Origin of the sequence: Virgibacillus halotolerans (assembly GCF_016908515.1) — a bacterium.
GTDB lineage: Bacteria > Bacillota > Bacilli > Bacillales > Amphibacillaceae > Virgibacillus_M > Virgibacillus_M halotolerans.
In genome coordinates this window covers 1-57,671 of record NZ_JAFBEA010000001.1, presented here as the reverse complement: position 1 = coordinate 57,671, position 57,671 = coordinate 1, and the positions used below count along the sequence as shown (strand labels likewise).

Here is a 57,671-nt window from a genome sequence, read left to right as displayed (position 1 = left end):
TTCTTCAGGTAACGGCTCTTTCACTTTCATCACCATATCCTGTGCCCATGCCTCTTTCGCAGTTGCTGTAATCACTGCCCCAGCTTCTTTATACTGCTCATCTGTAAAACTAGACCCAAGGCCTGCCCCTGTCTCGACATAAATATCATGGCCTGCCGTTTTTAACGTATAAACTCCTGATGGTGACATAGCTACACGATTTTCGTTATTCTTTATTTCTTTCGGAATTCCGATCTGCATTCATAAGCCCTCCCTGTTTTATGTATTATTTTTTATACTGATACGAAAGTATAACTTTTTAGGACATCAGTAAAAGTCCAACTAAGGTTTGACAATAAGCCAAGTTTTCTAATAAATTCTTAACCATACTTTAAATTGTATCAAAATTGCCATTAAAAAGCATTTATTTCAAAAAGAAAATAAAAAAATAATCCACCTTCGTTTAAAAGATGGATTATTCCTAATTAATTTTTTCTGTTATTAAACGTGTGTATCGCTTTATTATTGTGTAATTGATCCTCGATAACACCACTTTGATAACTCTCATTTAATTGATTCTGTACGGCAGCAACACCATCATTATCTTCAAATAGCTGTCCTTTTTTCTTGTCCTTCTTCTTTTCCCTTTTATCCAACGCTATCACCTCCGTCCTTATTATTGTTTCCCAGTTGAAAGAATCCATTGCCATGTTATTTTTTCCAATTCAGACATAAGCAGATTGCATTATGAATAAAACGGGTATATATTGAATAAAGGGGGAGATAATCAATGGAATATCACAATATTATTGTTGCTGTTGATGGATCTGAAGAAGCCGAACACGCCTTCAAAAAAGCTGTTGAAATCGCAAAACGTAATGAAGCAAGACTAATCGTTACACATGTGGTTGATTCCCGAACATTTGCTACTGCTGAAGCCTATGATCGTACACTCGCTGAGCGCGCGGAAAACTACGCAAAAGAACTGATTGACGATTATATTGAAAATGCAAAATCAGCAGGTTTAACAGATTTAATCAGATGTGTAGAGTATGGGTCCCCGAAAGTGAAAATTACGAAAGAAATTGCGAAAGATTATAATGCGGATTTAATTATTTGTGGTGCAACAGGCAGAAATGCAGTAGAACGTTTTCTAATTGGCAGTGTTTCCGAAAGTATTACCAGGTACGCTAAATGTGATGTACTCGTGATACGCTAATTTCTATGTCACATAAAATAGCGCTCCCTATCAAGGGAAGCGCTATTTTGTCATGCATTTATATCTTTCTTTAATTCGTTAACAATATGTGATAATTCCGGAATAATTAATTTACCCATCGCAAGCTTTACCGCTCCAGAGGAACCTGGTGTTGAAAAGATTGCTGTATGTTGACGCACACCAGCAATCGCCCTCGAAAGCATAGCAGCTGGGCCGATGTCTTCTTGATAGCTTAGCATTCTAAAGATCTCACCGAATCCTGGCACTTCTTTATCCAGCATGCTTTTTACTGCTTCAATCGTTACATCCCGATAAGCAATCCCTGTGCCGCCATTTGTGATAATCGCATCCACTTCAGGGTTTGCACAGCCTTCAGCAACCATTGTTTGGATCACATCAATATCATCTTTAACAATTCTTTTTATCTTCACTACGTGTCCAGCTTCTTCTAATACATTCACGATTAAATTTCCGCTCTTATCCGTTTCCTCAGATCGCGTGTCACTGATAGTGAGCACCATGCATTTTACTGATCTTATATGGTGTTTATGTTTATGAATTGACACAGTATCCTTCACCTCAAGATTTAAGCTAATCTCACTGTATCTCTCGCAATCATCACTTCTTCATCGGTTGGAATTACAATTACTTTCACTGGTGAATGCGGATAATTAATGAATTGCTCTTTCCCGCGTATTTTATTTAAAGTTGGATCCCAGTATATTCCCATAAATTCCAATCCTGTAAGCACTTTTTCTCTGATCACTGTACTATTCTCGCCAACACCTGCTGTGAATATAATAGCATCGACACCAGACATTTTAGCTGCATAGGAGCCTAAATATTTATGAATCCTACCAGCAAACACATCGAGTGCAAGTTCTGCCCGATCGTCTTCTCCAGCTAATTGTTCTATATCTCTTAAATCACTCGAGAAACCAGATAATGCAAGCATACCACTTTCTTTATTCAGGACTTCTACCACTTCGAAAGCAGATTGACCTGTTTTTTCCATGATATATGGAATAAGCGCTGGGTCTAAGTTTCCTGACCTTGTCCCCATTGTCACACCTGCTAATGGTGTAAAGCCCATCGATGTATCCAATGATTTCCCATTTTGAATAGCTGTAACACTTGCTCCGTTACCCAAATGACAGGAAATTAATCGCAGGTTCTCCACTGGTATACCAATTAACTCAGCTGCACGTTCTGAAACATATTTGTGAGATGTACCGTGAAATCCATATTTCCGAATACCATAATTCTCATAGTATTCATATGGTAAGCTGTATAAATAGGATGATGCAGGCATCGTTTGATGAAAAGCAGTATCAAAAACCGCCACCATTGGTACTTCTGGTAAAATACGTTTAAAAGCATTGATTCCTGTTAAATTGGCAGGATTATGCAATGGAGCCAGTTCGGAAACTTCATCAATAATTCGAATAACCTCATCGGTGATTTTTACAGAGTCACTAAACCTTTCTCCACCATGAACCACTCGATGCCCAACCGCGTTAATTTCCTCCAGGGATTTGATTACCCCTGAGCCAGTTAGAGATTCCAGTAATTTTTGCACTGCTACTTCATGATTGGGAATATCCTCTACATATTCTTTCTTTGTGTCACCATATTCTATATTGAACACAGACTTATCTAATCCAATACGTTCTACCATTCCTTTTGCCAATACCTGTTCTTCCGGCATTTGAAATAATTGGAATTTCAGTGAAGAACTCCCCGCATTTATCGCTAATACATTACTCATTGTTGCCCAACTCCTTTATGATGTCCATTACAGCTCGTTGCTTTTATACGCAGCAAACCATGTATTCATTTGTTCTAGAATATCTGACATTGCCTTCGTATTTTTAAAGGATGGCATATTAACAAGCAATGGCTGTTTTGGCGCATGCGTATCTGCTCCTTTTTTTTGCAAAACGAGTATACTTTTTACGTTTTTTTCTGATTTAAACACACTTTCCGGTAAACGTAAAACACCGATAATATGTGCATATTCCTGAAGATAATGATGAAGTTTATCCGATTGGTCACTATCAAATAAAAAGTCCGGTATAACGAATATTAAATAACCGCCTGCTTTTGTATAATACATACTCTGTTCAATAAATAAATGATGTGCGTATGCATGTCCTTCATCCGCCTTTAATTCAAAATCATTAGCCCGAACATCATCCGGATAATATCCAACCGGAAGATCTGCGATGACTAAATCTACTGGATCGAGTAAAAAAGGACGTAAACTATCCTGATGGAAGAACTCAATGTTTTTCTTTTGCAGGTTGGCATTTAAGACGGATAACTGAATTAATGTAGGGTCTACCTCGCTGGCAAAAGCTGTTACTTCCTGTTTTAATTGTTCCAAGACAGTTGTAATCAGATTTGCAGTACCACTCGCAGGGTCAAACAGGCTGAACGCATCTTTTCCTTGCGTAACTTTCCCTGCCAAATATCCAACGAGTAAGGAAACTGTTTCCGGGGTCATTAAATGCTGTTGTTGTGTGGAGCCTTTCATCCCTTTTAAAATTGCTAACTGGGTAGCCTTACGAATTGTCTCTGTCTCGTAGGATGAGATATCGCTATCCGCTAAAGCACTTTGTAGTTTCCGTGCTAAAATATCATCCATTCCTAAAGGCGCTTCCTGATAAAAAAGTGCCTCCATCGTGACAGCCAAGCTATCCAAATATGTCTCATTTTGATGTTGCTGTATTAATTCAGTTGTATGGTCAACCCATTCAAATAAGTTTTCAACGTCTGTTTTATTCATTGGTTATCCTCCATTCGATCCTCCAAAAGCGTTTCTATTGTATCAAAGTACATAGGCATTTGTACAAAGTAAAGTCATCGTCTGGAAGTTTTACGTTAAAAAGCTTGTCAAGTAGGCAATCCTTGAAGATGAAAACCTTGGCGCGTGAAAAGTCTCCCCCAAAAATCGAGAGAGACTTGTTTTTAGCTTACCTAAGCTTGTTTCGCCGCTGATAAAGCCGCTTCATAGTCGGGGTGATTTGTAACTTCATCCACATACTCCACATAAGTAACCTTATCGTTGGCATCAACAACAAAAATGGCTCTTGCGAGTAAACGAAGTTCTTTTATTAAAACGCCATAATTTTCACCGAAAGATGCATCGCGGTGATCTGATAATGTATCAAGATTCTTAACCCCATTTGCTGCACACCATCTTTGCTGTGCAAAAGGCAAGTCCATGCTTATCGTTAAAACGTGCACATTATCAATTTTGTCTGCTTCCTCATTAAATCGTTTTGTTTCTTCTGAACAAACACCTGTATCAATCGATGGTACAGAGGCAATTAATCTGACTTTCCCTTTATAATCAGCCGGGGTTACCTCTTTTAAATCATTAGACAATACTGTGAAATCCGGTGCTTGATCGCCTACTTTAATTTCTTGTCCCAGTAATGTGACTGGTTCCTGTTGGAATGTAACATTAGCCATATGAATCATTCCTCCTCTATAATTGTCTTCTGTTTCATTATGAAGCAGGAAATGTCGATAGTCCAATGTTACACATCACTGATTTGGCACTTTTGTGTGAACAATCGTGGTCTTCTTGAGCAGCAATTGTTAAATATCATAATTGGTTTGACTGCTTCGGGAGCTGCGTCTCTTTTCTGTATCTTTGCTGGTTTTACTCGATTGCCCGGATTCTTTGATGATTTGTTGCACCTTCTCCACAATTTGCGGGGCAAAATCAAGCATTTTTTCATAAATATGTGTGTGTTGATCCAGATGAACCATTTTTATTCCTTGATCACTTACAATTAAAAATGCTACCGGTGTGATCGACACACCACCACCACTACCACCACCAAACGGTAATGTTGCTTCACCAGAATCAGATTGCTCCTGGTTACTGGTTGAATTAAACTCACTCCCACCGGCGGCAAAGCCAAAACCTACCTTTGATACCGGGATAATGACACTACCGTCAGGGGAACTTACCGGATCTCCAATAATCGTATTTACTTCGACCATGTCCTTTAAATTTTCCATCGCTGTTGTCATTAACCCTTGAATTGGATGTTCTTCCATGATAAATCCTCCTCAGATTTCGTATTAGATGTATGCTTTTTCCTTATTGGAAAGCAACATCATCAATTTAAGAAACGCGTGTATAGCTTGTCCTACCCTAATGGAAACCATACAGTCTAAATCCGAATGAAGACATCTGCGTTCATAGTGCGGTATGATTCTGATATCCGGTTTGCTGCACAGCCGCCCTTTCTCTATTATTAGACCACCTAACACACCTTTGACGCCCCATAAGGCGCCACTGGCCATTCCGGTTGTAGCCGCATCTCCTGTACCGATATGTGTCGTCCATGTCAACGCATGTATATCCGTTTTACTTAGCAACAAATGAACGATCGAACGAAAAGATTGGATGACATGTATCAGCTCTTTGATTTTATCTATAAAGTTGTCAACACTCAGGTGATCCAAAAGATTGTCCGCCTGTTTACCCGATAAATTTATTTCCTTTTTGAATAACCGTACATGGTATAACCATATTTTCATATGAATTACTTGCTGCTTTTGCTGATATGTATAATGCCATTCAATATAGACCTTAGATAAGAGAATGACGATCAACATGAGAATAATAGCTGGGATGATCCATAACATGAGTTCCACGCCTCTCCATCGGATTAGGAAGTTTTTTCTATTTTGCTTCATTTTTCCTTTTTCATTCGAACAATTCATATATATTGGGATAAACATTAATAAAATGGTAAACTGTACATGAATTCAAATATGGAGGTAATAAACGTGTCTAATCGAAAAAACATATTTTTTTATTACCAAAAAGATGATGCAATTGAAGAAAAGCTAACCCCATTATTTGCCTTAGCAAAGGAAAATAATCTTACCATTGTTGAGGATATCAATGATGCCGGAATAATTGTTAGTATTGGCGGGGATGGAACATTTCTACAAGCAGTCCGAAAATCAGGATTTCGTCAGGACTGTATATACACCGGGATAACCAGATCTGATGAATCTGGCTTATATTGTGATTTTAATTTAGAAAACTTTGATGAATTACTTCATTCGGTTGTTAACGCAGAAATTGAGGTACGCAAATTCCCTGTGATCAATGTAGAAATTAATGGGGAGACGAATTTTGAATGTCTGAATGAACTAAGCATTAGATCCAACATTATAAAATCAATCGTAATCGACGTCTATATCGACGAAAAGCACTTTGAAACATTTCGCGGTGACGGTCTGATCGTTGCAACACCAACCGGGAGCACAGGCTATAACAAATCGACCAATGGTGCTGTAATCGACCCAAAAATACCATGTTTTCAAGTGTCAGAACTTGCTTCAATCAATAATAATCGTTATCGCACACTCGGATCATCGTTCGTATTGGGTAAAGATCGCGCACTAAAATTGGAGATTGTTCAAGATGGCAATAATTATCCAATTATTGGATTAGATAATGAAGCATATTCTATTCGCAACGTAAGAGATATTACTGTAACCCTTCATGATAAAGTGGTTAAAACAGTTAAAATGAAAAACAATTCTTATTGGGATCGTGTGAAACGAACCTTTTTATAAGCATATAAGTGCTTATTCAAAATGGAGGATAAAAGAGACCAAGTCGACATAGGTCGAAACGTCCTGTGGCAACATCTTCATTAACCCGTCCTAGGCGTCAAAGTTCGAGGTAGCGTAACTTTAAGTACCGGAATGTATGAATTAATACGTAAGGAACGCAAAAACAAGCTAACGAAGAAATTCAAAATGTAAATTTTACCGGACTTTTTGAACATCCTCTATAAGGGATAAAAAACATCTTACTTGATGTGGGATCCTTAAGGACCAAGTGGTGTTCTTGGTTTTTCTAAGTAGTCAAGAAAGTAGAAAGTATTTAGTAATATAAGTAACTACTTAGGACATGTGAAAAAGAGGTTAGCTAAATGTAAACAGACCTTTAATAACGGATACAATTGACTTAAGCACACTTTCCCCTTGTTTTCGGGTTGTGGAAATAAAAACGCGGATTCGGGCCAATTGGTTGGCGCCTTCTTTGGTTCTAAACGAACCGGATATTTTTTGTTTCACTTTTACCATCCTGACATCCCTTTCCGCCTGATTATTGTCAAAAGGAACGGGTTGTCCCTTAGAAATCAGAGGATATCGGATTTATAATTGATGAACCTCTCAGCTAGGTTGGCTGTCTTACTTTTTGCCTTTCTACCTCTTTTGACTGGTTCATCCGAAGCTGCCGTTGCTTGTTCTTTTCTTCTAGGGCATCGCGTAACAGGACCTGCAATTTCTGGGCCCAATCGTGTTGGTCATAATCAATGATTCCTTGACACTCCCGAAGTAAGTGTACACCACAGAGCACATGCTTGAAATTGTAATCGTCATTAAAATAGGATTTCCAGAAATCATGTACAACAGTGCTGTGGTAATTTGGAAGGAATCCACCAACATCCATGGCCTCTTTCGCCCGTTTGGGATGGATATGGTAATGTGTCCAGTTTTCATCGGACACGGAATGCAGCCACTGAAGCTTTCCTTCAACTCTTACACCAGTTTCATCGGCATGGATCACGTCGCTTTCAGTCAGTTTTTTTCAATCTCTTGTTCGATAGGTTCCAATTGGCTTGAAGCCTCCCAAGATGGGACAGTAGGGTCTCCTCACTTGGGCAATGTCCGGTAAGATCTTCAAAAAATTGGGTGATCCGGTCAAGCGGAAGATATTGATATGTATAGAGATACGAACTCCAAGCGCTCCATGTTTCCCCATACTGGACTCGCGCCTTTACATGTTCCGGAAAAGGCGCTTATTGAGTCTGTCCGCAGTCTGGACAACTTTTTGAAACGGCACGGTGCTCTGTATAAAGTAGCTCGATCATGGGAAGGTCAACCACTTGCCTAACTTGAAAATCTTCGCTCGCGGCATTCGACAGGTAATGACCACAATTGGTACATAACTCGGGTTCATGCCAGATAATTTTATCAGGGGTTGTGGAGTTTTTTTAGTGTGTCCAACATGTCCTTTCGGAGCACCTTTTTTCCCGCCCGGAACACGCAGGCTTTTAGGCTTACGTAATCCATCGCTCGATGGCGGTTTACTATTGTTGCGGCTACTGGATCCTCTTTGTCTTTCAAGTTCCTTTATACGATTTTTAAGTTTTTCAATGTATTCAACAAGGGTTGTAATAACTTGGGATATTTCCAAAGGTTGGAAGAAACGGATATCATCGAGTTGTATGGACACCGATTCAAAATTGAATCCCTGTTCCGTGAAATGAAGCAAGTGATTAGTGCATTTGGCTATCATTTTTGGAGCAATCAATGCCAAAATTGAATCGGTATTTAAAGAAGGGGATCCCCATCCGATAAAACAGATCACCGATGAACAGGAACGTTCCAATATCCTACTGACAATAAAGGCAATTGAAGGCTATGTCATGTGCCCCTGTATCGCCATGGAATATTGCAGCTAATTGCTGTCCGCTATTCGGGTAAGGTTCCGGGTCTATTCCTTCGCTATCTGAGAACACCTTCGAAAGCAGTCGCTTCCGAGGCAACAGTAAGACTCTATTTACGAACATCTATTTTTCTGCTGTTTGCGCGAAACCCGCGTTTATGTTTTTATTAATGATGACGGATATATATTATTTTTCTTCTCATCTATAGCAGAATTTATCTTCATTTGTAAGGCTAAAAAAGTATCTTAAAAAGAATTATAATACTCTTTGCTCCGTTAGTTCTTATTTGTCTTTATATGATAGAATCCTGCCAACTTTCGGATAAGTTATAAAAGAAACGAAAGATAAATAATCTGCAAACTGATTCTTTTATGTTCCACTTTAACTCATTATTCAAATAAACGGTTCTATTTTACATTTATTATGTTATAATTTCAGTATATAGAAAGATCCTAAAGGAGCTCGTCTATGAAATTTATAAAGAATAAACTATTGAATGCACCTGTGATTATCCTCATTACCTCTTTGATATTACAAAAAACTTTGTCTGTGTTGAATGGATATGGTATTTACTTTATTAGGCAACATGGTATAGACTTAATTTTACCGTTTATAATAGGAGTTTCCGCAATATTATCCTTAAAATATATATTTAAGTATAAATTTATAAGAATAACCTCTATAGTATTAATTATATTTATGCTAATTGTTCCGTTATTAAATATCATAATCAATTGGAATATTGACTATACTACCTTTTCATCCCCCAATAATCGGGCGAAATTTCAAGTTTCAGAGATAGGTAATGCGAGAGTTTTTCAAGTGGGTAAAAGTGGGTTATTTAAATACTTCAAGACTGGTATTACGACAGATGATAACTTTAAATCGTTTTCTGAAGGAGCCTATAGTTTGGAGTGGGAACCAGACAACATCTTGACTATACATACTAATCCAAGAGTAGTTTCTATAAAATATGATGACTAAGATATCGTAAACATAATCCATCTAATAACTAAAGAGTGGAGAGGTGAACTTCCCCCTGTCAAGTAGACAATGGAAATAATAAAAATGATTTAAGCGGCCATCGCCCTGTATTCCATGGGGCTGTGGTCGTTTAATTTTTCTTGATATCTATCGTGATTATAAAAATGAATATATTCGTCTACAGCTTTAGATAGTTCCTGAAATGTCCCATACTTATGTAAATAATATTTCTCACATTTGAGCGTCCACCAAAAAGATTCCATTGGTCCGTTATCAATGCACTTTCGACTCGAGACATGCTGTGTGTCATCCCTGTCTTATCAATCCGGCGTTTAAATCCATGGGACGTATATTGAAAACCTCAATCACTATGAATAAGCGGACATTCTTCATCATTCAATGTGGCTGTTGCCAAGTCCAAGGTTTTAAAAACAAGCCTATTATTGTTTCGATTTCCAACAACATAGCTCACAATAGATCCATCGTATAAATCACGAATAGCACTTAAATATGCTTTTTTAGAAGCACCATACTTAAACTCCGTTACATCGGTTACTCATTTTTCATTTGGTTTTTCTGCTTTGAAATTACGATTTAAGATATTTTCTGCAACATGTTGGGGAATAGAACGTTTATAAGGTTTTTTCTTTTTACGTATGACAGATTGTAATCCAGCGATTTTCATCAACCTATAAATTCTTTTGTGATTGAGTTTTTGCTGAAGTTTCTTTTTAAATATACGATTCATGTTTGTCTTCATTTGACGATATCCATAAATACCTTCCACTTTTTCATGAGCATGAAGTTCTTGTATAGCGATGTATTTATCTTGAAATCTTACTAGGCTTATTTTCGCCCCCTTTCGATCTCCTCTAACTTTTTTAGAAATGCCAGCTCCGCACGTAAACGTTCATTTTCAAATTCTAATCGTTTCATCTCCAGTTTACTTTTTTCTTCTTCCGATAGTTCAGCTTCACGCTTTGTTCTCCCGCGATTGTCCTTTAACGCTTCTGAACCTATTGTCTCATACTTCTTTACCCATTGATAAACTTGTTGATAGAAAACTTTATACTTCTCAGCGGTTCCCTGATAATCTTTTTTATTCTCCAAGCAGTAAACAGCCATCTCAATTCTTTCTCCCCAAGTGGTTTTTCTCCCTTTAGTCATAGAACGTGTTCTCCCTTTTCCTGTATCTTTTAATTTTCTATGACTATTATACTTATTTATCCATCTATTGAGTACGGAATCACTTGAAATATGATATTTTTGAACAATTTCTTTATAGGAATAGTCTCCCGATAAATAATCAAGTACAGCCGTTTCCTTTAATTCTTTAGAATACTTTTTCCATGATTTTGATTCCTCTAACCCACTTATTCCTTCCTTTTTAAATATCTCGATCCATCTATAAAAGGTTGTATCATTAATATGATATTTTGAACATAATTCCTTCTGTGTATAATCTTCATTTTTGTAAGCCGTTATTACTTCATATTTAAATTCTCTTGAATGAGATCTATTGGACATAAAAAAACTCCCCCCTAAGGTAAAACAGATTTTTATTTTTTAATCTGTCTACCTTAAAGGGAGCATATCAGTGGTTACCCCACTCTTTTTTAAAATGCCTTATTCTGGTGATTCTTTGTCCCCTTCTCTTTTTATAACATCCCTAAATGCCCTTGCCACTTCAACTCCTTCTTCTTCTGTATAAGAAGTAACTTCAAAGTGATTTTTGAAAAGTACCCTTGCCGCATCTATTAAAGAAGTTTTAGAATTTAATATGTCTGTAGCCTCATCTAGTAAGTGGTCATAGCTTTGTTCCTCATTCTGATCGAAAAACCTATTAATTAAAAAGCTATTATATCTTCTATTATATTCACCGAGTTTGCCATAATATTCTTTAATTACTTTATTTAATGGCTGTAGATTCCTTCGTAAAGTAGCACCCATATTTAGAGCATCTACATCTACAATTAAGTCTTTCAATGTGAAAGTTGATTTTGAAGCATCTCGATTTCCAATTAAATTGTACGCTGCATCATATACAGTTGAGTATCTACTGTCATCCACAGCATCCACGGATTCACCAGCAACAGTCAATAAATCTCCAGCCCATCCTGCAAAGTCTGAAATAAATGAATTGGAATTCCAAATAAATAGTATGCTATTTAAGCTGGCAGCTAAGTGAGGTGTTTCTAAACTAACTTTATGATTTATATCAAATGGATCTACAATTGTTGGTGCATGCAGTTGTTTATCGACTTGCTCAATGAAATCAGTATCAATTTTCCCGGCAGAAGCCACCCATAGAACCCCATTAAATACTCTGTGACGCAAATATTGACAGAGTAACTCGTTTGCCTTTGCTTGGCTATTGTCAGAATACTTAAGTGCAATTTCATAAATATCGTCAATTTGCTCAAAAAATAGTTTGTTAATAGATTCCTCTATATCTCCTGGTTCTGCTGAATCAGCTCCATTGTCCCTTCCAGATTTAATATTATTATCAATTTGAATCAATCCATCACCTGATCCAACCTTAATTGTAGATATTTGGTCGAATGCCCAATTATCAGGTAGAGGAAATCCTAAGTTTCCACTAAACCCTGTTGACATACCACTTATAAAACTCGTTGATGCTAATCCAGCCTTCGAAACTCTTATACAAGCATTTCTTGGACCATATACACCAACTTTATACAAACTTCCAAGATCCTTAAACACTTTATTTATAGCACTAAAGTAAGGCAAAATGTTACTTGTAATTTGATGATCGAGAACATCAAAATCAACAGCAAAGTAAATAGTTGTCCCACTTTTAAATCCATATTCTTCCTTTGCTGCCACAAATGCCTCACCCCCATCTAACTTCCCCTTTTTTTCAGTAAAATAATCGTTATCCCCTCCTTCTGTTTGATAAATAGGAAACATAGTTAGACCCGCATCAAAAATCGTATCTATTTCTCCAGGTTTGATCCTTTTATCTAAAGGGTTTGGTGTTTGGGATGTTCGTTCTGCATTGGTCAAATATCTTCCGACAGTTTCGTAACCTTCATCTTTTAAAGCTTGGGCTCTTTCAGGTGTAATTTCAGTAATACAATCACATGCAGTTCCTTTTCTATCGGGATCTCCAGTGCTCACTAATGCAGATAACCATGTTTGTTTACCTGCAGACCCATCTTCATCTAATCCTACGAACTTTTGAAACTCAGCAGTAGTATTTTTAATACCAGTTCCATAGACACCATCAAATTCTCCTGAATCATATCCATTGAAATATAATGCATATTGAAAAAGCTTAACAAAGTTTCCTGAACTTCCTATATCTAAGATAGGCAGGCGTTCTATGGTTTTTGGTCCAATCGCTCCAGTTTGTTCTGACGCCGGGATATCCTCTTCAGTTTGAACTCCATATAACAAAGATTTGTTAGTGTTTCTTTGATAATGGCCATCGCAAGGTTGGACTCCAGAAGTCTTGTAATACTTATTATTTAAGTCTCTTTGTATTTCTTGAACCTTATAATCTCCGTTCGAAGTAAGCACATATGCGTTCATTGTTAATGTTGCCTTAAATACATAATCATACACTTTACCATCTTGAATAGGTAATCCTGCATCATTTTGCAGTTTTTGAACTGCACCCTTTGTAGGTTCTCCAAATTCACCATCGAATCCACCTGGATTGTATCCTGTACAATACATTGCGCCTTGTAGAATCAGGACAATATTTCTTCCTTTATCGTTATTAGGAACCTTCCCTACTTCCATTTCTCCCCATTCTTTATATGCTGCTTCAGTTCCTGGTCCAAAGTTATTTGCCAAGCTTGTAATCCCTAACTCTGCCTGTAACCCTTTTGTTAAAGCATAAACAGTTGACCAACCTGTTTTACCATTTTCTTCGATTTCGTCATAACCAGAGTAACCCTTATACGTTTTATTAACCCATTCCTGTACCGTTAAAACCATCTCATCCATTTCAACTACCCCTTTGTGATTTAATTTGTAAGACAAGTCTAATTACAGAACATATGATCCCCATTGTCAACATTTTACAGAACATTAGTTCTCAAATGTATTTAAAATATTCCGGAACACGATATAATTAATGTAAGAGATAAACATAAATTAACTTCTATTTTAATCGAAAGAGAATAATGAAAAAGTACCTTAAAATCATAAGGGAAATAGATTCAACGAACAGTAGACACTATTAAATCGAGTATCTTTTTTCGTTAAAAGATACGGTTTCAGGCCAACTACTAACTACTGCACTCATGGATCGTGTCATTCTTCATGCGCATATATTAAATTTCACGGATGACAGCTTCAGAATCACACATGCATTATCATGAAATCACTAAATAAATCAGGCTGGCAAGCTTATGTATATTTTCATGGTTCATTGCAATCTTGTATACTTTTCCCTTGCAAAACACACATGGATAGTGAGACACCCCTTTAAATTTTCGGAGGTTACAAACGTTTATCATCGGGAGTATCAAAACTCTAAACATTTATATGCTTTATGTATGATTACGAATAAAGTTTGCTCACCCTGTCCTCAAATTTTGGTTATATAAATGTTTTATTGTTCAGTCTAAAAGGATCAATCCATATTTCAAACACTTTTTGGTAATACATAACTATCTGTTTCTTACATAATACAATGTTTCGATGTTTATATTTTTACATTCTTCATGTATACAGACATAAAAAATAAGCCAACCAATTATGGCTGACTTATTTCGAATTTAGGCTCCTCGCCATTTTTAATTCTTTCTACGTCTTCTAAAGAAACATTATATGCCGTAACTCGATCTAATGTTTCTGGGTTATATTCCTCATTTAATTCATAAAGAATAGTTTTTAATGATAACAATGCATCTTGATTGCCTTCGTCATATTCGTCCATTAATTTCAATATTTCATTTATTGATTCGTTGTAATATTCATTTCCAAAATCGTAATTTTCATTAATCCATTCAAATTCTTTTTTATACGGTATTATCGCTTCTTTATCACTTGTCTTGTTTTCATCAGCATACTGAATATTCTGATGATCATCTGATTCTTCTTGATACACAGAAAATATCTGACTATTCACAGATTGGTGATAGGCATCAACAGTACCCAAAACACTTTTATCTGACATACCCATTAAATTGTAAAATTCATCTTGAGTAATGGCTTTCAACATTTTAGTTTCTTCTTGTGTTACTTCTTCCCCATCCCTATTTGCTTTTCTACCTTTTTTTATTAATGCAATGGTTTCCTCATCTGAAAGTTGTTCTATTTTTTCTCTGGCTTCACTTTTTTGTTCCTTTACTTGTTTAGATTCCTTAGTTGCTGATTCTTTTTGTTTTTCATCTGTCCGTTCTGCATTTGCTGTTTGGTCAGTCTCGTGAAAAAAACTATATACACCTATACCCAAAGCAACCACTACCATCAACTTAATAATGAATCCCTTCTTTATCATATATACCTCCCCTTTTAAAAAATTGTTATGTGCACCGTAACATGTTAAATAATAAATGTAAATAAATTTTAAAAAAAGACTAACCCCACTCCTTTTAGGGTTAGTCTTCTTAATCAATTACCGTACTGAGTGTGTCATTTCAAAATCTTGATGATAAGCACTTCTTTTAAATAAAACAAGTACACGTATTGTGCCGTTGTTACCGACATTTGTAAATGTCCTATGCGATGATGAATCAGATGATACGTAATCTGTTCGAGTTCCGATTGTTTCCCAAGGATTAGGCGGTAGTTGTGGATCATTAGGGTCTGGTTGGTACCTTTGCAAATACATAGTCCACTCAGCATATGTGTGATCCGAAGAGCAAGGTAGTGACATTGCTAGCATTGTTAATGCTTGTTTATTTTCCAAAAAGTCAAAAAGAATATTCTTGTTATTGATTTAGATGGTCAAGGGAAATCTGGATATTTTCTCGATCTAGTTCCTAAAAGTATTGAAAACACTATTTATGATGTTCTTGTAGGAAGTAGTCCTGTTATGTTAGAGGGGCCTATCAAAATGGAAAGGGTTGTATTATGTCTTTATTCGTTAAATCGCTAAGCTAAAATATTTCTTCATTTAACTTGTCCGAATTCTTGACAGAAGACCATCTCCTAGCAAGAATACTAAGCCCTTAAGCACCAGGTGCTCTTCTTGTCTTTTTAAAATATAGAACAATTAATCAAAAACACAGCATTATCAGGTGCTGTGTTTTTGATTGAAAGGCATTAATTCTCTCATGGGATTATCATTCTGCCTTGTTTTGATAGACCACTTCACCGTCAACGACGGTCATAAATACCGGGATTTGCTCTATCCTGTCCGGATCAGTATTAAATATATCTTCACTTAATATTATGAAGTCTGCCTTGTAATGCTCAGCGATCATACCCCTAGTTGTTTCTTGATTAATCGCATAAGCACTGCCTTGTGTATATAGTTGAACGGCTTCATAAATAGACAAATGTTCATATGGCATATATATCTTTCCATCATAAGCCGATTTTCTTAATACAGCCGCTTGTATACCGCGTAATGGACTTACTTCTTCAATCGGAGCATCTGAACCGCCTGCACAATGAATACCATTTTCCAGCATTGTTTTCCATGCATAAGCAAGACTCAATTTATTCTTGCCTAAACGGGTAATCGCCCACGGGAAATCCGATGTGACAAATGACGGCTGGATATCTACAATAACTGGTAATTCCTTTAACATATCTAAGGCACGTTCATTTAATATTTGCCCATGGATAATCCGATCCCGTGCACTCGTGGTTAACGGGTGCTGCTTCAGAATCGCAGCAACTTCTTCTATCGCTCGGTCTCCAATAACATGAACAGCTACTGGTAATTGATGAGATCTAGCTACTTTAACAATTTCCTCCAATTCCCCCTTTTCATGAATGGCTACTCCCTTATTACCGGGGTCATCCGCATAATCAGTCGTTAACCAGGCTGTTCTGCCACCAAGTGCACCATCAGCAAAGATTTTAATTGCGCCAAGTTCAACATAGGCTGTTCCATCTCCATATCCGAGGTTTTCCCGAATCATATCAGCCATTACCTCATGGTGGACAAGTAAGTGCGCTTTAAATTTGTTTGCCGGACCGATCGCATTTTTAAAAGCTCCATAAGTTTTGTCAAAACCACCGAAATAATAAAGGTCTTCCGTATGACCGCCAACCAGCCCCTTTGACAATAGATCATCGACGGCAATTTTAATCACTTGCTCTAAATATTGCTGTGAAACCTGCGGCATAGCCTCTTTAATGATGTCCTGTGCTGTGTCAAGGAAGTATCCGGTTGTTTCCCCTTGATCATCACGAACAATTATCCCGCCTTGTGGATTCTGGGTTTGTTCGTTAATTCCTGCCAGTTTTATCGCCCTTGAATTAGCTAAAACGGCATGTCTGCATATCCTTGTCAGCATCATTGGATTGTCGGGGCTGATTTCATCCAGTTCTGATTTATGAATAATAGTTTTATTCTCCCACTGATTTTCATTCCACCCCTCACCAATTAACCATTCACCTGGTGCCAGGTTAGCGGTTCTATTTTTAAGTGCTTCCTTTACTTCGTTAGCAGATTGCATTTTCGATAAATCCAACCGTAATAATTTTAATCCATGACGAATAATGTGCATATGGCTATCAATCAAACCAGGTAACATTGTCTTACCCAATAGGTTGATTTCCTCATCGATTCGTTGATAATAATCATGATAAAGTTTTTGATATGTACCAACTGCCTGAATGATATCATTTTCCGTATAAACTGCTTCTGCAGCATCTCCTTCACTTTGCATCGTATAAATGTTACCACCAAACCATAAAATTCCCATGATGCGCTTCCCCCTTTGGTTTTATTATACAGTATCTTTAGAAAACATAAATAGGGGCTATTCCTAATATTAGGAATAGCCCACTAGCCATTGTATTTAATTATGCTTATTGCATACCGCCAAATTGTTGTTCTGCCATTGAAACGAGACGTTTAGTAATTTCTCCTCCAACAGAACCATTTGCTCTAGATGTTGTATCTGCGCCAAGATTTACTCCGAATTCTGAAGCAATTTCATATTTCATTTGATCCAATGCTTGTTGGACACCCGGAACTACCAATTGGTTTGAATTGTTATTAGCCATGTTAGTTCACCTCCTTGGTACCTATAGAATGTGCCTTATCGAGGTAAACCATGCATCAATATAATTGGTAGATGTTGGACATATCTACAATAATTTTCCCTTTAGCAAAGATGAGCATTTACAACAGATCTTCAAAAAACGGATCTAATGCCTGCTTGTCGCTAACTTTAATCACTTCAATACCGTTAATTGCTTCATTTATCAATTCCGTAAAATCTGCCATAGATTCAAACTGATTTACTTTGTCACGTCTCGGTCTTGTTTTAGGTGATTTCGGTACAAATATCGTACAGCAATCCTCATAGGGCAATATCGATGTATCATATGTTTTAATCTCTTCGGAGAGATTAATGATTTCCTGTTTATCCATCGTAATTAATGGTCGGATAATCGGATAGTTTGTAACTTCATTAATCGTGTGCATGCTTTCCATCGTTTGACTGGCAACCTGTCCCAAGTTTTCACCGGTTGTCATCGAAAGAATTGATTCATTTTCACACACCCGTTCGCTAATCCTAAGCATAATCCTGCGCATGATTGTCATCGCATATCCTTCAGGCATTTCTTTGAAAATTGCTTGTTGCAATTTTGTAAATGGAACGAGATGTACTTTAATTTCCTTCCCATACTTCGTTAATTGCTTCGCAAGATCCAATACTTTTTGTTTAGCTCTTTCACTTGTGAATGGCGGTGAGTGAAAATGAATCGCCTCAATCTTAACGCCTCGTTTCATTGCTAAATAGCCAGCTACAGGGCTATCAATTCCACCGGACAACAAAAGTAACGATTTTCCTGAGGTTCCGACAGGTAATCCGCCAAGTCCTTGTGTGACACTAGAAGTGATATAAGTGGCTTCTAACCTGATCTCAACTTTAATAGCGATATCCGGATTGTGAACATCCACTTTATAACCTTTAGTATTTGCTAATAAATGACTACCTAGTACTTGATTCATTGTTTGCGAATCGGTTGGAAAATCCTTATTGATCCGGCGCACCGCTACTTTAAATTTCTCAGCTGATTCGTTATTTTTCAGTGCATACAGTGCTGCTTCCTTTATCTCATCCAAGTCATTTTCTACTTTGATTGCCAAGCTTAAACTTTGAATACCAAAGATCTGTTTACACTTTTCAATAATCGGCTCAGGCTCATGTCCATTTAGCAGTACAAACATTCTTCCCTGTGTTCGTTTCACTTTCACGTCCGGAAAATCTTTTAATTTATGCTGAATATTTTCCTGTAGTCTTACAATAAATTTTTTAATGTTTTTTCCCTTTAACGCCATTTCTCCATAGCGGATTAAAATATGATCATATTGCATAATTATCTACTCCATTACTTCTTTGAATTGTTGAATCGCCTTTTTTAATGCCTCTATAAAATGCGATATTTCTTCTGCTGTTGTATCATAAGACATACTAACACGGAAACCCGATGCCGAACGTTTCCCATTAAATCCACAAGCGGCCAAGACCATACTTTCATCTTTTTGTTTAGAAGAGCATGCAGATTTCGTTGAGATAAAAATCTCCCGCTCACCAAGCATGTGGATAATCACTTCCGGTTTTACACCTGGCATGGAAAAGTTAACAATATGCGGTGCTGCTGTTTCGGGTGTATTCATTTTAACACCTGTTATTTTTAGTAACGCGTTTCGAAGATTTTTTTGCAGGTCATACAATTTCTTTATCCCCTGAACCTCGCGTTCCTTCATCAATCGCAACGCTCTCGCCATGGCCACAGCCCCTGCAATATTCTCCGTTCCCGAACGGAGTGACTGTTCCTGACCTCCCCCGTGAAGCAAAGGAAATAACTTCGTATGCTTATTAACATATAGTATACCGGTACCTTTGAGTCCATTTATTTTATGTCCTGAAAAAGAACATAAATCAATGCCGCTATCCCGCAAAGTTAATGGTACTTTTCCCAAACCTTGGACATCATCCACATGAAGAAATAATTTCGGGTGTTGTTTAGCAATGTTTCCAACTTCCTTTATCGGTTGGATGGAACCTATCTCATTATTTACATGCATGATACTAATTAAAATGGTGTCTTCTCTAATCGCATGCTCTAAATCCTGTAAGGAAATGATACCATCCTGATTAACTGGTAAATAGGTAATATTAAAACCAAGCATTTCCAAGCCGTGGCATGCTTCCAGTACAGATGGATGTTCAATTTCCGATGTGATGATGTGCTTTCCTCTGTTTTGGTGTTCTAATGCAATTCCTTTAATCGCTGTGTTATTTCCCTCTGTCCCTCCGGAGGTAAAAACAACTTCATCTTTATCCACTTTTAAAATTTCTGCCACCTGTTTTCTCGTTCTTACTAAAAGCTGTTCCGTTTCACCGCCAAATTGATGAATGGAAGATGGATTAGCAAAAAAATTTGAGGAAACCTGATCGAAGCTTTTTAAGACGGATGGATCGGGTTTGGTTGTCGCACTGTTGTCTAAATAAATCATCTGATAAACTCCTTGATCTAGATTGAAATACAAAAGGGAAGGCTGACATAAAGTAAAGGATATATGACGATATCCCTTTCCTTATGACAGCCTCTAATTACAAATTATTCAGCCATGACGGATTGTGTAGATTCAATTCGTTTTAATGCGCCCGGTTCTACTTCTTCAATCGCCTTAGCGGCTTGTTCTAAAGCAAGTTCATACTCGTAGGATCTGAATAAACGTTCTGACTCCGCTAATTTAGCCGCTAAAATAGGGTTGCTGCTGCGATATCTGTTTGCATACTGGATAACTTGCTCTGTCAAATATGCCTGTTCCAGCATGAAGTCTGTTTGTTCGATTACGTGATCTACAGATTTTTTCGCTTCACCCAACGACTGTTGAACTTCAGACATATCCAATGGTTGATTTTCTATCGTCACGATGACGCGCTTATTTTTATTAGAAGCAGTTTCTAGCATGGACCAAATATAGTTCGGTACGCCAGGTATATTGCTTTTTTTCAGTTTCCGTTTAACATCATATAACTGATCATGCATTTCAGATAGTTTTGCTTTTGCTTCCAGTTCATCTTTACGTAAATTTTGAATTTGTTTTTTAAATGCTTCGTGTCTTTCTTCAAGCTCTTCTATTTGCGTAAAGCCTTCCTCCACTTGTTCCCTTATCTCGGTATGTGCGGTATCATCATTTTCTAACTCCTCAGCGATGTCATCTAACTGATCTTTCAGCTTCGTAACTGTCTTTTCAAGGGATAAATACCGTTCCATATCCGCATCTTCAAAATAGTAAGCCTGTTTTAAGTGTTCAACTTCCTTCTTTGTATCGTAGAAAGAATTACTCAGTTTATCTAATGAAAACTGGTAGCCGGAAAACTTTGTCTCGAGATAGTTTTTTGCAAGTGCTTCTTTCTCAAGGAGCTCATACATTTCCTTGATTCGTTCCTCGATCTCTATCATCACTTTCTCCACTTCAGATGTATTTCCCTCATTTAATGAACGAACACCATCCAAAAGTCGATCCTGATATGTACGTATTTCTTTTTCAAACGCTAGATGGCCCACACGATATCCATCATCCTCCATACTTTTTATCCCGGACAGTAATTCATCCAATTGTGCCGGTAAATCATGCTTACATTGCTTATAAATTTCAGGGAATGCTTTAATCTGTACATCTAATACTTCCATATCAGCTTTCATTTCATTAACCAGCTGTGCCGCCTGGATATAATTACCTGACATTGCCAATTCCTCATACTGCTCAACCGCTGCTTCCAGTTCATCAATTTGTTTATCGAAATGGGACTCTGCTTTGCCAAACTGATAGCGATTCTGCGAAATTTCTTTTCGTAAAATTTTTAATCCAGGTTGGATTTCTTCTATGTCTTTACGACTTGATGCTTCCGCAGCAAGCAGTTCATCGACCTCTTGCAATATTCTTTTTATATCGTTTTCTATGGAATTTAATATCTGTTCCCCTTTGCTTAAAACCTTTTTGCTTTTAGTGAACTGATAACGATCTGCAGCTTGCTCCGCATCAAACAAGTTTTCTTCAATATCCGGTAATTCCTTGTTTAAGATGGTCTCCCAACGTTCTTTCCATGTTTCAAATTTCTCTTGGGTTTCTCCCGTTAAATTCAGGTTTTTCACGCGTCCAAGTTGTGAAGCGACATTACGGTCCATAATATCCAGCTTCCAACTTTCCAGTCGGTCAACCATGTCATATGCCCTTTTTCGAAACACCAGTCCAACGATAATTAACACAATAACTACAAGTATAATTCCAATGATGTATGCAACCATAGTATGCCTCCCAACCATATTTCTACAACTTTTTGAAGGACAGGTATAAATATATTCGTATTAAAATCTATCCATATAATAATATAGTAACTATGATACCATGTAATAGGCAATTTTGGCTAAAAATATACAAAAATATTCAGGATTCCTCTATTTTTTTAATAGGAAACATTGTTTTCACAAACTTTGCCGGACTGACTCACAATAAAATCCAACCATTGATGAATCGTTAAAACGTATTTCTTAACAAACTGATGATGTGCAAATTCACCCACCACCTGATCCTTCCACTCGTTATGCAACACGTAAGGAGTCACAAGCATCCCTTTTAATTGCAGCAGTAGATATTGCCGATCATTATTGCTTTTTCGATGGGCTTTCAGTACATCAAAGAATATTTTACTTACATAATGATTTTCTTTCGCTAAATAAGTTACAGCCATTTCTCTGACAAATATGGAATCAAGAGATAGTTCACGATAAATAAAGCAGGATAATTGGTAGTGACTTTGCTTATATTGTATAATGGAAAAAATCATGCTTTTTAATCTTTCTAATGCTGGCAATGATTCCTTTTCTTCGAGCACATGTTCAATTATTTTTAAATATTCTTCGTAATATTGGGTGACAGCATGCTCCAATAAGCCCTGTTTCCCTTTAAAATAATAACTGATTAAGGATACATTGACAGAGGCCTTATCTGCAATATCCCTGACAGAGGTACCGGCAAATCCTTTTTGAAAAAACAAAGATGATGCAGCCTCAATGACCTTCTCTTTCGACGGGTTTGGTTTCATCCTATTTCAACTCCTTACTTCTCAATTACGACAAAGAAGCTTTTTATCCTGCAATTTCTCATCGACAAAAGTCGTACCAGGTGTCGAAAAATGTAATTCACTAATTTATAGAGGGGAAATGATCTTATGTTTCAAGCATCAACATACAGTGGTAACAAAACAGGTGATTATGAATTATTACTCAAACAACTTCATAGTTTATCGGAAGGCGAGGATGACGCTATTGCCATTTTATCCAATGCCTCCGCGCTATTAAATCAATTGATGCATGAAGTGAACTGGGTTGGTTTTTATTTATGGAAGAAAGAGAAAGATGAATTGGTACTCGGCCCCTTTCAAGGAATGCCTGCATGTATTAGAATACCATATGGTAAAGGTGTATGCGGAACTGCGATTAAAGAGATGAAAACACAACTCGTAGCAGACGTCACTCAATTTCCTGGACATATCGCCTGTGACAGTGCAAGTCGATCCGAAATCGTGGTCCCTATTATGATAAACAACTCCGTGTATGGTGTCCTTGATATTGATAGTCCCATAATGAACCGATTCGATGAGACAGATCAATTATACATGGAAAAGTTCGTTAAGATACTAGAAGGTTTTTTAACCATTGCTAGTTGACTTATCGTCTGATAGCTTATATAATACTCTTTGTGTAAAATAATAAAGTAGCCTAAGTGAACCAACGCTTGAACCCATTTTGTTCCTCTATTTATGAGGTGTATCGTGTAACTCTCTGCTGCTGGAGCGATGGTACATGAAAACAAAATGGACAACGGATTGGCGCACGCTCACTTATTTTATGCAAATAAAATAATAAAGGAGGAATGTCTTATGTCACGTTACACTGGATCCGTCTGGAAAAAGTCACGTCGTCTTGGCATTTCATTAACTGGTACTGGTAAAGAATTGGATAAGCGTCCTTACGCTCCTGGTCAACATGGAGCAAACACGCGCAGAAAGATCTCTGAATACGGCTTACAGCTGCAAGAGAAGCAAAAACTTCGTTACACATACGGATTGAACGAACGTCAATTCCGTACATTGTTTAACAAAGCAGGTAAAATGAAAGGTGTTCATGGTGAAAACTTCATGATCCTACTTGATTCACGCCTGGATAACATCGTTTATCGTATGGGAATGGCTCGCACGCGTAAACAATCTCGTCAACTTGTAAACCATGGTCACATCCTTGTTGATGGTAAACGTGTTGATATCCCATCATTTAGTGTAAAACCAGGACAAACAGTTGGACTACTTGAAAAGTCTAAAAACCTTGATATCGTAAAAGAAGCAATTGAGGTAAACAACTTTGTACCTGAATATGTAACATTTGATGCAGAGAAAATGGAAGGTTCATTCACTCGCTACCCTGAGCGTTCAGAACTTCCAGCTGAAATCAACGAAGCACTTATCGTTGAGTACTACTCTCGTTAAGTAAAACGGTCAATAAACAATAGTATTTTAAACCCTAGAAGCGTTATATCAGCGCTTCTAGGGTTTTTTTATTGTTTGTTGGGGAACTTTTGGGGACGTTTTTGCCCTACATTTTGTGGACAGGTGCTAATTACTTTTATCTCTATCACATTAAATAGTTATCTATTTAGGCATCCAATTTTAAAATGATCTTGCTTTTTATATTTATATTCCTACGTTTTAAAGTATAGTGTTTTTAACTTTCTGTAACTGAGTTCTAGTTCCTCCCTGGATCGTTTATAATTTCAAGTATAGACCTACGTCCGTCTTCTGTTTTACATATACGCTGGATAATTCATTTTCAAATACTCGTAATTGATTCATTGTTTCCCTACCTCTATGATTGGCGGAATATTGCATAAATTATAGTCCAATTGTTAGCAATACTATTTTTATTATGGTAGAACTTCTCATTATAGTGGGTGTTGTCGTTTCCGTACAAATGGGAGGTAATACCAACGAAATGAACGAGGCAATAGATACGCAGCTAACCGTTTACGAACCAATAGCTAAAGATCTAGAACTTGATCCAAAACAATCAACTGTATGGGCATGGGTCCCATTCGCAATTAGTTTAATCTGTGGTATGTTTTTAACAACCGTGGGGATGATTTTTGAACTACTAAACGACATAAAGAAAAACGATATTATACGAACAGTCAAACAAAATGTGACGGCTTACATAGTCGTCTTTTTTTGATGCTATTTATGCAACCCTACCCTAACTTTTTGGTTGATTTGAAATTCTATTTTAATCCAATATCATTAAGTCTGTATCATAAACTCCCCTCAATATTTCAGGTAACAATGTTGAGATGTACGCTTGCAATTTTTCACAATGATGATTTTGAAGATCATCCAGACGCTGCTTAATTGCACCAATACCATCTCCAATTAACACTAAATAGATTTCGTCGCCTTTTTTATCCGTCGCTAACAGTTTATAATGCCCACAACAGGATTGTGGTGGCAAAGACCAATTCATTGAATCACCTACGTTTCAAATAATCATAGTATTTATATAGGTATTATATCATCAAAATGAATTAATTACATATATTCCAGGGTTAATTGCCCTGGTTTTATTAAAATATCATCTGTATACTGAATTCGTTATTGTATATAAAGAGATCAAGCGTTCCTTAGGGCTAATTATATGAAAGCGTAATGTGTATACAGTGTTAATGGAAAGAAAATCAAATACACTCCCATCGAATAGAAGGAAATGACTCCCAAGTTGGCGCATCGTTTTTTTCGGAGATAAAGCATATGTGTGGTCTAATTCATTTTCTTCTTCAACCTGCATAACCGCAAAAGCGAATGATATGCTCTATCACGTACACTTTTTCGCAAGAAAAACCGACTGATTTTTAATAAAACCAATCGGCTATATAGGATTTTATTTTGTTTCATTATTACGCATTTACTGCCCTACGTGCTTGAGTTGCATGTAATCTTTTCATTGCAAACCTTGCTATCGGCTGAGCAATCAACACTTCAACCCAAAATGCGATGAAAAAGTTACGTGGCCAAGCGTAAAAGAACGTTTGAATCGGCTCCAAGCTAATTCCTCTCATGCCAATCCAAGATCCGATAACTGTCAATAAAATGGATAAGATAGTTACGCTAAACAAGATAGTGAATAATACTCTTGCATTAAATCCATCCTTAGGTTTAACGAACTTTGGCACCAATTTATTAACTATTGGGTTTGCAACAAGCGTTACCAACAAAATTACACAAATCCATACAAACGGAATTACTTGTAATGTTTTAAAATAAACCTCTTTATTGAATCCAAATTCAAATCCCATAATAAGAGGTGCAATAATATTTACTGAAAGTACTGAAATGATAGCCAAGAATAATACAAACTCTTTACCATTTCGGGGCAATCTTGTTTCCTCATGCATATCCGTCATCTCCATTTATAATATTTCAGATGGTAGACGTATCATGAGACATATATTTTTAGTCAATAAAAGTAAGACCAATATCTCTACACACTGATTTAAATATACTATCACATGTATTAAATATATTTCAAGTCATCTTCACAAAAAGTTTCATTATCTCTATTTTTATTCCATTTACCTGGCTTTTGATATTCTTTGTCTTTGCCAGTTTGTTGGGATTCTTCTTCTCTTCTCATATTCTTGATCTAATAGCATCATTATAGAATAATATATTTAAGATTAACTATTGGACAGGCACTCATAACTTTTATGATGATATAAGCCATGTTATTAATTCTCAATTACGGGTATACAATAATATACTGAATATATGGAGGAATTATCATGAGTGATGGATTTAAAGATAAAGTAAAAGGTGCTACAGACAAAGTTAAAGGTGAAGCAAAAGAACAATATGGAAAAGTTACTGACAATACCCAAAAACAGGCTGAAGGTAAAGCGGATAAAGCCAAAGGTGCAGTAAAAAACAAAGCTGGAGATATCAAAGATAAATTTTAAAACAGAAAAAGCCTCTATGGAGGCTTTTTCTGTTTGTTTCTATTTTAATAACGAATAAGAAAATATTTCTTCTTCCCACGTCGAATAATGGTAAATTGGCCGTCAATACGGTCCTGTTCACCTACAACATATTGCATTTCCTGCTGTCTTTCTCCATTAATATAAATAGCGCCATTTTTAATGTCTTCTCTTGCCTGTCTTTTGGATGGAGAAATAGATGCATTTACCAATAGATCAATTAATCCCAAATCTTCTTTAGCAGCTGCAAATGTTGGTACACCTTTAAATCCCTGTTCAATATCACTCGCGGACAGCTGTTTCAGGTCTCCGGTAAAAAGGGACGCAGATATTTTTTGTGCCTGCTCCAATGCTGCTTCACTATGAACAATCTTCGTCATTTCCTCTGCCAGTCTTTTTTGAGCGAGACGATTTTCCGGATGGTTGGCAACTTCTTCTTCCATCTCTGCCATTTCTGCTTCAGTTAGGAATGTAAAATAGCGGGTGAATTTCATCACATCACGGTCATCTGTGTTAATCCAGAATTGATAAAATTCATACGGCGTTGTTTTTTCCGGATCCAACCAAATGGCACCACCTGCAGTTTTTCCAAACTTTGTTCCATCTGCCTTTGTAATCAATGGAACCGTTAAACCAAATACTTTTATTTCTTCCGCTTCTTCTTCTCGCGAACGGCGGATCAATTCCATCCCCGCTGTTATGTTCCCCCATTGGTCACTACCACCAATTTGCAGTGTACAGTTTTCTTGCTCATTTAATTTCAAGTAATCAAGTGATTGCAAAATCATGTAACTAAACTCTGTAAACGTGATCCCCTGCTCAATTCGAGCGGATACTGATTCCTTTGCTAGCATATAGTTGATCCCGAAATGCTTCCCCGCGTCACGCAGGAAATCAATGACCGTCATACTACCGAGCCAGTCATGATTATTTCTCGATACTACAGGATTTTCGCCTTTATCAAAATTAAGCAATTTTGCGATTTGTTGTCTTATTTGCTCACTATAGCCTTTTACAACCGCATCATCATTTAATGTTCGCTCACTCGTACGTCCACTTGGATCGCCGATCATGCCTGTCCCGCCACCAACTAAGGCAATGGGTTTATGCCCCGCTTTTTGAAACCTTTTCAGCATCGTAATCGGCACTAAATGCCCGATATGCAAACTATCTGCTGTGGGATCAAAACCACAATATAATGTCACCTGATTTTCTGATAAATGCTTCTCCAAACCATCTCTATCTGTTGTTTGATGAATTAAACCACGAGACTCCAAATCCTGTAAAACATCCATAATTTGACACTCCTTTTCCATTTTAGGCAAATAAAAAACGCCTCCTTAAAAATAAGGGACGTGATTACGCGGTACCACCCTTGTTGCAAATGAATTTGCCACTTAGGATTGTTAACGATGTTTCCACCGATTCATTTTATCATTCATCATAAAATGAAATTGCTCCGGATTGTAATTCGTCTGCAAATATATACTGACTTGCACCTACCGCCAGCTCTCTAGAAATAGTGAAATGCATAACTACTGTATTCCTTCATCGCTTGTTTTATTATATTATATATACATACCATACCTATCAATAAAAAGCAACGGGTTTATATAATCTCTCCAATGCAAAACACACTTATGCTATAATAAGAGATGCCATTTTTAGGAGGTGGGCGCAAATCGATTTCAAGCAATTATTTCATAAATATACTAAAAAAGTAAAAGACATGTGGAAAAAAGGCAGCATTCAGCGATCTTCCCGGATAACCTATGATGTAATTTGGAATGTTATTCTATTCTTTCTTATTATAGGATTTATCGGTGTCTTCTTTGTTGGTGGGATTGGTGCAGGTTACTTTGCTTCCCTTGTAAAAGATGAACCAATCAGAAGCCATAATGAAATGGAAAAGGATATTTATAACTATGAGGAAACATCCAAAATCTATTTTGCTGACAACAAACTACTTGGGGACATTAAATCTGATTTACATAGAGAAAAAGTTTCTTTAGATGATGTATCGGATAAAATCGTTAACGGCGTAATCGCTACAGAGGATCAATATTTCAGAAAACATAAAGGCGTTGTCCCCAAGGCGATTGTTCGTGCTGTACTACAGGAAGCATTGAATGCAGATGTCAAAACCGGTGGGAGTACTTTAACGCAACAACTGATTAAAATACAAATTCTTACGGACGAAGTTTCCTTTGATCGTAAAGCCAAAGAAATACTGCTGGCACTTCGTTTAGAAAAGATTTTTGACAAAGATGAAATTCTCGAAGCTTATCTGAATATCATCCCTTATGGCCGTGATTCATCTGGTAGAAATATTGCCGGTGTTCAAACTGCTGCAAAAGGAATTTTTGGTGTAGATGCAAAGGATGTCAGCTTACCACAGGCAGCCTTCTTAGCTGGCCTACCGCAAAGTCCTTCTGCCTATACCCCTTATATCAATAAAGGGGTATTGAAGGACAAAGATAGTTTAAAACGGGGTATAAACCGTATGAAGTTTGTACTCCACAGAATGTATGAATCTGGTTATGTTACAAAAGAAGAATATGAAAAAGCAGTAGACTACGACATTACAGCAGATTTCAAAAAGCAAACCAAACCACCATCAGAAGAATATAAATACGTAACGGATGAAGTAGAAAGGCGTGCGATCGATATTCTTACAGAAGAACTCATTAAAAATGATGGAAAAAAACTGAAGGATGTCAAAAAAGAAGACAAAAAAGCTTATAAAAAACAAGCAGAACGTGATCTGCGTCAAAAAGGCTATGAAATTCATTCAACCATTGATAAAAAGACATATGACGCCTTCCAAAAGGTCGTCAAAAGTTATGAGCATTTCGGACCTGATCGAACCGTTATGAAAAAAAATAACGAAACTGGAAAAATGGAAGAAAAGGTTGAGCCTATCCAAACTGGTGGCATTTTAATCGAAAATAGTACTGGTAGGATCATTAGCTTTGTTGGTGGCAGAGAGTATAGCCAGGATACCCAATTTAATCATGCAACAAGGGCTAAACGGGATGTTGGTAGTACAATAAAACCATTATTGGATTACGCACCGGCGATGGAAAAAGGTCTGCTACAGCCTGGGAGCCCGATAGCAGATATAGATCGGGGCGACTACACCCCACAGAACTATGGTGGCGGCAGTTATGGGATCGTTTCCGCCCGTACAGCATTAGCAAACTCTTATAACAGACCGGCACTTGCAGCATACATGAAAGTAATTAATGATAACCCAGCTAAAGAATATTTGGAAAAAATGGGAATGTCTACATTGACAGAAGGTGATTATGTCTATCCCTCTCTTGCATTAGGTGCGATGGAAAAAGGGGTAACCGTCGAAGAAAATACCAATGCATTTTCAACTTTAGGAAATAACGGAAAATTTGTAGATGCGTACATGATTGACAAGATAACAACGAAAAGTGGTGATGTCGTTTATGAACATAAAACGAAAGCGACAGATGTATTTACACCGCAAACGACTTATTTAACGATAGATATGATGCGTGACGTGATTAAAAATGGTACAGGTTCATACCTAACATCTCAATTGAACAATAACAACGTTGATTGGGCTGGTAAAACAGGTACAACGGATGATTACTGGGACGCTTGGTTTATTGGTACGAATCCCAATGTAACCTTTGGGACCTGGATCGGTTATGATACACCACACGACATTCGATATGATGGCGCTGCATTAACCTATAGTCAGCGAAACTTGAAACTATGGGCAGAATTAATGAACAGTGCAGCTGAGATCAATCCGGAATTGGTGACACCATCAAATAAATTTAAACGACCAGATGGGATTGTAGAACGCAGTTATTGTGGCATTTCCGGCATGCTCCCATCCGATCTTTGTAAAAAAGCTGGATTGATTAAAACCGACTTATTTAATGAAAAGTATGTACCGAAAAAAGAGGATGATAGTTTAATAAAAGGCGGCAGCTATGTAACCATTAATGGAAAATCCGTTGCAGCTGGTTCAAAAACGCCAGAAGGTTTTACAGAGGGAAATGGTCTGTCCTTTAACCCGGATTTTCTAAAACGAGAAGGTTACGATAAATTAAGCGACCTTTCTGTTCTATATCCTCGAACAGATCGAGAAAAATGGGAGAAAATCGGCACCTCTAATAAAAAGAATGGCAATGCTATTAAAGATGACGGAAAAGCGCCTGATGCCCCTACCTCATTGAAAGCAACCAGCGGTAAACTAACCTGGAACAAGTCCAGTAGTAATGATGTTGTTGGTTACCGTGTGTACCGTGCAGATAAGCCTGGCGGTAAGTTCAACAAAATAAGCAGCACAAAGAATACGAGTTATTCCGTTGACGATGGAGCCTACATCATTAAAAGTGTTGATTACTTTGGTCGGGAATCTAAGCCATCCAATGAAGCAACAATGGGGAAAGCAGATAAAGAGGATAAGGACAAAGATAAACAGAAAGGTAAAGAAAAGAAAAAGGATAAAGACAAAAAAGACAAAGATGGCGATTAGTTTTTAATTATAACTAACATTTAATACTTGCAGAAGGGAGCCTATCTCCCTTCTTTTTTATTATTCGTGACAAAACACTAAAATTTTCGTTCACATTCCTGTATACTGGAATTATGAAAGCGTATTATTTTAATCTTACAGGTGGTGAAAACAATGGATCACAAAAAGACCTTCCATTCAACAACTTTAGAAACAGCAAATGGAACAATCACACTAGAAGGACCAGTCAGTGCAAATGAACTAAAAAAATATCATTTCCACGAACATTTAGTTGCTTTTCGCCCGCCAAAAAAACAATTTGAAGCATTAATAGGTATTGCCGACTTGCCTGAGGGACGAATTATTATTGCGAGAACAGAAGATACAATTGTCGGATATGTTACCTACCTACATGCTGATCCGCTGGAAAGATGGTCCACATTCAAAATGGATGATCTTATTATATTGGGTGCGATTGAAGTCATTCCTGAATATCGTGGCGTTGGCACCGCTTCGGGATTATTAAGGATTTCAATGATGGATGATTACATGGAAAATTATATTATTATTTCTACTGAATACTATTGGCATTGGGATTTAGATGGAGCAAAGTTAAGTATCTGGAACTATCGTAAAGTAATGGAAAAGATGATGGCCGCTGGTGGATTGTCACCTGCACCGACCGATGATCCGGAAATCATTTCCCATCCAGCGAATTGTTTGATGGTTCGAATTGGAAAGAATGTACCGGAGGACTCGATAGAGCAATTTGATAAACTACGATTTTTACAACGTTATCAACACCGGAAAATGAGGGAGGGAATTTAAGTGCTTGTTGAAGAGATTATGAATACAGATGTAGTTACGTTACCATCGACTGCGAAGATTGCGGATGCACTACAGCTACTGCAGCAACATCGAATCAGGCATATCATTATTGTAAACGAACACAATCAGATAGAGGGTATTGTCTCAGATCGCGATGTGCGTGATGCTAGTCCATCCTCTTTCATCAAGGATGCTGATCACAGTGAATTAGAAAATGAAATTCAGACCATTATGAGCACACCAGTTATAACAATACACCCACTTGATTTTGTTGAAGAAATCGCTCAAATTTTCTATGATGAAGAATTTGCTTGTCTACCTGTTGTTCGAAATAACCAACTTGCAGGAACTGTGACAGAGAAGGATATGCTTTATACACTCATTCAATTAACCGGCACCCATGTACAAAGCTCACATATTGAGGTAAAGGTTCCACATCGACCAGGTATCCTGCCTGAAGTTGCAGCTATATTTGGGGAATTAAAGGTAAACATTGTATCTGTCTTAATCTATCCATTTAAAAATGATCCCAATTATAAAATTTTGGTTTTTCGCATTCAAACGATGAATCCATTGCCCGTTATTCAAAAACTAAGAGAGACCGAGTATGAATTAATGTGGCCTAACAATATAGCGGAGCCAAAACTATGACTTGTAAAGCCGCTTTTGTTTTTTCTAATGCATACTTAAATTATCATTTTCATGATGATCATCCTTTCAACCAAAAACGTGTCACATTGACAAAGGAATTATTAGAATATAGCAGTACACTAACTGCACAGGATATCACTGCTCCACGTAAAGCAACAGAGGAAGAACTTGCCCTCTTTCATGACCGCGCTTATATTCAGGCAGTCAAAAAAGCAAGTAGTGGACTTTTGTCAGAAAATGAAGGTATGGAATATGGACTAGGAACAGAGGATACGCCTATTTTTGATCATATGCATGAAGCATCCAGCTACTTGGTTGGAGGTACATTAACGGCAGTTGATACGGTACTGAGTGGAGATGCAGATCATGCATTGAACCTTGGGGGCGGGCTTCATCATGGATTAAAAAGAAAAGCTTCCGGATTTTGTATTTATAATGATGCCGCAGTAGCAATAAAATATATCAGGGAAAAATATAATCTGCGCGTCCTGTATGTTGACACTGACGCACACCATGGAGACGGTGTGCAATGGGCTTTTTATGATGATCCGAATGTTTGTACATTCTCGATCCATGAAACAGGCAGATACCTCTTCCCTGGCACCGGTAATGTCAATGAGCGCGGGATCAAAGAAGGTCATGGTTATTCCTTCAACGTTCCTATCGATGCTTTTACCCAGGATGAATCCTTTCTACAAGTTTATGAAATGGCTTTCAGAGAAATCGCAGCATTCTTTGAACCGGATGTAATTGTCACACAAAATGGCGCTGATGCTCATTGCCATGATCCATTAACACATTTATGTACTACCATGGAAGTATACGAGCGAATTCCAGTACTTGCACACGAACTGGCTCATACGTATTGTGACGGCAAATGGATTGCATTAGGTGGAGGCGGTTACGATACCTGGCGGGTTGTCCCAAGAGCCTGGGCACAAATCTGGAACGTGATGAGAACAGGCGACGTATTGCGTGGTCCACTTCATCCATCCTGGTTAGAAAAATGGCAGAAGGAATCGCCTACGCCATTGCCGACATCTTGGCAGGATACAAATGATATTATCCCAAATATTCCGAGGAAAATGGAAATTAATGAAAAAAATGAACAAGTGTTATTAACCGCATTAAAATATACGAATCGAGTGAAATGAAAAAAAGAAGGAATTGATCATTATCGATCAGCTCCTTCCTTCTCTTCTGCATTTTTTTCCAAAATGACGATTTCAACACGACGGTTTTTACTCCAGTTTTTCGAAGAATTATTATCAACAATCGGCTTTGTTTCTGCATAGCCTGCAGAGGAAAACCGTGCTCCATCAATACTGTTTTCATCGATTAAATAGCGAATTACACTGCTTGCCCTTGCACCCGAAAGTTCCCAATTTGATGGATAGCGGTAATTGGAAATTGGTCTGTTGTCTGTATGTCCTTCTACCTTTACATTGTTTGGAATATCCTTTAATAGTCTGGAAATTTCATTTAAAAATGGCTTTCCGGAAGCCAAAATACTCGCTTCACCAGAGTCGAATAATATTTTTTCTTGAAGCACTAGTACAACACCGCGCTCGGTTCTGCTCGCAGTAATCATATTATTTAAATCATTTTCATCCAGATATGTTTCCACATCATGCATGAGTAATGATAATGAATCCTCCTGTTTCCCTGCTTTATCATCTCGATCATTCATATCCTTAAGCAATGTAGATGGTTCAAAATTATTTAGTAATTTGCCATTTTCCACATGACTGGTATTTTCCGTCGGCATGGCTGAAGGATAAAAGTCAAGAATCATCCGGTTTTGAAATGAATCCGTAATAGCCTCGAACTTCACTAGATCAATTTGCGACATGGCAAACAGCAGGATAAAGAATACCAATATTAATGTTACCATATCTGAATATGTAACCATCCATTTCGGTGCGCCACTAGCCTGCTTTCTTTTTAATTTCCTACGCTTCATGGATCCTGTCCTCCACAAAACCCGCTTCCGGTTGACCGGTTTTTTTCGCCTTTGTTTCCCTAGGGAGAAAGGCACTTAATTTTTCTTCTAAAATTCTTGGGTTTTGTCCTGATTGAACGCCGATTATACCCTCTAGAATGATTTGTTTCATAAAAATTTCATCTTCTGTTTTACTTTCCAATTTACTAGCCATCGGGATAAATACCAGATTCGCCAGCACGGTACCATATAAGGTTGTTAATAACGCAACAGCCATGCTCGGACCAAGCGTTGCAGGGTCCTCTAAGCTGTTTAGCATCAATACAAGCCCAACCAACGTCCCAATCATTCCCCACGCCGGAGCATACTCTCCTGCCTTCTCAAGCAGTGTCCTGCCCTTATAATGTCTTTCTTCCATGGCAGTTATTTCTGCATCCATAATATCTTGAATGACTTCCGGTTCAATACCATCAATTACGAGTAACATTCCCTTACGGATAAACCTGTTATCCACATCTTCTAATTCATTTTCCAATGCTAGAATACCTTCCCGTCTTGCACGGTCAGACAGCCGGATAAACAAGCCAATTAATTCCGATAATTGCTGAGGGTTTTTATGAAAGGTTTCCTTCAGAATCTTATGTGTTAGCTTAATCTCTTCCATTTTAAAATTGATCAGCATGGAAGCGATCAATCCGCCAATAACGATAAAAATGGAGGATACATCAAGGAAGGAAGTGGCCCCTTCCTTTCCCCCACTTGTAAGAATCGCCATCATAATCATAATAAAACCTAGTGTAATACCGATTGGAGTCAATATATCCCGTTTACTCATATGCTCTCTCCCTAAACTATATGGACATTAGATCATCTAGTTTGTATATCGGCATCTATATTATAAAGTTGAGTTTCTTTTTTCGATTCGATGTGGTAATACAACCTTTTTCTCTGTAACTTCTTCTTTGTTCATATATTTGGTCAATAAACGCATTGCTACAGCTCCAATGTCATACATTGGCTGAACGATGGTAGATAATGTCGGACGAACCATTGATGCTAATCTTGTGTTATCAAAGCCAAATACTTCAATATCCTCCGGAACGCGCAACCCCTTATCCTGTGCACCATGAATAACCCCTAATGCCATTTCATCGGATGCGGCAAATATCGCGGTAGGTCGATCAGCCAGCTCCAGGATTTGATTTACAGCCTTTATTCCGGAGTGATAGCTATAATCACCATAGATGATCAAATCCTCATTAAGCGGTACAGAAGACTCCTTTAGTGCACGAATATAGCCTTCATATTTTTTCTTATTAATATTTGTGTCTTTTTCGTCAGCAATAAACGCTGGTTGTTTGTTCCCGTTATCGATTAAAAATTTGGTTGCCTCATACGCTGCCACCTCATAATCAATATTTACAGATGGTATTGTCTCTGATTCATCATAGGTTGCCGCCAGCACAACCGGGACAGAGCTACTTTGGAAGTATTCAATATGTTCCGGAGTAATGTCTCCACCCATAAATATGATACCGTCTACTTGTTTTTCCAGCATCGTATTGATTAGCTGCATTTCTTTATCTTTATTTTGATCTGAATTACTCAGGATCATATTATATTTGTACATTGTCGCAATATCTTCAATTCCTCTTGCTAGTTCAGCAAAAAAGATACTCGAAATGTCAGGGATAATCGCCCCTACTGTTGTTGTTTTTTTACTTGCCAGGCCCCTGGCTACCGCATTAGGGCGATAGCCCAGCTGCTTGATGGTTGCCAGTACCTTTTTTCTTGTTGTTGGTTTCACATTCGGGTTACCGTTTACTACACGTGATACCGTGGCCATGGATACGTTTGCTTCTCTTGCTACATCATATATTGTTATATTCATTTCCAGATTGCCTCCTAAAAAATCTTGGTTATCGCCAAGCTTTGATGGCGAAATTATTAGATGCAATTATATTGACTTCTCGATAATATAATTGCAAATTCGTCACCTATTTTCTATATCATACGCTACAATGAAAAAAATTACAAAAAAAAGGTAAAGGCTTATCGTATGACGCTTGATAAGCCTTTACAGATTTGTGAAAGTTTATTCAACGATGACCTTTTTATCTTTGATTCGGTTATCCAAACTTGTTAATTCTTCGTAAAATGCATCGAACGTTGGAATATCCATTTGTTGTGCAGAATCAGAAAGTGCTACAGCCGGATCCGGATGTACTTCTGCCATGACACCGTCGGCACCAACTGCAAGTGCAGCTTTTGCTGTTGGAAGCAGTAGATCTCTTCTACCTGTAGAATGGGTAACATCAACCATTACGGGTAAATGTGTTTCCTGTTTTAAAATCGGGACTGCTGAAATATCCAATGTGTTCCTTGTTGCTTTCTCGTACGTTCTAATACCACGTTCACACAATATAATATTTCCATTTCCGCGTGACATAATGTATTCCGCAGCATTGATGAATTCCGCAATTGTAGCTGATAAACCACGTTTTAATAAAACCGGCTTATTGGCATCCCCTGCAGCTTTTAGCAATTCAAAGTTCTGCATGTTTCTTGCACCGATTTGAATGACATCAATATAGTCAACAGCCTGTTCAATGTGTGCCGGATTTACAATCTCACTGATCACTGCTAGATCATATTCATCTGCAGCACGTTTTAAAATTTGTAAACCTTCAACACCCAAGCCCTGAAAATCGTATGGAGATGTTCTTGGTTTAAATGCACCACCGCGCAACAACTTAAGTCCTTTACTTTTAACTGATTCTGCTACTGCAGCAACCTGTTCGTAGCTCTCAACAGCACAAGGTCCAAAAACATAATTCGTATTACCATCGCCTATTTTAGTACCCTTTATTTCAATTACTGTATCTTCCGGTTTCTTCTTACGGGAGACCAGCAGTGCTTTACGATGATCATCTTCCTGCAATTCTAGTCCCGCTTTGAAGATCTCTTTAAAAATGTGTTCAATTGTCGCATTTTGAAATGGACCATCATTGTTGGATGTGATTTTATCCAACATGGTTCTTTCTCTTACAGGATCAAATCGTTTCATACTCTGTTTCTCTTTGACTTGACCTATTTGCTGTACTAATGCTGCCCGGCGATTAATTAATTCCAGCAAATCCAAATTTACTGAATCTAATTGATCTCTAAACTGGTCCATTTTATTACTCATACTAAAAACGCCTCCTGAACAAATTTTTGATAATTAGAAACTATTATAGCGAATAAAGTCGTCTTTGTCATTAGTAATTAGCAAAAAAGTTAAAACTAATTAAAAGTGTATGAATAAAGGTTGTCATTCCTCTAGTAAATGACAACCTTTATTTCCTATTTTTTATTTACTTTTTTCCAGTTCATCAGCCGCTTCTTCAATTGCTTCTGCAACCTCACCAGCTGCTTCTAAGGCTTCATCTGTCTTATCCCGTTGTTCATCTAATTTATCTTTCGCTGCATTTGTCAATTCTTGTGTTTTCTCTGAAACATTTTTAGATAGCTGGGATGTTTTATCAATTGCTTTTTCTTTAATTTCTGATCCTTTTTCATACGCTTTGTTTTTTAAATCGGAACCTTTTTCATATGCGATCGATTTTAGATCCGATCCTTTATCATATGCCTTATTTTTAATTTCGCTTCCCTTTACATAGGCAACATCTTTCCATTCATTCGCGCCCTGATTAATATCAGTTCTTAATTCTCTACCTGACTTAGGTGCAAATAGTAATGCAACTCCCGCGCCAACCATACCACCTATTAATGTGCCAATTATAAAATCTTTACTATTAATATTATTCTCTGTCATACAAAACGCCTCCTCTAAAGTTTAATTGTTTTTATTACGCTTTAAAACGTCCATTATGGCCGCTCCCCATTTTACAGCTTGGGAAGTCTTGTCCGCATTTTGTGATGCAGTATTTGCAATGCTATTCGATAGGGTTCTTAATGATTGATTGAAATCTTTTGCAGTTTCACCAATTCCTTTGGCGCTATCAAAGAGCCCATCCAGCTTACTCGATTTCTGATCCACATCATCTGCTAATTTATTAGTCTTGTTCAATAATGCCGTTGCTTCTGTTGTAACACCTTCCACCTGCTTTTCAAGCCCTTCCAGTGTATGTGAAACATTGTTTAATGTTTGCTTTGTTGCTTTAAGTGTGATTACTAAATAAACAACAAGCACTACAAAAGCTACTACAGCTATGAAAGCTGCAATATATAGTATCAATTCCAACAAATATCAACTCCTTCAAATTGTATAATGTAAAGAGAAAAGTCCAAGCTAAGTTATAAAGCTTTTCTTTTATAAATAATACCCTAAATGGTTAGGGTTAAACAAATATTTTATCATTTAAAAGATTGTTCTAAATTACTATTCATACATACCATTTCGACAAACAATATAGATCTCCTGCCCAAATCGGAACGTTTCCCAAGAAAACACCGCTAAATTAATAAAAAGGGACTGTCAACCAGTCCCTTTCTATATGAAATAATTGTAACTCCATAAAATTACAATTTATTCCCAAGTGTTTGTTCATACGCCTTCTCGAATTTTTGAATATCCCCAGCGCCCATAAATACCAAAACACTGTCCTTATATTCTGAGAGAACCTCTGTTTGATCTAAATCTAAAATAAAACTACCCTCGATAAGCTGCTGTAAATCATCAATTGCCAGTTTTCCATTTTTTTCTCTGGCAGAACCAAAGATATCACATAAATAAATATGGTCTGCTGGTTTTAAGCTTTCTGCAAATTCCTGTAAAAACGTTTCTGTTCTTGTAAACGTATGTGGTTGAAAAATAGCTACAATTGATTTATTAGGATACTTTTTTCGTGCAGACTCAATGGTTGCCTTAATTTCAATTGGATGGTGTGCATAATCATCGACCAAAATTTGATCACCAATTTTTTTCTCCGTAAATCTGCGCTTTACACCTGTAAATGTTGCGAGATTTTTGATATGTTCTGCACCTATCCCCTCATAGTGACATATGGCTATGACAGAAAGTGCATTTAATATATTGTGATCCCCGAACATTGGAATCGTAAATGTATCGTAATAAGTATTTCTGACAAATACGTCAAAAGTTGTTGCCAGCTCGGTTTCTGTTACATTTTGTGCCTGAAAATCATTGGTAGCTGCAAAACCGTAATAAACAACCGGAACTTTCGCTTGTATTCGTTGTAAATATTCATCGTCCCCACAAGCAATTATTCCTTTTTTAACACGATCCGCCATCGATTGAAATGCATCAAACACATCATCAACGCTTGTGAAATAATCTGGATGATCAAAATCAATATTGGTCATAATCGCATAATCTGGTTCATATTGTAAAAAATTACGACGATATTCACATGCCTCAAAAGCAAAATATTGACTTTCGACATGTCCTTTACCTGTTCCATCTCCAATTAAGTAAGAAATTGGGAATGTCTCATTTAGCACATGTGCTAATAAGCCTGTAGTTGACGTCTTCCCGTGGGCGCCTGTTACCGCAATACTTGTATATTGCTTTAACCATTCACCTAAAAACTCAGGGTATCTATAAAATTTCAGACCCTTTCTTTTTGCTTCTTGAATTTCAATGTTATCATCTGGAAATGCGTTACCTGCAATGATTGTATAATTATCTTTGATGTTATCCTCTGAAAAAGGAAGTATTGGAATGTTCTTCTCTTCAAGTGCTTCTTGTGTGAAAAATTGCTTTTCAACGTCCGAACCTTGCACTTTTTCTCCGGAATCATGAAGAATCTGCGCCAGTGAACTCATTCCAGTTCCCTTTATACCAATAAAATGGTAAGTTGTCATAAAAAAGAACCTCCAAAATATACTTTAAATGGATTAATTTATTTTTTTGCTTGTAAAAACACAGCATTTACTTATTATAGCAAAGTACAAGTAGAAATAAAACTATATTCTTCTCCGACATAAACTGTTTATGGTTCTATTTCGCTTTTTCGTCGTATTTTACCGTTCCCAGACACTGAATCAGGTGATACATAGTCTTTGTTTCTATTATTGCCTGTTGCATTTCACATGACACTTTCACCTGTACATCCAATATATTTTTTGTTTTACCATATTGTATACATTTATCTTGATTGTTGTTCATCTTGAGCGCACCCATTTATCCTATCTTCTGGGAAACATAGACTGCCGAAATCCAAAAATCCTTTCAGTTATTGATCATCTAACTGGCTTTGTGTGACAAGAATATCCCTTGGTTTGCTGCCATTTTGGCCTGTAATGATGCCTTTTTGTTCTAATGTGTCAATAAGTCGTGCTGCACGATTATAACCTATTTTAAATTGTCGCTGCAACAGTGACGTGCTTGCACTGTTTTGTCTAAGTACAAACTGGATAACCTCTTGAAGTAATACGTCTTCTTCCTCATTCGTATTTATTTGTTCCAGTAACTCTTCTTGTTCAAATAAATAATTCGGGGCAGCGATACCTCTGACATGGTTTGTGACCCTTTCGATCTCATCATCAGACACAAATGGCCCCTGCAGTCGAACGCTTTTTCCTGCACCATTTTCAACAAATAACATATCCCCTTTGCCTAATAACTTTTCCGCCCCACTAGAATCCAGAATTGTTCTTGAATCTACCTGAGAAGATACACTAAACGCAATTCTTGTAGGAATATTCGCTTTGATTAATCCAGTGATCACATCGACAGACGGACGTTGTGTTGCTAATAGCAAATGGATGCCACACGCTCTCGCCTTTTGTGCAATCCGGCTGATCGCATCTTCAACATCCTGTGGTGAAATCATCATTAAATCAGCTAACTCATCAATCACAATCACAATAAAAGGCATTTTCTCTTCGTTACGATTTTGCTTGATTATCTTTTGATTATAGCGCTCGATGTCCCTAACGCCTTCTTGAACAAATTTTTCATAGCGGCCTTCCATTTCATTGACAGCCCACTTCAATGCAGCAGTAGCGGCTTTTACATCTGTAATAACCGGGGATACAAGGTGTGGAATACCGTTATATGGAGCTAGTTCAACCATTTTTGGGTCAATCAACAAAAATTTCACATCCTCATGACTGGCTTTATATAACAAACTGATTAGGATGGTATTGATACACACACTTTTTCCCGACCCTGTTGCACCAGCAATCAATCCATGAGGCATTTTCTGGATATTGGTAATCATTGGAAACCCTTCAATACTTAAGCCTAGTGCAATGGTTAAAGGAGATTTGCTTTCTTTAAATGGTTCGGTCTCAAAAATTCCCTGTAATCCTACCATTTCCGATTTTTGGTTGGGAATCTCAATTCCAATTGTATTTTTACCTGGAATTGGGGCCTCAATGCGAATATCCCTGGCAGACATATTTAATTTTAAATCGTCACTTAAATTTTTAACTTTACTCACTTTCACACCCAATTCTGGCTGTACTTCAAAACGTGTCACAGAAGGGCCTTGTGTCGCATTGACGACTTTCGCCCGAACATTGAAATGCTTTAACGTCTCCTCCAGTAATTCCTGTTGTTGCTGTACCCATATTCGATCATCGTTGTTTCTTTGCACTGGATCGTTTAACAAATGATAAGGAATTTGATAATTTTCGGTTGTCGGAATAACCTTTTCTGAATGATTTTCTCTTCGTTTAGCAGCTTCATCCATTTGTTTCTTCTTATCCCTTGGTGTCATCATGACATTGTATGGAACATGTTTCGATGTTGTATGTTTATTCTCATCCTCGATACGCCGCTTCTGTCTTGCTGGATTACGGGGAACCTTATTTTCTTTTTGAACGATAATAGGCTCCACTGCTGGCGTTCGATCTTGTTCTTTTTCTTCAGCTTCAACTGGGGCATTGATCGTAACTTCTTCTGTTTGCGCCTCTGGCTGTTCCAAAGTAACAGCTGTTTCTTTTATAATATCTATCTTTTCCTCTGCTATTGGTAATGACTGTTGTTCTACTACTTCCTCTTGTTTTCGCTTAAAAGCTGGAACTTCTTCTATTTCTTTTTGTTCCTTTTTTTTCTGAAATCCATATACAGGTGACGGAACTTCCGTAGGTTTAAATGGAACACTTGTATTTTTCTTATACACCTTTGCAAATTGACCATTTCTTTGGGTTTCACTTGGTATCTCGTTTGGCGTTTCGTTTGGTGTATCATTTGGTCTTTTAGATCGCTTTGTCGTTTCCTCTCTCTTTCTTTGATACGCAGGAATCTCTTCCTCTGTTTGTTTTTTCGGTTCTTGCTGATCAGGGATGACAGGGAAACGAAAATTTTTATTTTCCGGATATTGGTAGGTTACCCGGGCTTGTAATTTAGCCTTTGGCTGTACCTGATGTGTTTCTCGTTGTTCTTCTATTACTTCTTCAGTAAAAATATCTTTGATTTTTTGTTTCCATTTCTCCCACATATGTATTCACTCATTTCATATCACATTAATTTCAATCATTGTTTACTCTATTTTAGCAGTTTTTTACATAAAAAACTGCTAAAATAGAAAAACAACCCTCGTTAAGAACACTTAGGTTGTCTCCTTTTTTAAAACGGAAATGCTTCGCCTACAGTAAACCCATCATCGAGTACGTAGATTCCCTTTTCTTCGGGTGCGTTTGGTAAACCTAATTCCTTTTGCGAACATATCATACCATTCGATGGTACGCCCCTTAATTTTGTCGGTTTTATTTTTAATCCACTCGGCATCGTTGCTCCAGGTTTTGCCACAACCACTTTTTGATCCGCATCAACATTTGGCGCACCACAAACAATTTGCAACGTTTCTTCTCCAACATCAACTTGACAAACACTTAATTTATCAGCGTCTTCATGTGCCGTCTTACTTGTTACATAGCCAACCACAAATTTAGGACTTAAATCAAAATCAAGCGTATCGTTGAGCTTATTCTCTTCAAATAATTGCTTGATTTGTCCTAATAACGATTCGGTTAAAGTTATTTTACCTGTTTCTTGTAAATCAAAATGGTTTGATGCCTGAAAAATATTATAGCCTAATACTTTTCCGTCTTGATTCATTATTTTCGTAATGTCTCCCGCCTGTTTATGTTTTATTTCATAGCGGTCTCCATCCTCAAGTGGAATTACAAGTACATCACCAATACCATTTGGATTATAGAAAACATCCATGTTATTCATCCTTCCTTACTTTTTCCTTGGTTTATTTTTTGCAAGAATAAAGACCGGTTCCAGTTTCTTGTCTTCATAAATAAATGAGAGAGAGGTAATTGGAATTCTACCCTCGGCAAAAAATTGCATGGTCATTTGTGCTAATACATCATAACCTGTTTTATTCTGAATGTCAGCAAATATTAATACATCCTGGTGTGGCACTGCAACAGCCAATTCACCCTTCGCATTGGCCAACATTTCTTCTAAAAATGCTTCATTTAAAATGCGGCTTGCATCATAGCCATCTTGTGTGGCGACAAAATAAAACTCATTACCTGCTACCGTATCCTGTTTATACTCATTTGATAAAGAACGAACATTAAACGCAGCAATCTCATCGATCCGGTTCAGGGTCCATGCTTCTTTTTCAAGCATTGACTGGTCGATTAACCGGTAGGATTTGCCTAAATCAAGCGCATAAAAAACCCGTGTTTCTGCTGTATGATCTTTATATGCCAGCTTGGCACCCAAATTGGTTTCCGTTGGAAAAGATGTTGCCCGAATGACAGGATAAATATTTTTCTCCATACCTGTCAGCTGATAGTTTTGATTCATTATCCGTAAAGCTTCGGCAATATGGTCTTCCAATTCATCAATTGCTCTTTCACCACGCTGATTATACTTTGCGATCACACTTGGTAACTTAATTGTCATACCTTGCTTTGATTCTTTCCACTCAATACGGTAGGTATCTTCACTTCTGTTATAGGACGTTCGATAATTTTCGTTTAATAATCGTTCATCTAAAATTCTTTTTAACTTAATACTCGTCATTGCCATTGGCATGATTACCTCCTGACAACCACCCAGCTAAAAACTTACTTAGGCAGTCCATCGATAAATTCCATGATTTCCTCTTTTGTTTTCCGATCTTTACTTACAAATCTTCCTACTTCTTTACCGTCTTTAAAGGCTAAAAAACTTGGAATGCCAAACACATTATGTTCCTGACACACCTCCATAAACTCATCCCGATCAACCATAATGAACGTATACGCAGGAAAAGCAGCTTCAATTTCCGGTAAAATTGGCTCAATCACTCGACAATCCGGACACCAGTCTGCCGAAAAAAGCATGATTACCTCTTCATTATTTGTCAATTCATTAAACTGCTCAATCGTTTCTAATGTTTTCATTTTCCATCAACTCCTTTTCCTATCATAGCTTTGATGGGCGCCAGTTTCAATCAAGAAGTTTTAGACGCAACCAGAACGGGGAAAACACTTAGAGCAATTACTTTTCATTGCGTACTATATTGGATATGATGAATAGTAGATTAATTAAGTTTTGGAGGGATTGTACATGGAGTTAACCGTATATTTAGCAGGGCAAATTCATGATGATTGGCGCGATCAGGTAGAGAAAATCGCTAAGGAGAAGAAACTGGCTCTTACTTTTGTTGGACCACAAACAAACCATGGCAGATCAGATGATATTGGTGAGAACATTCTTGGCGAACAACCTGGAAAGGTTTATAAAGACGATGCTGCTTCCAGTGTAAACAATTTGAGAACACAGGTATTAATGCAAAAATCAGATGTCGTCATTGCATTATTTGGTGAACAGTATAAGCAATGGAACACAGCGATGGATGCAAGTGCAGCCATTACCATGAATAAACCGACAATTATCGTTCGTCCCGAATCCCTGATCCATCCACTCAAAGAACTATCCAACAAAGCAAATATCACCGTGGAAACAGTGGAACAGGCTGTGGATGTACTTGGATATATATTTGAATAACACCTACACAAAAAAACGCTGAACATCAGCGTTTTTTTGATTTAATAAAAATATTTTTCTAATCGGAAGATATAGCATTTAATCCCAATATTCCCACTGGCCTCGCAGTAGTTTGACAACATGTACAAACATTTCCTGTCTGGATACGATGTCATTGGTAAAGATGCCAATTGCACCTTCTTTTTGTCTTACATTTTGTTTTTCAGCATAATTATCCATAAGGTCTCCCAGTTCAACGCCATTGTTTAATTGCTTTCCAAACGTTTCCGGCAATGCAATTCTTGCTCCACTCGCCGTATAAACATCGCTATCTGGCGTCACAAGTGCCCCCCAATTACATAAACATAATTGGTTATCCACATACATGATACCACCTTCCAGGCCGATTCCAATAGCTGCGTTAGTTGATTGCATACATTGACGCGCTCGATTGATTGCTCCCTGCCGTGTTTCTTCATCAGACATTGGTTGTGCGGATACTTTTGAAGACACGTCCTTTGCGATTACTTGATAAGACGGGAAAACTACTTCGACTGCGTTTATCTTTGTAGCATTTTTTGACCCAATAATAATTTCCATCTTTACACCTGCTTACCGCTAAAATTAAAATTGCTGCTATCGACATGTTAAGATAGCAGCAATTCCACCTCGAAATTTACGCTTTAAGAATTTGATCTAACGTGTTTTGATCTGTCTCTTTTACCAACTTAACGATTAATTCCTTTGCTGCTGCATAATCATCCACATGAATCATTGACGCTGCAGTGTGAATGTAACGGGAGCAAATACCGATGACAGCTGAAGGAACACCATTGTTTGAAAGATGCACACTGCCTGCGTCCGTACCACCTTGTGAAACAAAGTACTGATAGGGAATATTGTTTGTTTCCGCTGTATCGAGCACAAACTCTCTCATGCCGCGATGGGTAATCATTGTTCGGTCAAAGATTCGTAGCAATGCCCCCTGCCCGAGCTGTCCGAATTCTTTTTTATCACCTGACATATCATTTGCGGGCGATGCATCCAGCGCATAAAAGATATCTGGCTTAATCATGTTTGCCGCTACTTTTGAACCGCGCAAGCCTACTTCTTCCTGTACAGTTGCACCGGAATATAATTGGTTGTTTAATGTTTCATTTTGCAGTTCTTTTAATAATTCAATAGACAGTCCACATCCATACCGGTTATCCCATGCTTTTGCAAGAATTTTTTTATTGTTTGCCATCGGTGTGAATGGACAAATAGGTAAGATCGCTTGACCAGGGACTATACCAATTTTTTCTGCATCCGCACGATCATCCGCTCCAATATCAATGAGCATGTTTTTAATTTCCATTGGTTTATTACGCTGTGCGTCTGTTAAATTATGTGGGGGAATCGAGCCAATCACGCCCGTAATTGGTCCATTATCTGTCATCACTTGTACGCGCTGGGCAAGTAACACCTGACTCCACCAACCACCTAACGTTTGAAAGCGAATCATGCCGTTATCTGTAATTTGTGTCACCATGAAGCCAACCTCATCCATATGTCCCGCTACCATAACTTTCGGTCCTTTACCGTGCTTCACACCAAAAACGCCACCGAGGTTGTCTTGAATCACTTCATCCGAATATTTTTCAAGTTCTGGTTTCATAAAGGCGCGAACCGGATGCTCATTACCTGGTGCACCTTGTAGTTCCGTTAACGTTTTAAATAAATCAAGTGTTTCTTGTTCCATCTTGTTTTCCCTCCAACTTTCCTTTATATGTACTTCTTTCAGTATAACGGAAACGCTTAAAGACTTTCCACTATTCGCTTATTTATTCGCAATTATTTTCTATTTTAATTTGTATCAGTTATACTGTAGAAGAATGAACAAGAATAAAACGGAATTAAAATTTAAGCAAGAGGTGAAGATCATATGAAATTAAGAAAAGCGGTGCTTGTAGCTGGATTAGGTGTGGCTGTCGGATATTTAGCTAAACAGCAAATGGACAACTATCAAAAAGTTACCCCGGAAAAGGCGCTAAAGAATGCCAAGGAAACATTTAAAAGAAATGGTCCGATCAGCGGTTCCTGGATTTATATGAAGCCGGAGGAAGTCGAGAAAAACGGATTATTATACAATGCATACCGTGGCGGCGTTACACGTAATATGGATGGGGAAAATAAACAATACGAATTTTATGTTGATGTAGATTCCGGTGCCGTTATCGGTTCGGTCCAAACAGTGTAATAGAAAAGAGCTGCCCACGATGGCAGCTCTTTATTTATAGTCATAACGTGTTCGTTTGACTTCATCCATTCTTTCTCCAACTGTATTAAATTTAATAGCCCGTAAATAGGCATCATGGTAAAACGTATACCAGGCTTCTCGCTTATAACCATAATCCATCCATTTTTCTTTTTGATGGACCGATGTAACAGGATAATCATCGTAAGCAAGTGCCCATAATTTATTTTGATGACCATGTGTTGGCATAATATCCGCCATGTGAATAAAACACTCGTCTCCATCCTCGAAAACAAGAATACTGTGACCATCACTGTGCCCACCTGTATGAATCATTGTTAAACCATCCGCAATTTTCTTTTCATGTTTGAAAGTTTTTACTTGATCTTTGATTGGTTTCCAGTTCATTTCCCAATACGTATTTGCAGAACGGATATTAGGTTTTCTCATTTCATTCCATTCCACCTCTGACGTATAAATGGGTACCCCTTTAAAAATAGACTCATAGGTGTTATCCGATTTTCTAGTTAATCCACAGGCATGGTCAAAATGTAAATGGGTCATCAGTACAGCATCGATGTCTTCTACCGTTAATTCCATTTCAGTAAGGGATGCTTCAATGGATGACTCCTCCAGCACACCAAAATTGCGCATTTGTTTATCCGTTAATTTGTCATTTCCGATGCCGGAGTCAATCAGATAATTTTTTCCGTCTATTTGTAATAATATCGGATCCGTGCGTAATTCAATTAGATTTTTATCGTTACTTGGATACTTCTTGCTCCAAAGCGCTTTTGGAACCACACCAAACATGGCGCCACCATCAAGAAAATTCACGCCACCATTTAACCAAGTCAATGTGGCTCCCCCTACACGCAGTGTTTCCATCCAATCTCCTCCTTGTCCCTGTCTATTAATTGTAGCGAAATATATAATTTTCTGCAAACGCAAACATTTGGAATTAAAAAACAGAAACTCCCATCTGGAAGTTTCTGGTTCTATACAAATCTTGCTTTACACCGATAAATTGGCTGTCCTTTGGCGGAAAATTTCACTTCATATTCCGTCATTACATTTAATGGATCGTTTAAATCATGCAAATCAATCGTAACCTCTTCTAATGTCATACCAAATTTTGAAAGGCTGACGAGTGAATACTCAAATAATCCTCTATTATCCGTTTTCAACACAATTTCACCAGCATTTGTCAAAATCTCTTTATACTGTTCCAAAAATGCGTGATACGTTAATCTGCGCTTTTCGTGACGATTTTTTGGCCATGGATCGGAAAAGTTTAAATAAATCACATCTGCTTCGTTTGCCGAGAAAAATTCTCTTAAGTCACTTGCATCTTCATTTAAAAGCAAAACATTTTCCACGCCAGCATTCTTCACTTCTTGCGCAGCAGATACAATAATACTTTTCGCCAATTCTATTCCAATGAAATTAATATCCGGCTTTTGTTTTGCCATACCTGTAATAAATTGGCCTTTTCCGGTACCAATTTCAATATGGACAGGATGATCATTCTTAAATGCAGCCTGCCAATTTGATTTATGTTGCCCCGGGTTTGGAACCACCAGTTGCTGATTATCCCTTAGGAAATCATCAGCCCAGGGTTTATGTCGTTGACGCATGAATATACCTCTCTTCATTGATAATAAATATACTGTATAAATGATTATAAAAGTTCTAAACCAATGTAGACATGTGTTCATTCAATTCTCTGAGATCTTTTAATCTGTCAATTACTTTAAAAGGTTCCCTTCGTTCATCGTGCCAGCTTAAATAATGCAGTGTATCAAGCAGCAAATACCAGTACATGCGTTTAATTAAATTTTTATCTTTTGTTACACCGTATTCCTTCAACCAGTCATCCCAATTTTCCCTTGGTACATACCATTTTAAAATCATTCCATAATCCGTAATTGGATCAGCAATCATGGCATTTTCCCAGTCTATTAGAAACAGATTTCCTTCATCGGTCAGTAGTAAATTATTGTGATTTAAATCACAATGACACACCACCAGCTTTTGTTCGCGGGTGATTGGTAATAATAGATCCAAATAGGTTAACGCTAAACGGACATCACTATTTTCCGCAATCTCGAGTGATGAAGCTATCCGTTCCTTGATCATCATCAAGGCATCATCCGAGGTTACAGGTTTTTTTCCCAATCGCATCAACATATGCAATAATTCAGAGGAGTGGTGAATTTTATGTAATAATTCAGCTACTTGATAATGTTGCATATCCGCCCGGTTCAGGTCTCTTCCTTTTACCCACTCCTGAGCTGTAATGACATCACCATTGTACATTCGTCTTGTCCATATAAGCTTTGGTACAATTCCTTCTGCAGATAGGACAGCTAAGAAAGGAGATGAATTACGTTTTAAAAATAATCGTTCATGATCCTTTTCAGCAATATATGCGTCACCTGTCAGTCCACCTGCAGGAGTGATCTTCCAATTATTACCTAGTACTTGTTGAAGCCAGTCCACCATAATTTCCTCACATCTTTCAAATTTAGCGTTCAATAATATATTTTATAATGACAAATACAAAAATACAACCATGTATGTTTATTAGGCAATGATTTCTTTTCTTTCATTTGTTCCCATTACTTCAACAACTTGTGATTGTTTGGAAATAATACATGATGTACATACGGCTGTTTGTCCATCCACCTGGCAGTTCACTTTCCCTTTAGCATAAATTTCTATTGTTGTTGCCTCCAGTAATTCTACTTCTTTAAAATGAATGTGCTTACCACTAAATATGGTTATAAACAGACCGAGCACCTTCCACTTTGAAATAGAATGAAGCACAAGCACTGGAAATTTATCTGGTTGAATCGTAGCATGAGGGATAATTTTCATGCCCCCGCCATAATACGGATGGTTTGCAATTGTCACCATCCAACAGTCCTGAATCAAACGTTTCTCTCCATCTATCTTCAGTTCTACACTTCTCGGTTTAAATCTAAATAAAACTTGGATAAGTGCAATCACATAACTAATTTTACCGATGTGTAGCTTATTTAATATGGCTTTGTATTTGGAGCGATTTGCTGTTCTCACAATATCAGCATCAAATCCAAATCCGATATTACTTACAAATGATTGGTTGTCATGATGATCCAACTGATAATTTCCTAGCCAATAAGGACGGACACCTTGACTATTGATGATTTTCTGGAAGATTTCCATCGGCGTCCCCTTAATGGAAGATCCTCTAGCAAAATCATTCCCCGATCCTCCTGGAATAAAGGATACCGGAATATTGGCTTTACCCATCCCGTTCATTACCTCATGTAATGTGCCATCACCACCTACCACAATGATACAGGCAATGTTCTCTGTTTCGGTAACCATTTTTTGAACAATTTCAACGGCATGTCCAGGATACTTTGTATCGTAATGCATGCTATTTGTTTCATGATAAAGCGTACTCTGTTTTATTTTCAAGAAAAGTTTCGCTGCACGCCCGTCCCCGGCTACCGGGTTAACAATAAATACGTACATTATGATTCCTCACCGACAATTTTGAATGGGTTGGCATCTTCTTCCCATTCTGCTCGTTTAACCGAGGTCGTCTCGCAGTGCTGTAATAACGCTTCAGCTGCCTTTAATTGGATGCTTTTTAAAGGGGAAGCTAACTTGCGTTTTGCAAGGAACCAATTTTTATATGCGTTTTTGTCTATTATTTTTGTATTGTATGGTGCCGTCGAAAAAACAATTGGATTAGTGCGGGATAATACCGTCTTTTGGACAGAAAAATTGATTTCATGACTGGCTAAAATACTTTTCACAATTTGTTCTGTACGTTTAAGAGCGATTAAAGGGCTTAACATTTTTGTTTGTTGATGATTCGTTTCGACTGTCCATGTCCTCCCACCATCAGCCATAATGACGGATGATGGGGGTTCTTCTATGATGTAAATAATTTCTATCCCAATTGGACTGATGAAAATAATTTCTGCATCTATAGGAGTCTTTTTTATCGAAAACACTGGATAATACATCAATAAGAAAGTGTCCGGGAATCGCTGCAGGAAGTACTTTAATGTTGGATCACTTTGATATCGGTTATTCATCATGGATTGATCTGTAACTGTCGATGTAGCCCATTTAAATTGGAAGTTTAAAAGCCTGTCCAGAAAATACTGTTTTAATGCCGCTTCAGTCTCCGGTAATTCGTTTGTGGTTTCCCGGACCACCTCTTGCGGCTCTGAGTTTTTGATAAACTTCCCCTTCCATCGTGCAAACTTAGAGCGCTTTTCTGTTGGCAAAGTAATTTCCTCTTCTTCAGCTTCTAAAGGTGTTAGCCACAGATGATAGAGCTTATTCCAATTGTCCTTTTTAATTCGAATATACTGGCTGGGATAACGAAATGTATCCCATTCGTATCGTGTAACATAATCAATTAATTTGATAAGCTGTGCGATTTCACTCACCACCTTGCAGTCTGTATGTACATACAGGTTCATATTTTGGTACGCTTGTCGGATGAATCTGATATAAAACGATTGTATCAACAAGGATTTCCTTTTGTGCGGTGTAGTGTTTTATTATATTTTCCAACAAATCTTCAGCAGCCTTCCCTTGCCACTTTTTTGCTAGTGTAATGTGTGGAACGTATGCCCTTTTTTCAGCAGAGTAACCAATATTTTCCAAGCGGATCTTCACTTGTTCTTGTAACGTCGTTAACAGAGGTGTTTTCTCAACACCTGCCCATAAAACGCGTGGCATAGACGGTTTCCCAAACGTTCCTATTGTGCCGACATGAAGGGTAAACGCCTCGAATTCCCTCATAGATTGCAATGCTTGGTCAATCTGCTTTCTTTTATTATCGTCCACCGCTCCAAGAAATTTTAATGTAATATGCAGGTCGGCCTGCTGTGTCCACTGCTTATAGGGCAATTCGCCCTCCAGCTCATCCTGCCAAGTGGAAAAGAAACGCTGCACTGATTCCGGTAATGGGATCGCGATAAAATAATGGGATTCTGTTGACATAGGCCACCTCTACTTTTTTAATGATAAACAATAAGCTAACTCATCTTCTCTCAGCTCACGATAGGAACCTAGTTTTAACGTTTCATCTAAATACAGCTCTCCCATCCTGATACGCCGCAAATAAATGACTTGTTTATCAACTGCCTCAAACATCCGTTTCACCTGATGGTATTTACCTTCTGTAATCGTAACTTCTATTTCTGAAACAACATCACTTTGCAGGATGTTCAGCCAAGCAGTTTTAGCTTGATAACCGTCCTCCAGCGTTACACCTTGATGAAATTTGTCGATGTCAGCTTCTGTTACCATGCCATCGATTCTTGCATAGTATGTTTTCTCCACGTTCTTTTTCGGTGAAACCAATTGATGTGCCAACTCCCCGTCATTTGTAAGCAACAGCAGGCCTTCTGTATCCTTATCCAGCCTGCCGACAGGGAAAGGCTTAAAATGCGCCAGGTCCTTCCCTAACAGATCAATAACTGTCTCCTCCCGGTTATCTTCCGTAGCGGAAATATAACCTGGTGGCTTGTTCAGCATGATATATATATATTGTTGATATTGAACAACTTCTTCTTGAACCTGGATCATATCCTTATCAGGATCGACATGCTTACTACCATCTTTAATGACTACTTGATTGACGGTGACATGTTTTTTCTTTAATAAAGCTTTGACATCTTTCCTGCTGCCAAAGCCCATGTTTGCTAGTAACTTATCCAGACGCATTCCTTAACAATCCTCCTATTTCCCGAAAATCCTCCCTAAAATATGAACCCGGTTACCTAATATACGTTCTAACAATGTAGATTTATATGCAAACCATAAATAAATGATACCACCAAATCCAACACCTAATATAAGCATTAGAATGGTTGCCCATCTAGCATCCTCATATGGGATGAATATACCAAATATCGACTTCACAGCCCAGATGGTTAAGCACATAATAATAACAAATATACCAATGAGTAATGTTCGTTTAATTATTTCTTTAAATGGAAATTGAACCGCGGTTTTTATTCGCCATATATTCAATATCACTGCAATTGTTACTGCTAATGCCGTTCCAAATATAGCGCCTTTCGCACCAAACACATGTATAAGCTGTATATTAAATAGTACCTTCACCAATAATCCAGCTGATAGGCTAATAACCGAAAATTTTTGCTGATTGATTCCTTGCAAAATTGATGATGATACAGTAAACAGAGCAAATAATAAACCAACAGGCGCATACCATGTTAATAGTGTACCTGTAATTTCGATATGTCCCAGACCATATAATGCACCATAGGCTTCATGAGACAAAACGGAAAGGCCAATAGCTGCTGGTACAACAAGCACCATAATAATTTGAAATGCTTGATTTATATGTTGATGGATCAATGCTTGATCCTTACCTGTATACGCTTTTGTTAAGGCAGGTAGAATAGCTAAAGATAACCCTATTGCTAAAGTTCCTGGGATAATAACCAATTTATGTCCATAAAGATTTATTGCAGAAAAAGCAATATCCCAAATATTTCCGTTTCCGGCAGCTATCATTGCTCGTTTAAATGTAAATTGATCTACTAACTGATACAAAGATGTAGCCAGGCCCACCACAATAAAAGGACCCGCATAACTAAATAATTCAACGATTAATGCTTTCCTCGGTATCTCATTTGAAAATGTCTGTTGCTGCAACCTTATATCAAGCTCTGGTTTGCGTTTTCGCCAATATACCCATAACACCATCACAGAAGCCAAACCACCAATGAAGGCTGCAAATGTCGCAAACCCAACTGCAGTTGCTTTAGATCCATCAAATACTACCATAACAATGAAAGCTGCAACTAATAAAAATACTATCCGTACGATTTGTTCGACAACCTGAGAAACAGCTGTCGGTCCCATTGATTGATGACCTTGGAAAAATCCCCGCACAATACTCATCGCAGGTATGATAATTAATGCAAAGCTTACCATACGTATAACCATGGCTACTTCTGCTACTGTTATTTTTCCATACTCATCATCTGTAATCATGTATTCTGCTAGCCATTCAGCACTAAAAAACAATGCTAGAAAGGCTAAGGTTCCAGTAACAAGCATTAAAGTAATCCCGGCTTTAAACATCCTTCTTCCCGTTTCATAGTCCCCTAAGGAATTGTATTTGGATACAAATTTGGAAACGGCTAAAGGAACACCTACCGTAGAAAAACTTAGTATAATATTGTATGGAGTGTATGCAAAACTATACAGTGTACCTCCTGTCTCTCCAACAAGAGCATTGAATGGAATGACATAAATCATTCCTAGAAATTTCGATAAAAATGTTGCCCCTGTGAGCAACATCGCGCCTCTTACCATATTATTCGACATTATTTCACCTGCGTTTTTCAATTTAAGTTCCAATGTTATTACAGTAATTTTATCACATTTGGACAGTTGCTGATAATAATACTATCATAGGTTCTTCGACAAAATTGTTTAATTTGTGACAAAACAATACTATATCACAAATTAAAGTTGAGCAGTACATATTAGAAGTGATAAACTACTTAAGAAAGGACTGAACGCAATTGTCATATGACGTAATTGTAATTGGTGGTGGACCATCCGGTTTAATGGCCGCTATTTCAGCAGCAGAACATGGAGCAAAAACAATGCTGATTGAAAAGGGAAAGAAATTAGGAAAAAAGCTCGCCATTTCCGGTGGCGGCAGATGTAATGTAACCAACAGATTACCACAAGAAGAAGTGATTAAGCACATCCCTGGAAACGGGAAATTCTTATATAGTGCTTTTTCCATATTTAATAACTATGACATCATTGACTTCTTCGAAAACATGGGTATCCAACTAAAGGAAGAGGATCATGGCAGAATGTTTCCTGTATCTAATTCAGCACAATCAGTAGTCAATGCTTTAATCGATCGTCTTGATGAATTACATGTAAATGTTAACCTGCAGACTGTGGTCAAGACAATTCATTACGACGAAAATGAACACACCGTCATCCTGTCTGATGGACAAAAGATAGTTACCAAAGCGGTTGTTATTGCTGTCGGCGGAAAAGCGGTCCCACATACAGGATCAACTGGGGATGGTTATGCTTGGGCAAAGAAAGCCGGACATACAATAACTGTGCTTTACCCAACTGAGGTGGCACTCACCTCTAATGAAGCCTTCATCAAAAATAAAAGCTTACAAGGCTTATCATTGCGCAATGTCTCACTATCCGTTTTAAATAAAAAGAACAAACCAATTATTACGCATCAGATGGATATGATATTCACACATTTTGGAATATCAGGTCCCGCCGTACTACGATGTTCTCAATTCGTTGTGAAAGAACGGATGAAAGGCAGAAAACAAGTGCCCATGCTGCTTGATGCGCTCCCAGATGAAACAGAAGAAGCATTAAATAATAAAATTAGTTCTTTTATGAAAGATAGTCCAAAAAAATCCTTTAAGAATTTATTAAAAGGAATGGTTCCCGAGCGATTGCTGGCGTTTATCTTGGTTCGGAATGCAGTTGATGAGAATCAAAAAGCAGCTAACATTTCCAAAGAGACAGTTCGGTCCATCATTCAAGACATGAAAAATTTCATCTTTTATGTTGATGGTTCCTTGCCACTTGAAAAAGCGTTTGTAACTGGTGGTGGTGTTACAATTAAGGAAATTGTTCCAAATACGATGCAATCTAAAATGACAGACAGGCTTTATTTTTGTGGGGAAATATTGGATATCCATGGCTATACTGGCGGCTATAATATTACTTCTGCTTTTGTAACAGGTCGATTGGCAGGAATTAACGCAGCACAAGAAGTCATACATTAATTATACTGGTATTTGATTCCTTGTATTGATTTCTATCTGCGTGTCATCCTAAGGTTGTCTGAAAGCACATCATAGAAAGGGCTGATCTGTAATGGAAAAGAACGGAATGTGGTTACCAATCATTGCTTCTGTTGGCGTAGGAGCAGCAACCTTTTATACGATGACAAAGCATGACCAAAATATCGGTCAGGCAATGCAGCAAATGATCCCATTCGTCTCACAAATGAGTGGAGATACAAATGCTAATTCCCATGGGGATACTGGTGGAAACGCACAAAAATTAGGTCCATATGGAATGAGCTAACAGACATACCAAGCGCGCCTTTAACAGGCGCGCTTTTTTAAGTACAACTCTAAAACCCCAGAGACTTGCAAAAAAATAGAATAATTTACGTAATCTGTTACTTGTATTCGTTTAAGCATCTATTTTAAGGAGGAACAAAGAAGAGGGCTTTGGTTTATTGGCTTGAATTATTGTAGCAATTATTTTAGCTATTGCAATTGGTTCATTTGCAAACGATTGGTTTATTAGGTTATTTGCGCGACCTTTATAATACAAAAATCCGTAATACGAATTATCGTATTACGGATTTTTTAATCGCCTGGCGACGTCCTACTCTTGCAGGGGCAAAGCCCCAACTACCATCGGCGCTGAAGAGCTTAACTGCTGTGTTCGGTATGGGAACAGGTGTGACCTCATCGCTATCGTTACCAGACCTTCAGGATGTAGGTCGTTCCGTGTTGTTCACAGGACGTGAACGGTTTTAACAGAACTTCCTTATCCAAACTTAAGGACAAGAACTATTATAGGCATTTTTGAATCAAAATGCAAGGGCTATTTTTCATTTATACCCTAAAAACTAAATAAGAGCTTTTCAACGTG

General features: G+C 37.6%; 61 protein-coding genes, 1 rRNA gene, 2 pseudogenes and 1 other annotated feature (1 of these 65 running past the window's edge). Of the genes and pseudogenes, 15 read left to right on the top strand and 49 right to left on the bottom strand.

All coding sequences use genetic code 11. The annotated features are described in order from the left end of the window. Both ald and JOC34_RS00310 read right to left on the bottom strand, forming a co-directional pair. Nucleotides 1-240 carry the start of an alanine dehydrogenase gene (gene ald / locus JOC34_RS00315; protein WP_205134720.1) on the bottom strand. Its footprint begins 876 nt before the window's first position, so only the first 240 of its 1,116 coding nucleotides appear in the window; its start codon is at nt 238-240; its stop codon lies beyond the left edge, outside the window. Nucleotides 241-464: 224 nt separating this feature from the next. Next, entirely contained in the window at nt 465-635 is a 171-nt protein-coding gene (locus JOC34_RS00310) for a hypothetical protein (protein ID WP_205134719.1), read from the bottom strand. A 134-nt stretch (nt 636-769) separates the two neighbouring features. Between JOC34_RS00310 and JOC34_RS00305 the strand changes: the two genes are divergently transcribed. Then, nucleotides 770-1,198 carry a universal stress protein gene (locus JOC34_RS00305; protein WP_205134718.1) on the top strand — a complete coding sequence of 143 codons (429 nt, stop codon included), beginning with the start codon at nt 770-772 and terminating at the stop codon, nt 1,196-1,198. Nucleotides 1,199-1,248: 50 nt separating this feature from the next. Here JOC34_RS00305 and JOC34_RS00300 read toward each other — a convergent pair whose 3' ends face one another. The 6 genes from JOC34_RS00300 to JOC34_RS00275 all read right to left on the bottom strand — a co-directional run bounded on the left by JOC34_RS00300 (nt 1,249) and on the right by JOC34_RS00275 (nt 5,866). Continuing rightward, nucleotides 1,249-1,764, bottom strand: coding sequence for a MogA/MoaB family molybdenum cofactor biosynthesis protein (locus tag JOC34_RS00300; protein WP_420856084.1), 516 nt, complete (start codon nt 1,762-1,764; stop codon nt 1,249-1,251). Between the two features lie 20 nt (nt 1,765-1,784). Then, entirely contained in the window at nt 1,785-2,966 is a 1,182-nt protein-coding gene (locus JOC34_RS00295; RefSeq protein WP_205134717.1) for an acetate kinase, read from the bottom strand. 27 nt (nt 2,967-2,993) lie between these two features. Next, nucleotides 2,994-3,986, bottom strand: coding sequence for a class I SAM-dependent methyltransferase (locus JOC34_RS00290; protein ID WP_205134716.1), 993 nt, complete (start codon nt 3,984-3,986; stop codon nt 2,994-2,996). Between the two features lie 191 nt (nt 3,987-4,177). Then, the gene (gene tpx / locus JOC34_RS00285) at nt 4,178-4,675 is read right to left on the bottom strand and encodes a thiol peroxidase (RefSeq protein WP_205134715.1); all 498 of its coding nucleotides are present in this window, start codon (nt 4,673-4,675) and stop codon (nt 4,178-4,180) included. A gap of 129 nt (nt 4,676-4,804) precedes the next feature. Next, nucleotides 4,805-5,272 (bottom strand): GerW family sporulation protein, encoded by a 468-nt coding sequence (gene ytfJ, locus JOC34_RS00280; RefSeq protein WP_205134714.1) that lies wholly within the window; start codon nt 5,270-5,272, stop codon nt 4,805-4,807. 24 nt (nt 5,273-5,296) lie between these two features. Beyond that, the gene (locus JOC34_RS00275; protein WP_205134713.1) at nt 5,297-5,866 is read right to left on the bottom strand and encodes a DUF2953 domain-containing protein; all 570 of its coding nucleotides are present in this window, start codon (nt 5,864-5,866) and stop codon (nt 5,297-5,299) included. A 144-nt stretch (nt 5,867-6,010) separates the two neighbouring features. Here JOC34_RS00275 and JOC34_RS00270 point away from each other — a divergent pair, with 144 nt between their 5' ends. Then, nucleotides 6,011-6,811, top strand: a complete 801-nt coding sequence (locus JOC34_RS00270) for an NAD kinase (RefSeq protein ID WP_205134712.1) — start codon at nt 6,011-6,013, stop codon at nt 6,809-6,811. Between the two features lie 476 nt (nt 6,812-7,287). Here the strand turns inward: JOC34_RS00270 and JOC34_RS22160 are convergent. The 4 genes and pseudogenes from JOC34_RS22160 to JOC34_RS21655 all read right to left on the bottom strand — a co-directional run. Beyond that, nucleotides 7,288-7,369, bottom strand: a pseudogene (locus JOC34_RS22160) (IS66 family transposase); the annotation flags it as partial. Nucleotides 7,370-7,421: 52 nt separating this feature from the next. After that, nucleotides 7,422-7,829 (bottom strand): IS66 family transposase, encoded by a 408-nt coding sequence (locus JOC34_RS21925; RefSeq protein ID WP_275577675.1) that lies wholly within the window; start codon nt 7,827-7,829, stop codon nt 7,422-7,424. Between the two features lie 217 nt (nt 7,830-8,046). Beyond that, nucleotides 8,047-8,172, bottom strand: a complete 126-nt coding sequence (locus tag JOC34_RS22155) for a hypothetical protein (protein ID WP_420856105.1) — start codon at nt 8,170-8,172, stop codon at nt 8,047-8,049. Beyond that, nucleotides 8,115-8,639 carry a DUF6444 domain-containing protein gene (locus tag JOC34_RS21655; protein WP_239544009.1) on the bottom strand — a complete coding sequence of 175 codons (525 nt, stop codon included), beginning with the start codon at nt 8,637-8,639 and terminating at the stop codon, nt 8,115-8,117. Before JOC34_RS21655 ends, JOC34_RS22155 begins: the two co-directional genes overlap by 58 nt. A gap of 526 nt (nt 8,640-9,165) precedes the next feature. On the opposite strand from JOC34_RS21655, the gene JOC34_RS00250 reads away from it, so the two are divergent. After that, a complete protein-coding gene (locus JOC34_RS00250; protein WP_205134710.1) occupies nt 9,166-9,681 on the top strand; it encodes a hypothetical protein in 516 nt (171 codons plus the stop codon). An 89-nt stretch (nt 9,682-9,770) separates the two neighbouring features. Here the strand turns inward: JOC34_RS00250 and JOC34_RS22150 are convergent. From JOC34_RS22150 to refZ, 11 genes and pseudogenes are all read right to left on the bottom strand, one after another. Next, nucleotides 9,771-9,968: pseudogene (locus tag JOC34_RS22150) on the bottom strand (IS3 family transposase); the annotation flags it as partial. Nucleotides 9,969-10,237: 269 nt separating this feature from the next. After that, nucleotides 10,238-10,495, bottom strand: coding sequence for an IS3 family transposase (locus JOC34_RS00240; protein WP_338062638.1), 258 nt, complete (start codon nt 10,493-10,495; stop codon nt 10,238-10,240). Between the two features lie 32 nt (nt 10,496-10,527). Continuing rightward, the gene (locus tag JOC34_RS00235) at nt 10,528-11,208 is read right to left on the bottom strand and encodes a helix-turn-helix domain-containing protein (protein WP_205134707.1); all 681 of its coding nucleotides are present in this window, start codon (nt 11,206-11,208) and stop codon (nt 10,528-10,530) included. A gap of 99 nt (nt 11,209-11,307) precedes the next feature. After that, a complete protein-coding gene (locus JOC34_RS00230) occupies nt 11,308-13,656 on the bottom strand; it encodes a glycoside hydrolase domain-containing protein (RefSeq protein WP_205134706.1) in 2,349 nt (782 codons plus the stop codon). Between the two features lie 754 nt (nt 13,657-14,410). Beyond that, nucleotides 14,411-15,157, bottom strand: coding sequence for a hypothetical protein (locus tag JOC34_RS00225; protein WP_205134705.1), 747 nt, complete (start codon nt 15,155-15,157; stop codon nt 14,411-14,413). A gap of 787 nt (nt 15,158-15,944) precedes the next feature. Next, the gene (locus tag JOC34_RS00220; protein ID WP_205134704.1) at nt 15,945-17,540 is read right to left on the bottom strand and encodes an amidohydrolase; all 1,596 of its coding nucleotides are present in this window, start codon (nt 17,538-17,540) and stop codon (nt 15,945-15,947) included. Between the two features lie 106 nt (nt 17,541-17,646). Next, nucleotides 17,647-17,844: an alpha/beta-type small acid-soluble spore protein gene (locus JOC34_RS00215; RefSeq protein WP_205134703.1), complete on the bottom strand. Its 198-nt coding sequence runs from the start codon at nt 17,842-17,844 to the stop codon at nt 17,647-17,649. A 118-nt stretch (nt 17,845-17,962) separates the two neighbouring features. Continuing rightward, nucleotides 17,963-19,165 carry a tRNA uracil 4-sulfurtransferase ThiI gene (gene thiI / locus JOC34_RS00210; protein WP_205134702.1) on the bottom strand — a complete coding sequence of 401 codons (1,203 nt, stop codon included), beginning with the start codon at nt 19,163-19,165 and terminating at the stop codon, nt 17,963-17,965. Nucleotides 19,166-19,171: 6 nt separating this feature from the next. Further along, the gene (locus JOC34_RS00205) at nt 19,172-20,311 is read right to left on the bottom strand and encodes a cysteine desulfurase family protein (RefSeq protein ID WP_205134701.1); all 1,140 of its coding nucleotides are present in this window, start codon (nt 20,309-20,311) and stop codon (nt 19,172-19,174) included. A 104-nt stretch (nt 20,312-20,415) separates the two neighbouring features. Further along, nucleotides 20,416-22,113, bottom strand: a complete 1,698-nt coding sequence (gene ezrA, locus JOC34_RS00200; protein WP_205134700.1) for a septation ring formation regulator EzrA — start codon at nt 22,111-22,113, stop codon at nt 20,416-20,418. Between the two features lie 158 nt (nt 22,114-22,271). After that, complete coding sequence (gene refZ, locus JOC34_RS00195; protein WP_205134699.1) at nt 22,272-22,910, bottom strand: forespore capture DNA-binding protein RefZ; 639 nt, start codon at nt 22,908-22,910, stop codon at nt 22,272-22,274. A 126-nt stretch (nt 22,911-23,036) separates the two neighbouring features. Here refZ and JOC34_RS00190 point away from each other — a divergent pair, with 126 nt between their 5' ends. The 3 genes from JOC34_RS00190 to JOC34_RS00180 all read left to right on the top strand — a co-directional run bounded on the left by JOC34_RS00190 (nt 23,037) and on the right by JOC34_RS00180 (nt 25,089). Beyond that, nucleotides 23,037-23,534, top strand: coding sequence for a GAF domain-containing protein (locus JOC34_RS00190; RefSeq protein ID WP_205134698.1), 498 nt, complete (start codon nt 23,037-23,039; stop codon nt 23,532-23,534). A 213-nt stretch (nt 23,535-23,747) separates the two neighbouring features. After that, the gene (gene rpsD, locus JOC34_RS00185; protein ID WP_205134697.1) at nt 23,748-24,350 is read left to right on the top strand and encodes a 30S ribosomal protein S4; all 603 of its coding nucleotides are present in this window, start codon (nt 23,748-23,750) and stop codon (nt 24,348-24,350) included. A 502-nt stretch (nt 24,351-24,852) separates the two neighbouring features. Continuing rightward, nucleotides 24,853-25,089: a hypothetical protein gene (locus JOC34_RS00180; RefSeq protein WP_205134696.1), complete on the top strand. Its 237-nt coding sequence runs from the start codon at nt 24,853-24,855 to the stop codon at nt 25,087-25,089. A gap of 51 nt (nt 25,090-25,140) precedes the next feature. On the opposite strand, the gene JOC34_RS00175 is transcribed toward JOC34_RS00180, so the two are convergent. Both JOC34_RS00175 and JOC34_RS00170 read right to left on the bottom strand, forming a co-directional pair. Continuing rightward, nucleotides 25,141-25,374: a hypothetical protein gene (locus tag JOC34_RS00175; RefSeq protein ID WP_205134695.1), complete on the bottom strand. Its 234-nt coding sequence runs from the start codon at nt 25,372-25,374 to the stop codon at nt 25,141-25,143. A 430-nt stretch (nt 25,375-25,804) separates the two neighbouring features. Continuing rightward, the gene (locus JOC34_RS00170; protein WP_205134694.1) at nt 25,805-26,302 is read right to left on the bottom strand and encodes a DUF2798 domain-containing protein; all 498 of its coding nucleotides are present in this window, start codon (nt 26,300-26,302) and stop codon (nt 25,805-25,807) included. A 387-nt stretch (nt 26,303-26,689) separates the two neighbouring features. On the opposite strand from JOC34_RS00170, the gene JOC34_RS00165 reads away from it, so the two are divergent. After that, a complete protein-coding gene (locus JOC34_RS00165) occupies nt 26,690-26,863 on the top strand; it encodes a CsbD family protein (RefSeq protein WP_205134693.1) in 174 nt (57 codons plus the stop codon). Between the two features lie 44 nt (nt 26,864-26,907). Here JOC34_RS00165 and tyrS read toward each other — a convergent pair whose 3' ends face one another. After that, the gene (tyrS, locus tag JOC34_RS00160; RefSeq protein WP_205135885.1) at nt 26,908-28,176 is read right to left on the bottom strand and encodes a tyrosine--tRNA ligase; all 1,269 of its coding nucleotides are present in this window, start codon (nt 28,174-28,176) and stop codon (nt 26,908-26,910) included. Nucleotides 28,177-28,227: 51 nt separating this feature from the next. Then, nucleotides 28,228-28,442, bottom strand: a binding site (T-box leader). A gap of 168 nt (nt 28,443-28,610) precedes the next feature. Between tyrS and JOC34_RS00155 the strand changes: the two genes are divergently transcribed. From JOC34_RS00155 to JOC34_RS00140, 4 genes are all read left to right on the top strand, one after another. After that, complete coding sequence (locus JOC34_RS00155) at nt 28,611-31,403, top strand: transglycosylase domain-containing protein (protein ID WP_239544007.1); 2,793 nt, start codon at nt 28,611-28,613, stop codon at nt 31,401-31,403. A gap of 153 nt (nt 31,404-31,556) precedes the next feature. Next, on the top strand, nt 31,557-32,210 hold the full coding sequence (locus JOC34_RS00150; protein ID WP_205134692.1) for a GNAT family N-acetyltransferase: 654 nt from the start codon (nt 31,557-31,559) through the stop codon (nt 32,208-32,210). Then, nucleotides 32,211-32,861 (top strand): CBS domain-containing protein, encoded by a 651-nt coding sequence (locus JOC34_RS00145; protein ID WP_205134691.1) that lies wholly within the window; start codon nt 32,211-32,213, stop codon nt 32,859-32,861. Further along, entirely contained in the window at nt 32,858-34,015 is a 1,158-nt protein-coding gene (locus JOC34_RS00140; RefSeq protein ID WP_205134690.1) for an acetoin utilization protein AcuC, read from the top strand. The genes JOC34_RS00145 and JOC34_RS00140 overlap by 4 nt, the downstream gene beginning before the upstream one ends. A 20-nt stretch (nt 34,016-34,035) precedes the next feature. Here JOC34_RS00140 and motS read toward each other — a convergent pair whose 3' ends face one another. From motS to JOC34_RS00080, 12 genes are all read right to left on the bottom strand, one after another. Next, a complete protein-coding gene (gene motS / locus JOC34_RS00135; protein WP_205134689.1) occupies nt 34,036-34,824 on the bottom strand; it encodes a flagellar motor protein MotS in 789 nt (262 codons plus the stop codon). Further along, complete coding sequence (gene motP, locus JOC34_RS00130) at nt 34,814-35,638, bottom strand: flagellar motor protein MotP (RefSeq protein ID WP_205134688.1); 825 nt, start codon at nt 35,636-35,638, stop codon at nt 34,814-34,816. The genes motS and motP overlap by 11 nt, the downstream gene beginning before the upstream one ends. Nucleotides 35,639-35,698: 60 nt before the next feature. After that, on the bottom strand, nt 35,699-36,694 hold the full coding sequence (ccpA, locus tag JOC34_RS00125) for a catabolite control protein A (RefSeq protein WP_205134687.1): 996 nt from the start codon (nt 36,692-36,694) through the stop codon (nt 35,699-35,701). A gap of 204 nt (nt 36,695-36,898) precedes the next feature. Beyond that, nucleotides 36,899-37,993 (bottom strand): bifunctional 3-deoxy-7-phosphoheptulonate synthase/chorismate mutase, encoded by a 1,095-nt coding sequence (locus JOC34_RS00120; protein WP_205134686.1) that lies wholly within the window; start codon nt 37,991-37,993, stop codon nt 36,899-36,901. Between the two features lie 162 nt (nt 37,994-38,155). Then, on the bottom strand, nt 38,156-38,620 hold the full coding sequence (locus tag JOC34_RS00115; RefSeq protein WP_205134685.1) for a YtxH domain-containing protein: 465 nt from the start codon (nt 38,618-38,620) through the stop codon (nt 38,156-38,158). A 21-nt stretch (nt 38,621-38,641) separates the two neighbouring features. Continuing rightward, a complete protein-coding gene (locus tag JOC34_RS00110) occupies nt 38,642-39,049 on the bottom strand; it encodes a DUF948 domain-containing protein (RefSeq protein WP_205134684.1) in 408 nt (135 codons plus the stop codon). A 278-nt stretch (nt 39,050-39,327) separates the two neighbouring features. After that, nucleotides 39,328-40,632, bottom strand: coding sequence for a UDP-N-acetylmuramate--L-alanine ligase (murC, locus tag JOC34_RS00105; protein ID WP_205134683.1), 1,305 nt, complete (start codon nt 40,630-40,632; stop codon nt 39,328-39,330). Between the two features lie 136 nt (nt 40,633-40,768). Then, nucleotides 40,769-40,936 (bottom strand): hypothetical protein, encoded by a 168-nt coding sequence (locus JOC34_RS00100; RefSeq protein ID WP_205134682.1) that lies wholly within the window; start codon nt 40,934-40,936, stop codon nt 40,769-40,771. A 67-nt stretch (nt 40,937-41,003) separates the two neighbouring features. Further along, nucleotides 41,004-43,217: a DNA translocase FtsK gene (locus JOC34_RS00095; protein WP_205134681.1), complete on the bottom strand. Its 2,214-nt coding sequence runs from the start codon at nt 43,215-43,217 to the stop codon at nt 41,004-41,006. Between the two features lie 128 nt (nt 43,218-43,345). Next, nucleotides 43,346-43,948 carry a YtpR family tRNA-binding protein gene (gene ytpR / locus JOC34_RS00090; RefSeq protein ID WP_205134680.1) on the bottom strand — a complete coding sequence of 201 codons (603 nt, stop codon included), beginning with the start codon at nt 43,946-43,948 and terminating at the stop codon, nt 43,346-43,348. Nucleotides 43,949-43,963: 15 nt separating this feature from the next. Beyond that, on the bottom strand, nt 43,964-44,770 hold the full coding sequence (locus tag JOC34_RS00085) for a DUF1444 domain-containing protein (RefSeq protein WP_205135883.1): 807 nt from the start codon (nt 44,768-44,770) through the stop codon (nt 43,964-43,966). Nucleotides 44,771-44,808: 38 nt separating this feature from the next. Beyond that, the gene (locus JOC34_RS00080; protein ID WP_205134679.1) at nt 44,809-45,126 is read right to left on the bottom strand and encodes a thioredoxin family protein; all 318 of its coding nucleotides are present in this window, start codon (nt 45,124-45,126) and stop codon (nt 44,809-44,811) included. Between the two features lie 166 nt (nt 45,127-45,292). Here JOC34_RS00080 and JOC34_RS00075 point away from each other — a divergent pair, with 166 nt between their 5' ends. Further along, nucleotides 45,293-45,733, top strand: a complete 441-nt coding sequence (locus JOC34_RS00075; protein WP_205134678.1) for a YtoQ family protein — start codon at nt 45,293-45,295, stop codon at nt 45,731-45,733. A gap of 78 nt (nt 45,734-45,811) precedes the next feature. Here JOC34_RS00075 and JOC34_RS00070 read toward each other — a convergent pair whose 3' ends face one another. After that, nucleotides 45,812-46,312, bottom strand: a complete 501-nt coding sequence (locus JOC34_RS00070; protein ID WP_205134677.1) for a DUF84 family protein — start codon at nt 46,310-46,312, stop codon at nt 45,812-45,814. A 76-nt stretch (nt 46,313-46,388) separates the two neighbouring features. Beyond that, the gene (locus JOC34_RS00065; protein WP_205134676.1) at nt 46,389-47,453 is read right to left on the bottom strand and encodes a M42 family metallopeptidase; all 1,065 of its coding nucleotides are present in this window, start codon (nt 47,451-47,453) and stop codon (nt 46,389-46,391) included. 183 nt (nt 47,454-47,636) lie between these two features. On the opposite strand from JOC34_RS00065, the gene JOC34_RS00060 reads away from it, so the two are divergent. Further along, a complete protein-coding gene (locus JOC34_RS00060; RefSeq protein WP_205134675.1) occupies nt 47,637-47,951 on the top strand; it encodes a PepSY domain-containing protein in 315 nt (104 codons plus the stop codon). 30 nt (nt 47,952-47,981) lie between these two features. On the opposite strand, the gene JOC34_RS00055 is transcribed toward JOC34_RS00060, so the two are convergent. From JOC34_RS00055 to JOC34_RS00020, 8 genes are all read right to left on the bottom strand, one after another. Beyond that, on the bottom strand, nt 47,982-48,836 hold the full coding sequence (locus JOC34_RS00055) for a YtnP family quorum-quenching lactonase (protein ID WP_205134674.1): 855 nt from the start codon (nt 48,834-48,836) through the stop codon (nt 47,982-47,984). A 110-nt stretch (nt 48,837-48,946) separates the two neighbouring features. Next, a complete protein-coding gene (trmB, locus tag JOC34_RS00050) occupies nt 48,947-49,585 on the bottom strand; it encodes a tRNA (guanosine(46)-N7)-methyltransferase TrmB (protein WP_205134673.1) in 639 nt (212 codons plus the stop codon). A gap of 55 nt (nt 49,586-49,640) precedes the next feature. Then, the gene (locus JOC34_RS00045; RefSeq protein WP_205134672.1) at nt 49,641-50,453 is read right to left on the bottom strand and encodes a phosphotransferase family protein; all 813 of its coding nucleotides are present in this window, start codon (nt 50,451-50,453) and stop codon (nt 49,641-49,643) included. 81 nt (nt 50,454-50,534) lie between these two features. Next, a complete protein-coding gene (locus tag JOC34_RS00040; RefSeq protein WP_205134671.1) occupies nt 50,535-51,473 on the bottom strand; it encodes a diacylglycerol/lipid kinase family protein in 939 nt (312 codons plus the stop codon). Next, nucleotides 51,473-52,438: an NERD domain-containing protein gene (locus JOC34_RS00035; RefSeq protein ID WP_205134670.1), complete on the bottom strand. Its 966-nt coding sequence runs from the start codon at nt 52,436-52,438 to the stop codon at nt 51,473-51,475. The genes JOC34_RS00040 and JOC34_RS00035 overlap by 1 nt, the downstream gene beginning before the upstream one ends. Next, on the bottom strand, nt 52,398-52,964 hold the full coding sequence (thpR, locus tag JOC34_RS00030) for an RNA 2',3'-cyclic phosphodiesterase (protein ID WP_205134669.1): 567 nt from the start codon (nt 52,962-52,964) through the stop codon (nt 52,398-52,400). Before thpR ends, JOC34_RS00035 begins: the two co-directional genes overlap by 41 nt. A gap of 9 nt (nt 52,965-52,973) precedes the next feature. Then, complete coding sequence (locus tag JOC34_RS00025; RefSeq protein ID WP_205134668.1) at nt 52,974-53,690, bottom strand: pseudouridine synthase; 717 nt, start codon at nt 53,688-53,690, stop codon at nt 52,974-52,976. Nucleotides 53,691-53,705: 15 nt separating this feature from the next. Then, nucleotides 53,706-55,328, bottom strand: a complete 1,623-nt coding sequence (locus JOC34_RS00020; RefSeq protein WP_205134667.1) for a putative polysaccharide biosynthesis protein — start codon at nt 55,326-55,328, stop codon at nt 53,706-53,708. 200 nt (nt 55,329-55,528) lie between these two features. Between JOC34_RS00020 and JOC34_RS00015 the strand changes: the two genes are divergently transcribed. Together JOC34_RS00015 and JOC34_RS00010 are read left to right on the top strand one after the other, a co-directional pair. Next, complete coding sequence (locus JOC34_RS00015; protein WP_205134666.1) at nt 55,529-56,788, top strand: BaiN/RdsA family NAD(P)/FAD-dependent oxidoreductase; 1,260 nt, start codon at nt 55,529-55,531, stop codon at nt 56,786-56,788. A 91-nt stretch (nt 56,789-56,879) separates the two neighbouring features. Further along, complete coding sequence (locus JOC34_RS00010; RefSeq protein WP_205134665.1) at nt 56,880-57,092, top strand: hypothetical protein; 213 nt, start codon at nt 56,880-56,882, stop codon at nt 57,090-57,092. A 296-nt stretch (nt 57,093-57,388) separates the two neighbouring features. On the opposite strand, the gene rrf is transcribed toward JOC34_RS00010, so the two are convergent. Beyond that, nucleotides 57,389-57,504 (bottom strand): 5S ribosomal RNA (rrf, locus tag JOC34_RS00005). Nucleotides 57,505-57,671 lie beyond the last annotated feature (167 nt).

What these genes read in the sequence shown, in the direction of transcription:
- JOC34_RS00115 (WP_205134685.1), bottom strand. Translation starts at nt 38,620, where the DNA reads ATGACAGAGAATAATATTAATAGTAAAGATTTTATAATTGGCACATTA.
- JOC34_RS00150 (WP_205134692.1), top strand. Translation starts at nt 31,557, where the DNA reads ATGGATCACAAAAAGACCTTCCATTCAACAACTTTAGAAACAGCAAAT.
- JOC34_RS00275 (WP_205134713.1), bottom strand. Translation starts at nt 5,866, where the DNA reads ATGTTATGGATCATCCCAGCTATTATTCTCATGTTGATCGTCATTCTC.
- JOC34_RS00155 (WP_239544007.1), top strand. Translation starts at nt 28,611, where the DNA reads ATGTGGAAAAAAGGCAGCATTCAGCGATCTTCCCGGATAACCTATGAT.
- JOC34_RS00025 (WP_205134668.1), bottom strand. Translation starts at nt 53,690, where the DNA reads ATGCGTCTGGATAAGTTACTAGCAAACATGGGCTTTGGCAGCAGGAAA.
- rpsD (WP_205134697.1), top strand. Translation starts at nt 23,748, where the DNA reads ATGTCACGTTACACTGGATCCGTCTGGAAAAAGTCACGTCGTCTTGGC.
- JOC34_RS00120 (WP_205134686.1), bottom strand. Translation starts at nt 37,993, where the DNA reads ATGAGTAATAAAATGGACCAGTTTAGAGATCAATTAGATTCAGTAAAT.
- tyrS (WP_205135885.1), bottom strand. Translation starts at nt 28,176, where the DNA reads ATGGATGTTTTACAGGATTTGGAGTCTCGTGGTTTAATTCATCAAACA.
- JOC34_RS00055 (WP_205134674.1), bottom strand. Translation starts at nt 48,836, where the DNA reads ATGGAAACACTGCGTGTAGGGGGAGCCACATTGACTTGGTTAAATGGT.
- ccpA (WP_205134687.1), bottom strand. Translation starts at nt 36,694, where the DNA reads ATGAATATAACAATATATGATGTAGCAAGAGAAGCAAACGTATCCATG.
- ytfJ (WP_205134714.1), bottom strand. Translation starts at nt 5,272, where the DNA reads ATGGAAGAACATCCAATTCAAGGGTTAATGACAACAGCGATGGAAAAT.
- JOC34_RS00220 (WP_205134704.1), bottom strand. Translation starts at nt 17,540, where the DNA reads ATGGGAATTTTATGGTTTGGTGGTAACATTTATACGATGCAAAGTGAA.
- JOC34_RS00230 (WP_205134706.1), bottom strand. Translation starts at nt 13,656, where the DNA reads ATGGATGAGATGGTTTTAACGGTACAGGAATGGGTTAATAAAACGTAT.
- JOC34_RS00095 (WP_205134681.1), bottom strand. Translation starts at nt 43,217, where the DNA reads ATGTGGGAGAAATGGAAACAAAAAATCAAAGATATTTTTACTGAAGAA.
- JOC34_RS00045 (WP_205134672.1), bottom strand. Translation starts at nt 50,453, where the DNA reads ATGGTGGACTGGCTTCAACAAGTACTAGGTAATAATTGGAAGATCACT.
- JOC34_RS00180 (WP_205134696.1), top strand. Translation starts at nt 24,853, where the DNA reads ATGAACGAGGCAATAGATACGCAGCTAACCGTTTACGAACCAATAGCT.
- JOC34_RS00225 (WP_205134705.1), bottom strand. Translation starts at nt 15,157, where the DNA reads ATGATAAAGAAGGGATTCATTATTAAGTTGATGGTAGTGGTTGCTTTG.
- JOC34_RS00100 (WP_205134682.1), bottom strand. Translation starts at nt 40,936, where the DNA reads ATGAACAACAATCAAGATAAATGTATACAATATGGTAAAACAAAAAAT.
- motP (WP_205134688.1), bottom strand. Translation starts at nt 35,638, where the DNA reads ATGAGTAAACGGGATATATTGACTCCAATCGGTATTACACTAGGTTTT.
- JOC34_RS00305 (WP_205134718.1), top strand. Translation starts at nt 770, where the DNA reads ATGGAATATCACAATATTATTGTTGCTGTTGATGGATCTGAAGAAGCC.
- JOC34_RS00140 (WP_205134690.1), top strand. Translation starts at nt 32,858, where the DNA reads ATGACTTGTAAAGCCGCTTTTGTTTTTTCTAATGCATACTTAAATTAT.
- ezrA (WP_205134700.1), bottom strand. Translation starts at nt 22,113, where the DNA reads ATGGTTGCATACATCATTGGAATTATACTTGTAGTTATTGTGTTAATT.
- JOC34_RS00175 (WP_205134695.1), bottom strand. Translation starts at nt 25,374, where the DNA reads ATGAATTGGTCTTTGCCACCACAATCCTGTTGTGGGCATTATAAACTG.
- thiI (WP_205134702.1), bottom strand. Translation starts at nt 19,165, where the DNA reads ATGCAATATGATCATATTTTAATCCGCTATGGAGAAATGGCGTTAAAG.
- JOC34_RS00070 (WP_205134677.1), bottom strand. Translation starts at nt 46,312, where the DNA reads ATGGAAATTATTATTGGGTCAAAAAATGCTACAAAGATAAACGCAGTC.
- ytpR (WP_205134680.1), bottom strand. Translation starts at nt 43,948, where the DNA reads ATGGATGTTTTCTATAATCCAAATGGTATTGGTGATGTACTTGTAATT.
- JOC34_RS00205 (WP_205134701.1), bottom strand. Translation starts at nt 20,311, where the DNA reads ATGATTTATTTAGACAACAGTGCGACAACCAAACCCGATCCATCCGTC.
- JOC34_RS00020 (WP_205134667.1), bottom strand. Translation starts at nt 55,328, where the DNA reads ATGTCGAATAATATGGTAAGAGGCGCGATGTTGCTCACAGGGGCAACA.
- JOC34_RS00065 (WP_205134676.1), bottom strand. Translation starts at nt 47,453, where the DNA reads ATGGAACAAGAAACACTTGATTTATTTAAAACGTTAACGGAACTACAA.
- trmB (WP_205134673.1), bottom strand. Translation starts at nt 49,585, where the DNA reads ATGCGTCAACGACATAAACCCTGGGCTGATGATTTCCTAAGGGATAAT.
- JOC34_RS00035 (WP_205134670.1), bottom strand. Translation starts at nt 52,438, where the DNA reads ATGAACCTGTATGTACATACAGACTGCAAGGTGGTGAGTGAAATCGCA.
- refZ (WP_205134699.1), bottom strand. Translation starts at nt 22,910, where the DNA reads ATGAAACCAAACCCGTCGAAAGAGAAGGTCATTGAGGCTGCATCATCT.
- JOC34_RS00215 (WP_205134703.1), bottom strand. Translation starts at nt 17,844, where the DNA reads ATGGCTAATAACAATTCAAACCAATTGGTAGTTCCGGGTGTCCAACAA.
- JOC34_RS00190 (WP_205134698.1), top strand. Translation starts at nt 23,037, where the DNA reads ATGTTTCAAGCATCAACATACAGTGGTAACAAAACAGGTGATTATGAA.
- JOC34_RS00085 (WP_205135883.1), bottom strand. Translation starts at nt 44,770, where the DNA reads ATGGCAATGACGAGTATTAAGTTAAAAAGAATTTTAGATGAACGATTA.
- JOC34_RS00080 (WP_205134679.1), bottom strand. Translation starts at nt 45,126, where the DNA reads ATGAAAACATTAGAAACGATTGAGCAGTTTAATGAATTGACAAATAAT.
- JOC34_RS00075 (WP_205134678.1), top strand. Translation starts at nt 45,293, where the DNA reads ATGGAGTTAACCGTATATTTAGCAGGGCAAATTCATGATGATTGGCGC.
- tpx (WP_205134715.1), bottom strand. Translation starts at nt 4,675, where the DNA reads ATGGCTAATGTTACATTCCAACAGGAACCAGTCACATTACTGGGACAA.
- JOC34_RS00235 (WP_205134707.1), bottom strand. Translation starts at nt 11,208, where the DNA reads ATGTCCAATAGATCTCATTCAAGAGAATTTAAATATGAAGTAATAACG.
- JOC34_RS00165 (WP_205134693.1), top strand. Translation starts at nt 26,690, where the DNA reads ATGAGTGATGGATTTAAAGATAAAGTAAAAGGTGCTACAGACAAAGTT.
- murC (WP_205134683.1), bottom strand. Translation starts at nt 40,632, where the DNA reads ATGACAACTTACCATTTTATTGGTATAAAGGGAACTGGAATGAGTTCA.
- JOC34_RS00290 (WP_205134716.1), bottom strand. Translation starts at nt 3,986, where the DNA reads ATGAATAAAACAGACGTTGAAAACTTATTTGAATGGGTTGACCATACA.
- JOC34_RS00040 (WP_205134671.1), bottom strand. Translation starts at nt 51,473, where the DNA reads ATGTACGTATTTATTGTTAACCCGGTAGCCGGGGACGGGCGTGCAGCG.
- motS (WP_205134689.1), bottom strand. Translation starts at nt 34,824, where the DNA reads ATGAAGCGTAGGAAATTAAAAAGAAAGCAGGCTAGTGGCGCACCGAAA.
- JOC34_RS00060 (WP_205134675.1), top strand. Translation starts at nt 47,637, where the DNA reads ATGAAATTAAGAAAAGCGGTGCTTGTAGCTGGATTAGGTGTGGCTGTC.
- JOC34_RS00170 (WP_205134694.1), bottom strand. Translation starts at nt 26,302, where the DNA reads ATGCATGAGGAAACAAGATTGCCCCGAAATGGTAAAGAGTTTGTATTA.
- JOC34_RS00010 (WP_205134665.1), top strand. Translation starts at nt 56,880, where the DNA reads ATGGAAAAGAACGGAATGTGGTTACCAATCATTGCTTCTGTTGGCGTA.
- JOC34_RS00295 (WP_205134717.1), bottom strand. Translation starts at nt 2,966, where the DNA reads ATGAGTAATGTATTAGCGATAAATGCGGGGAGTTCTTCACTGAAATTC.
- JOC34_RS00250 (WP_205134710.1), top strand. Translation starts at nt 9,166, where the DNA reads ATGAAATTTATAAAGAATAAACTATTGAATGCACCTGTGATTATCCTC.
- thpR (WP_205134669.1), bottom strand. Translation starts at nt 52,964, where the DNA reads ATGTCAACAGAATCCCATTATTTTATCGCGATCCCATTACCGGAATCA.